Source organism: Motilibacter rhizosphaerae (genome assembly GCF_004216915.1).
Classification (GTDB): Bacteria; Actinomycetota; Actinomycetes; order Motilibacterales; family Motilibacteraceae; genus Motilibacter; species Motilibacter rhizosphaerae.
Window position 1 is genome coordinate 1 of sequence record NZ_SGXD01000006.1, and the last position, 57,397, is coordinate 57,397.

General features: G+C 75.5%; 52 protein-coding genes and 1 tRNA gene (1 of these 53 cut by a window edge). 30 read left to right on the top strand and 23 right to left on the bottom strand.

Features of this window, described 5'->3' with window-relative positions; translation table 11 throughout:
- Nucleotides 1-181: 181 nt before the first annotated feature.
- Nucleotides 182-1,375, bottom strand: coding sequence for an ROK family protein (locus EV189_RS18300; RefSeq protein ID WP_130494462.1), 1,194 nt, complete (start codon nt 1,373-1,375; stop codon nt 182-184).
- A gap of 295 nt (nt 1,376-1,670) precedes the next feature.
- Here EV189_RS18300 and EV189_RS18305 point away from each other — a divergent pair, with 295 nt between their 5' ends.
- Both EV189_RS18305 and EV189_RS18310 read left to right on the top strand, forming a co-directional pair.
- Nucleotides 1,671-4,304 carry a glycoside hydrolase family 3 protein gene (locus EV189_RS18305; protein ID WP_231116555.1) on the top strand — a complete coding sequence of 878 codons (2,634 nt, stop codon included), beginning with the start codon at nt 1,671-1,673 and terminating at the stop codon, nt 4,302-4,304.
- Nucleotides 4,305-4,434: 130 nt separating this feature from the next.
- Nucleotides 4,435-6,024: a hypothetical protein gene (locus EV189_RS18310; RefSeq protein WP_130494463.1), complete on the top strand. Its 1,590-nt coding sequence runs from the start codon at nt 4,435-4,437 to the stop codon at nt 6,022-6,024.
- A gap of 3 nt (nt 6,025-6,027) precedes the next feature.
- Here EV189_RS18310 and EV189_RS18315 read toward each other — a convergent pair whose 3' ends face one another.
- Both EV189_RS18315 and EV189_RS18320 read right to left on the bottom strand, forming a co-directional pair.
- Complete coding sequence (locus EV189_RS18315; protein ID WP_130494464.1) at nt 6,028-7,155, bottom strand: toll/interleukin-1 receptor domain-containing protein; 1,128 nt, start codon at nt 7,153-7,155, stop codon at nt 6,028-6,030.
- A 144-nt stretch (nt 7,156-7,299) separates the two neighbouring features.
- Nucleotides 7,300-7,821, bottom strand: coding sequence for a DUF1990 family protein (locus EV189_RS18320; protein WP_130494465.1), 522 nt, complete (start codon nt 7,819-7,821; stop codon nt 7,300-7,302).
- 60 nt (nt 7,822-7,881) lie between these two features.
- Here EV189_RS18320 and EV189_RS18325 point away from each other — a divergent pair, with 60 nt between their 5' ends.
- A complete protein-coding gene (locus EV189_RS18325) occupies nt 7,882-8,385 on the top strand; it encodes a SigE family RNA polymerase sigma factor (RefSeq protein WP_130494466.1) in 504 nt (167 codons plus the stop codon).
- On the top strand, nt 8,385-9,359 hold the full coding sequence (locus EV189_RS18330) for a hypothetical protein (RefSeq protein ID WP_130494467.1): 975 nt from the start codon (nt 8,385-8,387) through the stop codon (nt 9,357-9,359). Before EV189_RS18325 ends, EV189_RS18330 begins: the two co-directional genes overlap by 1 nt.
- A 62-nt stretch (nt 9,360-9,421) precedes the next feature.
- Here the strand turns inward: EV189_RS18330 and EV189_RS18335 are convergent, their stop codons facing one another.
- The 6 genes from EV189_RS18335 to EV189_RS18360 all read right to left on the bottom strand — a co-directional run bounded on the left by EV189_RS18335 (nt 9,422) and on the right by EV189_RS18360 (nt 14,771).
- A complete protein-coding gene (locus EV189_RS18335) occupies nt 9,422-9,883 on the bottom strand; it encodes a DUF309 domain-containing protein (protein ID WP_130494468.1) in 462 nt (153 codons plus the stop codon).
- The gene (locus EV189_RS18340) at nt 9,880-10,797 is read right to left on the bottom strand and encodes an alpha/beta fold hydrolase (RefSeq protein ID WP_231116556.1); all 918 of its coding nucleotides are present in this window, start codon (nt 10,795-10,797) and stop codon (nt 9,880-9,882) included. The genes EV189_RS18335 and EV189_RS18340 overlap by 4 nt, the downstream gene beginning before the upstream one ends.
- Nucleotides 10,798-10,802: 5 nt before the next feature.
- Nucleotides 10,803-11,240, bottom strand: coding sequence for a phage holin family protein (locus EV189_RS18345; protein WP_130494469.1), 438 nt, complete (start codon nt 11,238-11,240; stop codon nt 10,803-10,805).
- Between the two features lie 114 nt (nt 11,241-11,354).
- The gene (acs, locus tag EV189_RS18350; protein WP_130494470.1) at nt 11,355-13,358 is read right to left on the bottom strand and encodes an acetate--CoA ligase; all 2,004 of its coding nucleotides are present in this window, start codon (nt 13,356-13,358) and stop codon (nt 11,355-11,357) included.
- Between the two features lie 73 nt (nt 13,359-13,431).
- Entirely contained in the window at nt 13,432-13,971 is a 540-nt protein-coding gene (locus EV189_RS18355; protein ID WP_130494471.1) for a hypothetical protein, read from the bottom strand.
- The gene (locus EV189_RS18360; RefSeq protein ID WP_130494472.1) at nt 13,968-14,771 is read right to left on the bottom strand and encodes an HAD family hydrolase; all 804 of its coding nucleotides are present in this window, start codon (nt 14,769-14,771) and stop codon (nt 13,968-13,970) included. The genes EV189_RS18355 and EV189_RS18360 overlap by 4 nt, the downstream gene beginning before the upstream one ends.
- A gap of 660 nt (nt 14,772-15,431) precedes the next feature.
- Here EV189_RS18360 and ssd point away from each other — a divergent pair.
- The 6 genes from ssd to EV189_RS18390 all read left to right on the top strand — a co-directional run bounded on the left by ssd (nt 15,432) and on the right by EV189_RS18390 (nt 19,954).
- A complete protein-coding gene (gene ssd / locus EV189_RS18365; RefSeq protein ID WP_130494473.1) occupies nt 15,432-16,490 on the top strand; it encodes a septum site-determining protein Ssd in 1,059 nt (352 codons plus the stop codon).
- Entirely contained in the window at nt 16,487-17,647 is a 1,161-nt protein-coding gene (locus tag EV189_RS18370; protein ID WP_130494474.1) for a TadA family conjugal transfer-associated ATPase, read from the top strand. Before ssd ends, EV189_RS18370 begins: the two co-directional genes overlap by 4 nt.
- Nucleotides 17,644-18,450, top strand: a complete 807-nt coding sequence (locus tag EV189_RS21040) for a type II secretion system F family protein (protein ID WP_130494475.1) — start codon at nt 17,644-17,646, stop codon at nt 18,448-18,450. The genes EV189_RS18370 and EV189_RS21040 overlap by 4 nt, the downstream gene beginning before the upstream one ends.
- Entirely contained in the window at nt 18,447-19,172 is a 726-nt protein-coding gene (locus EV189_RS20375; RefSeq protein ID WP_165400381.1) for a type II secretion system F family protein, read from the top strand. The genes EV189_RS21040 and EV189_RS20375 overlap by 4 nt, the downstream gene beginning before the upstream one ends.
- A gap of 126 nt (nt 19,173-19,298) precedes the next feature.
- The gene (locus tag EV189_RS18385) at nt 19,299-19,544 is read left to right on the top strand and encodes a DUF4244 domain-containing protein (protein WP_231116559.1); all 246 of its coding nucleotides are present in this window, start codon (nt 19,299-19,301) and stop codon (nt 19,542-19,544) included.
- A gap of 68 nt (nt 19,545-19,612) precedes the next feature.
- Nucleotides 19,613-19,954: a TadE family type IV pilus minor pilin gene (locus EV189_RS18390; RefSeq protein ID WP_196788596.1), complete on the top strand. Its 342-nt coding sequence runs from the start codon at nt 19,613-19,615 to the stop codon at nt 19,952-19,954.
- A 395-nt stretch (nt 19,955-20,349) separates the two neighbouring features.
- Here the strand turns inward: EV189_RS18390 and EV189_RS18395 are convergent, their stop codons facing one another.
- Together EV189_RS18395 and EV189_RS18400 are read right to left on the bottom strand one after the other, a co-directional pair.
- Complete coding sequence (locus EV189_RS18395; RefSeq protein WP_130494477.1) at nt 20,350-20,862, bottom strand: hypothetical protein; 513 nt, start codon at nt 20,860-20,862, stop codon at nt 20,350-20,352.
- 132 nt (nt 20,863-20,994) lie between these two features.
- Nucleotides 20,995-23,472 carry a DEAD/DEAH box helicase gene (locus tag EV189_RS18400; protein WP_231116560.1) on the bottom strand — a complete coding sequence of 826 codons (2,478 nt, stop codon included), beginning with the start codon at nt 23,470-23,472 and terminating at the stop codon, nt 20,995-20,997.
- A 234-nt stretch (nt 23,473-23,706) separates the two neighbouring features.
- Here EV189_RS18400 and EV189_RS18405 point away from each other — a divergent pair, with 234 nt between their 5' ends.
- The 5 genes from EV189_RS18405 (at nt 23,707) to EV189_RS20380 (ending at nt 28,791) form a co-directional block, all read left to right on the top strand.
- The gene (locus EV189_RS18405) at nt 23,707-24,048 is read left to right on the top strand and encodes an STAS domain-containing protein (RefSeq protein ID WP_130494479.1); all 342 of its coding nucleotides are present in this window, start codon (nt 23,707-23,709) and stop codon (nt 24,046-24,048) included.
- Nucleotides 24,049-24,057: 9 nt separating this feature from the next.
- Nucleotides 24,058-24,576, top strand: a complete 519-nt coding sequence (locus EV189_RS18410; protein ID WP_130494480.1) for an ATP-binding protein — start codon at nt 24,058-24,060, stop codon at nt 24,574-24,576.
- A 122-nt stretch (nt 24,577-24,698) separates the two neighbouring features.
- A complete protein-coding gene (locus EV189_RS18415) occupies nt 24,699-27,041 on the top strand; it encodes a sodium-translocating pyrophosphatase (RefSeq protein WP_130494481.1) in 2,343 nt (780 codons plus the stop codon).
- A gap of 25 nt (nt 27,042-27,066) precedes the next feature.
- Entirely contained in the window at nt 27,067-28,614 is a 1,548-nt protein-coding gene (locus EV189_RS18420) for a DUF7059 domain-containing protein (protein ID WP_130494482.1), read from the top strand.
- Between the two features lie 9 nt (nt 28,615-28,623).
- Nucleotides 28,624-28,791, top strand: a complete 168-nt coding sequence (locus EV189_RS20380) for a hypothetical protein (protein WP_165400382.1) — start codon at nt 28,624-28,626, stop codon at nt 28,789-28,791.
- On the opposite strand, the gene EV189_RS18425 is transcribed toward EV189_RS20380, so the two are convergent.
- The gene (locus EV189_RS18425) at nt 28,751-29,629 is read right to left on the bottom strand and encodes an EamA family transporter (protein ID WP_130494483.1); all 879 of its coding nucleotides are present in this window, start codon (nt 29,627-29,629) and stop codon (nt 28,751-28,753) included. The two genes, EV189_RS20380 and EV189_RS18425, sit on opposite strands and share 41 nt — an antisense overlap.
- A 190-nt stretch (nt 29,630-29,819) precedes the next feature.
- On the opposite strand from EV189_RS18425, the gene topA reads away from it, so the two are divergent.
- From topA to EV189_RS18445, 4 genes are all read left to right on the top strand, one after another.
- Nucleotides 29,820-32,552, top strand: a complete 2,733-nt coding sequence (gene topA / locus EV189_RS18430) for a type I DNA topoisomerase (protein ID WP_130494484.1) — start codon at nt 29,820-29,822, stop codon at nt 32,550-32,552.
- Nucleotides 32,553-32,776: 224 nt separating this feature from the next.
- Nucleotides 32,777-35,434 carry a dTMP kinase gene (gene tmk, locus EV189_RS18435; RefSeq protein ID WP_231116561.1) on the top strand — a complete coding sequence of 886 codons (2,658 nt, stop codon included), beginning with the start codon at nt 32,777-32,779 and terminating at the stop codon, nt 35,432-35,434.
- Complete coding sequence (locus tag EV189_RS18440) at nt 35,431-36,594, top strand: DNA polymerase III subunit delta' (protein WP_130494485.1); 1,164 nt, start codon at nt 35,431-35,433, stop codon at nt 36,592-36,594. The genes tmk and EV189_RS18440 overlap by 4 nt, the downstream gene beginning before the upstream one ends.
- Nucleotides 36,595-36,656: 62 nt before the next feature.
- Nucleotides 36,657-36,730: transfer RNA gene (locus EV189_RS18445), tRNA-Thr, on the top strand.
- A gap of 59 nt (nt 36,731-36,789) precedes the next feature.
- Here EV189_RS18445 and EV189_RS18450 read toward each other — a convergent pair.
- The 5 genes from EV189_RS18450 to EV189_RS18475 all read right to left on the bottom strand — a co-directional run bounded on the left by EV189_RS18450 (nt 36,790) and on the right by EV189_RS18475 (nt 43,321).
- Nucleotides 36,790-37,914 (bottom strand): lactonase family protein, encoded by a 1,125-nt coding sequence (locus tag EV189_RS18450; RefSeq protein WP_130494486.1) that lies wholly within the window; start codon nt 37,912-37,914, stop codon nt 36,790-36,792.
- A gap of 74 nt (nt 37,915-37,988) precedes the next feature.
- Nucleotides 37,989-38,210 carry a hypothetical protein gene (locus EV189_RS18455; RefSeq protein WP_130494487.1) on the bottom strand — a complete coding sequence of 74 codons (222 nt, stop codon included), beginning with the start codon at nt 38,208-38,210 and terminating at the stop codon, nt 37,989-37,991.
- A complete protein-coding gene (locus EV189_RS18460) occupies nt 38,207-38,866 on the bottom strand; it encodes an RNA polymerase sigma factor (RefSeq protein ID WP_231116562.1) in 660 nt (219 codons plus the stop codon). Before EV189_RS18460 ends, EV189_RS18455 begins: the two co-directional genes overlap by 4 nt.
- A 95-nt stretch (nt 38,867-38,961) precedes the next feature.
- Entirely contained in the window at nt 38,962-41,937 is a 2,976-nt protein-coding gene (locus EV189_RS20835; protein WP_269204205.1) for a hypothetical protein, read from the bottom strand.
- Nucleotides 41,938-42,028: 91 nt separating this feature from the next.
- Nucleotides 42,029-43,321: a GH39 family glycosyl hydrolase gene (locus EV189_RS18475; RefSeq protein WP_165400383.1), complete on the bottom strand. Its 1,293-nt coding sequence runs from the start codon at nt 43,319-43,321 to the stop codon at nt 42,029-42,031.
- A 1-nt stretch (nt 43,322) separates the two neighbouring features.
- On the opposite strand from EV189_RS18475, the gene EV189_RS20385 reads away from it, so the two are divergent.
- Entirely contained in the window at nt 43,323-43,964 is a 642-nt protein-coding gene (locus EV189_RS20385; RefSeq protein ID WP_165400384.1) for a hypothetical protein, read from the top strand.
- An 82-nt stretch (nt 43,965-44,046) separates the two neighbouring features.
- The gene (locus tag EV189_RS18480) at nt 44,047-44,730 is read left to right on the top strand and encodes a type 1 glutamine amidotransferase (protein WP_130494489.1); all 684 of its coding nucleotides are present in this window, start codon (nt 44,047-44,049) and stop codon (nt 44,728-44,730) included.
- Here the strand turns inward: EV189_RS18480 and EV189_RS18485 are convergent.
- Nucleotides 44,727-46,040: a GGDEF domain-containing protein gene (locus EV189_RS18485; RefSeq protein WP_130494490.1), complete on the bottom strand. Its 1,314-nt coding sequence runs from the start codon at nt 46,038-46,040 to the stop codon at nt 44,727-44,729. The genes EV189_RS18480 and EV189_RS18485 overlap by 4 nt on opposite strands.
- A gap of 216 nt (nt 46,041-46,256) precedes the next feature.
- On the opposite strand from EV189_RS18485, the gene EV189_RS20390 reads away from it, so the two are divergent.
- Entirely contained in the window at nt 46,257-46,649 is a 393-nt protein-coding gene (locus EV189_RS20390) for a hypothetical protein (RefSeq protein ID WP_165400385.1), read from the top strand.
- Between the two features lie 29 nt (nt 46,650-46,678).
- Nucleotides 46,679-47,014, top strand: a complete 336-nt coding sequence (locus EV189_RS18490) for a TraR/DksA family transcriptional regulator (RefSeq protein ID WP_196788597.1) — start codon at nt 46,679-46,681, stop codon at nt 47,012-47,014.
- Here the strand turns inward: EV189_RS18490 and EV189_RS18495 are convergent.
- Complete coding sequence (locus tag EV189_RS18495; RefSeq protein WP_130494491.1) at nt 47,011-47,613, bottom strand: hypothetical protein; 603 nt, start codon at nt 47,611-47,613, stop codon at nt 47,011-47,013. The two genes, EV189_RS18490 and EV189_RS18495, sit on opposite strands and share 4 nt — an antisense overlap.
- Before the next feature lie 133 nt (nt 47,614-47,746).
- Between EV189_RS18495 and EV189_RS18500 the strand changes: the two genes are divergently transcribed.
- Both EV189_RS18500 and EV189_RS18505 read left to right on the top strand, forming a co-directional pair.
- The gene (locus EV189_RS18500; protein ID WP_130494492.1) at nt 47,747-48,715 is read left to right on the top strand and encodes a DUF2382 domain-containing protein; all 969 of its coding nucleotides are present in this window, start codon (nt 47,747-47,749) and stop codon (nt 48,713-48,715) included.
- Nucleotides 48,716-48,836: 121 nt separating this feature from the next.
- Entirely contained in the window at nt 48,837-49,055 is a 219-nt protein-coding gene (locus EV189_RS18505; RefSeq protein WP_130494493.1) for a hypothetical protein, read from the top strand.
- A 3-nt stretch (nt 49,056-49,058) separates the two neighbouring features.
- Here the strand turns inward: EV189_RS18505 and EV189_RS18510 are convergent, their stop codons facing one another.
- Nucleotides 49,059-49,514, bottom strand: coding sequence for a hypothetical protein (locus EV189_RS18510; protein WP_130494494.1), 456 nt, complete (start codon nt 49,512-49,514; stop codon nt 49,059-49,061).
- A 112-nt stretch (nt 49,515-49,626) separates the two neighbouring features.
- On the opposite strand from EV189_RS18510, the gene EV189_RS18515 reads away from it, so the two are divergent.
- From EV189_RS18515 to EV189_RS18525, 3 genes are read left to right on the top strand one after another with little or no spacing between them, the layout of a single operon-like run.
- Nucleotides 49,627-50,838 carry a PP2C family protein-serine/threonine phosphatase gene (locus tag EV189_RS18515; RefSeq protein ID WP_130494495.1) on the top strand — a complete coding sequence of 404 codons (1,212 nt, stop codon included), beginning with the start codon at nt 49,627-49,629 and terminating at the stop codon, nt 50,836-50,838.
- A complete protein-coding gene (locus EV189_RS18520; protein ID WP_130494496.1) occupies nt 50,835-52,451 on the top strand; it encodes a sensor histidine kinase in 1,617 nt (538 codons plus the stop codon). The genes EV189_RS18515 and EV189_RS18520 overlap by 4 nt, the downstream gene beginning before the upstream one ends.
- A complete protein-coding gene (locus tag EV189_RS18525; RefSeq protein ID WP_130494497.1) occupies nt 52,448-52,897 on the top strand; it encodes a response regulator in 450 nt (149 codons plus the stop codon). The genes EV189_RS18520 and EV189_RS18525 overlap by 4 nt, the downstream gene beginning before the upstream one ends.
- A gap of 9 nt (nt 52,898-52,906) precedes the next feature.
- On the opposite strand, the gene thyX is transcribed toward EV189_RS18525, so the two are convergent.
- Complete coding sequence (gene thyX / locus EV189_RS18530; RefSeq protein WP_130494498.1) at nt 52,907-53,695, bottom strand: FAD-dependent thymidylate synthase; 789 nt, start codon at nt 53,693-53,695, stop codon at nt 52,907-52,909.
- Between the two features lie 26 nt (nt 53,696-53,721).
- Nucleotides 53,722-54,300, bottom strand: a complete 579-nt coding sequence (locus tag EV189_RS18535; RefSeq protein ID WP_130494499.1) for a hypothetical protein — start codon at nt 54,298-54,300, stop codon at nt 53,722-53,724.
- 62 nt (nt 54,301-54,362) lie between these two features.
- Between EV189_RS18535 and EV189_RS18540 the strand changes: the two genes are divergently transcribed.
- Nucleotides 54,363-55,349, top strand: coding sequence for an aldo/keto reductase (locus EV189_RS18540; RefSeq protein WP_231116563.1), 987 nt, complete (start codon nt 54,363-54,365; stop codon nt 55,347-55,349).
- A gap of 156 nt (nt 55,350-55,505) precedes the next feature.
- Here EV189_RS18540 and EV189_RS18545 read toward each other — a convergent pair whose 3' ends face one another.
- The gene (locus EV189_RS18545) at nt 55,506-55,994 is read right to left on the bottom strand and encodes an inorganic diphosphatase (RefSeq protein ID WP_130494500.1); all 489 of its coding nucleotides are present in this window, start codon (nt 55,992-55,994) and stop codon (nt 55,506-55,508) included.
- 85 nt (nt 55,995-56,079) lie between these two features.
- Here EV189_RS18545 and dacB point away from each other — a divergent pair, with 85 nt between their 5' ends.
- Nucleotides 56,080-57,397 carry the 5' portion of a D-alanyl-D-alanine carboxypeptidase/D-alanyl-D-alanine endopeptidase gene (gene dacB, locus EV189_RS18550; RefSeq protein ID WP_130494501.1) on the top strand. The gene runs 116 nt beyond the window's last position, so only the first 1,318 of its 1,434 coding nucleotides appear in the window; the start codon lies at nt 56,080-56,082; its stop codon lies off the right edge, out of view.

A 57,397-nucleotide genomic window follows, 5' to 3' on the forward strand; every position in this document is an offset into this window, starting at 1 on the left:
GAGCGGGGACGGGCATGCGGAACCCTCCAACTCCGAGGACAGCAGGCCCGGACGGCCCACCGGAATGTCCACGAAGATCACCCGCATATCAAGCATTTGCGGACGTCGACGTCCTCACCCTGCGCTCCGTTTCCGCCGCTGGGAGCCCAGCGACTCGACGACCCGCTCGCCGATCCTTGGCTCAGCGCCGACCCTCGAGCTCGGCGGTCAAGGCGAGCCCGCCAAGGAGCTCGGCCTCCCCACCGAGTGCGCCGGGGACGACCTGCACAGCCTCGGCGAACAGCGGTCCTGCCTGCGTACGCAGGCTGTCGGTGATCGTCTCGACCACGAGGTCGCTGGTTTGCGCGAGCAGACCGTCCAGCACGACCGCGTCCGGGCTGAGCCACAGGCAGACGTCGGCCAGCAGGCGGCCGACCATGCGCAGCGCCTCAACCGCGGCAGGGGAGACGTCATTCCCGCGGAAGGCGGCCATGGTGAGCAGGTCCCCCAATCGTGTCGGGGGTGCGCCCTTCTCGTCGCCGCTGGTCCCGAGGTCGCTGGTCGAGAGGACAGCGGCGAGGCACCCCCGCCGTCCGCACGCGCAGAGCGGGCCACCGGGCACGGCCTGGATGTGCGCGATCTCCCCGGCGAGACCGGCTGCTCCGCGGATGAGCTGGCCGTTGATGACGATGCCCGCACCGACGCCGTCGACGATCTTGACGAAGACCATGCTCTGGTGCCCGTGGCCCGCGCCGTAGCGGGACTCGCCGAGGGCTGCGAGGTTCGCGTCGTTGTCGGCGACCGCAGGGACCTGGAACCGCTCGGTGAAGGCTGCTGCCGGGTCGCTGAGCATCCAGGCCGGGAGAGGTGGCGCGTCGGGGTGCAGCTGGGCCATGAGGGCGGCGAACTCGTCGACGCCGGCGACTCCTCGCCCCTGCTGGAAGGGAGCAGGTATGCCGATGGCGACCGCGTCCACCTGGTCGGCGCCGGCTGCCTCGAGCATCTCGCGCAGCAGCCGCTCGCCGTCGTCGACCAGGTCGAAGCCGGGCTCGAGCGGGCTGACGGAGAGCGTCCTGGCCTGACGGACGCGGCCCCCTGGTTCGACCAGCCCCGCCCGCAACCGGCTGTGGGACAACGCGACCACGCCCACGAGCGCGGTGCTGGGCGCCAGGTCGAGGCGTACGGCACGCGGCCCCGGGCGACCGGGTCCACGAGGGCCTGCCGCGGTGCCCACGAGCACTCCGGCGTCGAGCAGCGCCTGGACCGCGCCGTTGACGGTCGACTTCGGCAGTCGTGTCAGGGCGAGGACCTCCGCGCGCGTGAGCGGCCCGCGTGCCCTGATGAGCGCGACGACGTCGCGGGCGGTACGGCCGCCGGCCGACTCGGTGTCGCTCACGCCCGCAGCGTACTGCGTGACGCCAGCAGAACCAGCCGGATCCGGGTCAGATCAAGCCTTGATAACGACCCTTGACCCGGCTGAGGCAGGGGGCCAACGTGTGCGGCGGGCCCTCCGAAGAGCGGAGGAAAAGGCCGGAAGCCGGCCTATCCGCAGCCACGCGACGCATAACATCGCGTGGACTGCTGGTGCCCTCGTGTTGGTGCGGGTACGCGCCGCCGCCCCGTGCGCCGCAGGCGACCGGAGCCGGCACGTGCCCTCGGCCAGCCGCACCGAGCCAAAGGAGGCTTCACCAGTGGGACGCGATCGCAAGCACCGCTCTCGGGCGAGGGCAGCAGCCGGCATCGGCGTGCTCGGCCTGCTCGCCGCAGCGACCCAGGCCGGACCGGCCTCGGCCGCGGCACCGACGGTGACGGGGAACCACCACGTCGACCGGCTGCTCGCCAAGATGACCCTCGACGAGAAGCTCTCGATGATCGAGGGCCAGGCCGAGACCGCCTCCGACCGGCAGTACCAGGCTGGCTACCTGCCGGGCATCCCGCGGCTGGGCACCCCCTCGCTGCGGCTGGCCGACGGGCCGCCCGGCGTCGTCACCAAGCAGGACTCGCCGGGCATGACGGCGACGATGGGGCTGGCGGCGACGTTCAGCACCGAGGACGCGCAGGACAACGGCACCGTCATCGGCCGCGACGCGCGCGCCGCCGGGCAGGACGTCGTGCTCGAGCCGTTCGTCAACATGGACCGCGACACCAGCGACAGCCGTGGGTGGAACACCTACGGCGAGGATCCGCTGCTCACCAGCCGGGTCGGCGCCTCGGTCATCACCGGGATCCAGTCCCAGGGCACGATGGCCCAGGTCAAGCACTTCATCGCCTACGACGGCGGGACGAACGCCTCGGTGGATCCGCAGACCCTGCACGAGATCTACCTCGCGCCCTTCGACGCCGCCGTGAAGGCCGGCGTCAGCTCGGTCATGTGCTCCTACAACGCGATCAACTCGGGCTCCCACAGTGCCTGCGGTGACACCGAGACCCTGACCGGCATCCTGCGCAACGAGCTCGGCTTCAAGGGATTCGTGACCTCGGACTGGGGCGGGACCCACTCCACGACGTACCTCAATGCCGGTCTCGACATGGAGATGCCCGGCGGCGGCAACCCCACCGGTGGCGGAGGGTTCACCTCGTTCTTCGCCAAGGACGCGCTCAAGAAGGCACTGGCCTCGGGCACGATCCAGGAGTCCCGCGTGACCGAGGCGGTTGGGCGGATCCTCTACGAGTACGACAAGTTCGGGCTGCTGAGCAACCACCCGGAGAAGCGCCACCAGGTCACCACGCCTCCGGTCAGTGCCGACCTCCAGGTCATCCAGAAGACCGCTGAGGACGCGGCCGTGCTGCTCAAGGACGACGGCGGCGCGCTGCCGCTCAGCGGGAGCGGGTCCACCGCCCTCATCGGTCCGGGCGGCGGGCAGACCATCGCCACCAACGGGACCGGGGAGAAGTCCGGCGGCCTGGTCCAGTACCAGACCGGCACGTACCAGGCGATGCAGCAGGCCCTCGGGTCGTCCGCGAACCTCTCGTACGCCGTGGGGGACGACATGACCGGCACCCCTGTGCCCGCGTCCGCCCTGTCGCACGACGGCCAGCCCGGCCTGCTGCGCACCCCGACCGGCGGCGGCGCGACCTCGGTCGACACCACCCTGGACTTCACCACGGCCAAGGGGAACGCGCTGCCCGCCGGGAGCGCCGACACGTGGACGGGGACGCTCACCGTCCCGGCCACGGGCACGTACTGGCTCGACATCCAGGCGCTGGGGGGCAACGCGTCCCTCGCTGTCGACGGCGCCTCGAAGGCGTCGCTGAACGCGCGGTACGGCGCGCTCCACGCCACCGACGGCAACGGCCCGCTGCCCACCACCGACGGGCTCGCGAACGGGCGCGCCCAGCTCACGCTGACGGCCGGCGCACACACCATCAAGGTCACCACGACCGCCGACGCCTCCACCGGCAAGCCCACCCAGGTCCGCCTCGCGTGGGTCACGCCCGAGCAGCAGCAGGCGGACCACGATGCCGCTGTGGCTGCGGCGAAGAAGGCCACGACCGCGGTCGTCTTCGCGTGGAGCTCCGGAGACCTGTCGCAGCCCCTGCCCGAGGGCCAGGACCAGCTCATCGACGACATCACCGCCGTCAACCCGAACACCGTCGTCGTGCTCAACACGAGCCAGCCCGTCGCGATGCCGTGGCTGTCGAAGGTGAAGGCCGTCCTCGAGATGTGGTACCCGGGCGACCGCGGTGGCTACGCGACCGCGGACGTGCTGCTCGGCAAGGCCAATCCCGGCGGCCGTCTGCCCTTCACCTGGGCCGCCTCGCTGGACCAGGAGCTCGCGCACCAGAGCAGCCACCCCGAGCGGTCCTCCACCGGTGTCGGTGGCAGCTCCTGCGCCGGGTTCAGCGGCTTCAACACTCCCTGGCTCTGCGGCCTGACGACGTACTCCGAGGGCGTCGACATCGGCTACCGGTTCTTCGCCGCGAACCACGAGACACCGCTGTACCCCTTCGGGTACGGCCTGTCGTACAGCACCTTCCAGTACTCCGGGCTCACCACGGCGCCGGCCGAGGACGGTGGCGTGGACGTCACCCTCACGGTGTCCAACACCGGGAGCAAGGCCGGCGACACCACGCCGCAGGTGTACCTCGACGCTCCGAAGACGCAGCCGGCAGGCGCCCAGTTCGCGCCGCGCACGCTGGCCGGGTTCACCCGGGTGACCGTTCCCGCGGGGGCGAGCAGGAGCGTCACCATTCACGTCGCCAAGCGGCAGCTGCAGTACTGGTCCATCGCCGGCGGCTGGACCACGGCCACCGGCGCGCGCGACCTGCACGTCAGCACCGACGCCACGACCGACGTCCTGACGGGCGGCATCACGGTCAGCTGACGTCCCAGGTGGGGCAGGGGTGGGCGGACTCCTCCGTCCACCCCTGCTCGCGTCGACCCCTGACTTCCCGCTCGGGCAACGTGTCCTCGCTCGCGCCCCCGTGAGGGCTGGCGCGTCCTAGCCTGCGGACGTGGCTCCGTCTCCTGCCTCCCAGGGTGCGACCGGGCGCGGACCCGCCGTGCCGCTGGAGTTCCGGGTGGGCGTGACCGGACGCCGGTACGCCGCGGCGGACCCTGCGCTGCAAGCGGTCGTCGACGACGAGCTCGAGCGCATCCGCGACTCCCTCGCACTCCCTCCGCTGAGCGCGACGCCGGTCGGCATCACCGTGGTGTCGCCCCTCGCCGAGGGCGCCGACCGGCTGGTGGCCCGCGCGGGGCTCGCCGCCGGGCACGGGCTCGAGGTGCTGCTGCCGCTCGAACCCGCGGACTACCAGGACGACTTCGGGAGCGAACGGTCGCGCGAGGAGTTCCGCGCCCTGCTCGCCGCGGCCCGCAGCACGACCCGTCTGCCTCCGGTCGCCTCGCGCGACCTCGCGTACCTCGCGGCCGGTCAGGCCGTGGTCGCCCGCAGCGACGTGCTGCTCGCCCTCGTCGACGACCGGGAGACCGACGGCGTCGGCGGGACGCGGGACGTGCTCGACCTGGCCGCGCGGGCGGGTGTGCCCGTGCGCCGCATCCGGCTGGACCCCTCCACGGGCAGCGTGGCCGCGGACTGGCTGCCCGACCCGGTCGTCCCGCTGCGTCCGCGGCTGTCGGACGAGGCGGTGCGCCGCCTCGACGAGTTCAACAGCTGGGTCGGGGACCACGCGCCGTCCGCGGAGCCCGGCGGCTCGTTCGGCGAGGCCCTGCAGACCCGCTGGTGCGCAGCGGATCTCTCGGCCCTCGCCTTCCAACGGCGGTTCCGCCTCGTCAGCCGGCTGCTCTACGTCCTCTCACCGACGGCCGTCGCCGTCGTCGCGCTGCAGCTGGTCTTCGAGCTCGACCGGCACGTCGTGTGGGGTGAGGTGGTGGCGCTCGCCCTGCTCGTCGTCACCCTCGCGTACGCCCGGCGCGCGCACCTGCTGGAGCGCTGGGTGTCCGCGCGCTACCTGGCCGAGCGCCTCCGCTCCGCGCCGTACCTCGCGCTGGTGGGCCTCGCGCCCTTCAGCAGCGAGGGAGCGCCGGGCGGCGAGGACCAGCGCGCGGCCGAGGACCCCGCGGACGAGTGGGTCCACCGGGCCCTGGGGGAGATCTGGTGGCACCTGCCACCGTCCCCGCCTGTTCCCGAGGTCGACGAGCTCCACACCCGTCTCGTGGAGGAGTGGGTACGCCCGCAGGTCGACTACCACGCGCAGGTCGCAGAGCGGAGCGCGCGGCGCCAGCACGAGCTCTCCCGGCTGGCGCTCGCGCTCTTCGCCCTCAGCCTGGTCGCTGCGGTGATCCACAGCGCCGGCCTGCTCGAGGACAGCGACCTGCCACGCGTCGTCGACGTCGTCTCGCTGCTGGTCCCGGCGGTGGGAGGCGCCGTCAGCGGGTACGCCGCCACCCGTGACTTCGGCCGCCAGGCCCTGCGGTCCGCAGCGATGTCCCGCAGCCTCCGGCTCGCGCTCGCCGAGCTGAGCTCCGTGCAGGACCTCCCTGCCCTGCAGCGCATCGTGCTGCGCATCGACGAGCGGATGCTGGGCGACTCCGCCGACTGGCACAGGGGAGAGCGGCTGCACGAGCTGGAGCTGGCCGGCTAGGGCTCAGCTGGAGCTCGTCGCCGAGTCGACGGAGCCGATGACGTAGAGCACCCCGACGACGGTGAGGGCGAAGGACGCGAGCGCCCAGCGCCGCGCCCGCCGCGACGCGGTCCGCGCCGCAGCCGTCCGCCCTCCTGCCGCCCGCCCCCGCACGAGCAGCGCCGCGATGACCGCGACGAGACCGCAGAGCAGGGCGGCGCACGCGAAGACCGCTGTGGTCACGCTCGTCTCTGTCGTGCTCGTCGCCTCGGCGTAGGCCGCGCCGTACGTCGCTGCCAGAGCCGGGTAGGGCACCAGCAGGGCGAGCACCGCCAGCAGCAGGTGGCGGCTCGGTGTCTCGTGCGGCGGCTCGGTGACGACCGGTGGGGCTGCTCGCGGCGTCGTGGTGACCTCGGGCACCGACCGCGGCCCCGGAGGTGGTGCCTGCAGCGGCACCCGGACACCCGGCGCGTGGCCGGGCCCGGGGGCGCCCGCCGGTACGCGGGGCGTCGCCACGCGCTGCAGCACCTCGTCGATCTGCTGCACGGCCTGGTACGCCACGTCCGGTCGGGACCGCAGCTGGCGCAGGAGGAACACGACCGCGTCGTGGTCGTCGCTGAGCAGCCGGGCCTTCAGGTCCGCGACGATGACGAGCTGGCGCTCGCGACGGATCTCGGCGGGAGCCCCGATCTCCTCGCTGAACAGGTTCATGTACTTCGCCGGCGCGTCCGGGCGTGGAGGCCGGGGGTCGGGGAGCGGTGGAGCCGGCGGCAGCCCGTTGAGGGCCGCGACGACCCGCAGCATGGTCGCGGGGTCGGTGGGGGAGTAGTGCACCCACTGCGCCCGCGAGATGCTCGGCGGGAAGAGGCCCGGTGAGACGCCGTCCAGGGCCAGAGGGAGGAACGGCTTGCCGAGCTGTGCGGCGTACTCCGCCTCGAGCTGGCACGGTTGCGAGGTCGCGTAGCCTTCGCTGAGCACCGGCACGAACGCATCAGCCGCTTCGATCTTGTCGAGCAGGATCCCCCACCAGTCCTGCCCGCCCTTGAGGTCGCCGTCGAAGAACGGCGCGTAGCCGCCGAGGGTCAGCGCAGCCGCGAGGGTACGCACCGCCGGCTCGTCTCGTCTGACGTAGCTGAGGAACTGGCTGCTCACGGCTCACCTCCGTGCGCCCACGGTCGCGACGGACTCGCGGGCCTGCCGCCAGGATCCGAGGAGGGCGCGCACGCCGTCAACGGGGTGCACCCAAGGCGGCGGAGTCCTTGCCTCATCGTGCGGGGGCCGGCGGCGGGCCCGGCCTCAGGGGCGCAGGGCGCGGGCGTACCTCCTGCGGTAGACGCGCTGCGCGACGAGGACGGCGGGGAAGGCCAGGCGCCAGCGCCCGCGCGGCGGTCGGGTCAGCGAGCGCAGGGTCAGCCAGACCTCGTCCCCCTCGCGGTGCAGCACGAAAGCCTCCTCGCCAGCGACGGGGTGCCCGTCGAGCGTGCCGTACGCGAACCCCCGTCGGTCCGGCTCGTCGACGACCGCGGCGATGAAGACCGGCTCCCGCAGGCGGAGGGGACCGATCCGGGCGAGCAGCTCGAGGCGCTGCCCGGTGCGTACGCGGCCGGCGGGGTGGACCTCGAAGCCGCTGCACGTCTTCACCTCCCACGCGAGCAGGGCCGCGGAAGCGCTGCGCCACAGGTGCTCGCCGTGACCGACGACGACCGTCCGCTCGAACGACCGGTAGCCGCGTGGCCGGGCGCGCCACTCGGGCTCGGCCGGACACGTCGCACCGACCTCGTCGTACGTCGCGGAGCGTTCGCTGAGAGGGCGCGGCACGCCGGGCAGCGTACGCAGAACCTCTGGAGGCACCGGCGCGTACCAGGCAGTGTGAGCAACGTGCGGCAGCCCCCGGAGCGCGACGAGGAGTTCGTGGCCTTCGTCGCCGCTACCTCACAGCGCCTGCTGCACGTCGCCTGGCTCGTCTGCGGGGACCGGCACCGGGCCGAGGATCTCGTGCAGACGGCGCTCGCGGGGACCTACCGCCACTGGGGCAGGGTCCGCCAGCAGGACGCGTACGCCTACGCCCGGCGCGCGGTGCTGAACGCGAACATCTCCTGGTGGCGGCGGCTCGCCCGGGAGCGCTTCGTCGAGCCGCCCGAGCTGCCCGGACCGGATGAGGCGGAGCGGAGCGATGTGCGCGAGTCCTTGAGGGCGTCGCTCCTCGCGCTCACCGCACGGGAGCGGGCCGTCGTCGTCCTGCGCTACCTCGAGGACCTCAGCGAGGAGCAGACAGCCGCCGAGCTCGACATCGCCCGCGGAACCGTCAAGAGCACGGCATCCCGCGCTCTCGCCAAGCTGCGCGCCGACGCTGGTGCCGCCGCTCTCGCGGAAGGACGCTGATGACTCCGACGACACCGCAGGACCTCCTGGCGCCGCTGAAGGACTGCGCCGACCTGCCGCCGCTGTCCGGCACGGCCGTGATCGCGCACGTGCACCGGCAGGACCGGCGGCGGCGGTCGGCCGTCACCGCCGCCGTCGTCGTGGTCGTTGCCGCAAGCGCGGTCCTCGCGGTCCACCGTCCGCCCGGGCTCGCACCGGCACAGGCGCCGCGGTACGTGCCGCCGACCGCGGCACCCCACCCTGTCGTCCTGCGCCACCCCGTCTGGGAACAGCGGGCCGTGCATGGGATCCGCATGGAGCGGGACCCACGCCGGCTGCGCCTGCAGTACGCCGGGGGTGCGAGCTGGCCGTGCGAGGGGACCGCCCGCGCGACGGTCGCGGAGTCCGCAGCGTCCGTCCGTGTCACGGTGGAGGTCCAGCGGACGAGGGACGAGGCGCACGACCCCGGAAGTCACGCGTGCACGGAGAACGACGAGAACCTCGGCGTGACCCTGGAAGCGCCGGTCGGGACGAGGACGGTCGTCACGGTGGAGCAGGGGCGGCAGGTGCCCGTGCCCGTCGTCGGGGCCTCCTACGACCTGTCGCCCACGGCGCTGCCGCCGGGCTACGAGCTGGCGTCCGAGGGCGCGCCCAGCGGCACCCGCGGCTGGTGGCGGCGCTGGTCCGATGCGCTCCATCCGCCCCGTGCGATGATGCCGGTCGACGCCGCGACGCGGCCGGACGTGACCGTGTACATCGACGCCCCGCACCCCTGGGACCAGGCGCACGTCGCGGTGGTGGGGGCGGTCCGGGTGCGCGGACAACAGGCGAAGGTGCTGCGCGACACCATCAATGGCGGCCTCTTCGTCACGTGGCAGGACCTCGCGACGGACCACCACCTGACGGTCTGGAGCGTGCCCCAGGTGCCTGGAGCCCGCGCCTACACGGCCCGCCAGCTCGAGCGGATCGCGAGCTCCATCGCCCCTACCCCGTAGTCCGAGCGCCGGGGACTCACGACCGCAGGCCATCCTTGTGCGAGAGCCTTGCCCCGAGACTCTCAGTCCTGCACGAGGCGAGGCGGCGGGACCGCTTGCGCCACAGACGCTCCTGCCACCTCGCGGGCGAAGGCGGCGAGCTCCTCGGTGCGCACGGCGTACGGCCGCTGACCGGCGTACGTGTCCAGCCGGTCGGCCGCGCGCAGCAGCAGTGCCCGTCCCCCGCGGGCGTTCCCCCGGGCCAGGTGCGTGAGCCCGACGCAGAGCTGCGCGAGCCCCTGCCACAGCTCGCGCTCCTCGTCGGGGGCGGCCTTCCACGTGCCCTCGAGGATCTCGTGGGCGTGGAAGGGCATGCCGTCGTCGAGCAGCTCCTGCGCACGGACGAGCGCCTCACGCGGCGGCAGCACCAGCTCGTCGGGGATGCGCGGGACACCCGCCGACCCGGGCGGCAGCGGGCGGCCGAGGGAGTCACGCGGGCGCGAGTTCTGCGCGCGCCCCTGGGGGTCCCGGTCGCGCTCGCTCATGCGACGAGCCCCTGCTCGCCTAAGAACGCCAGCACCTCGCGGACGACGACCTCGGGGGCCTCCTCCTGGACGAAGTGGCCCGCTCCGGGGACGAGCTGCCAGCGGTAGTAGCCGGTGACGTGCGCGGCCGACCCCGCCGCCGTGCGCGACAGGACCGCGTGGTCCTCGGCTCCGTGCAGGTGCAGGACGGGGGCCTTGACCGGCACTCGCATGCCCCGCGCGTACCTCGCTCCGTCGGGGCGCACCAGCGAGCGCACCGCCCAGCGGCTGTACTCCAGCGAGCTGTGCGCCACGCCGGCGATCCGCATCGCCTGCCGGTAGGTCTCGACGACCTCGTCCGCCGGTGGCTGCGCGGACCATGCGCGGAGCAGGTGCCCGACGTACGCCGCGTCGTCCTCGACCAGCCGGCGCTCCGGCAGCAGCGGGAGCTGGAAGCCGAGGACGTGCCGGCTCACGGCGAGCTGCGCGGGGTCGCGTCCGACGGCCGCGCGGAAGCGCAGGGGGTGCGGCGCGCCGATGGCGACCAGGCCGCGCACCTGCTTCGGGTACGCCACCGCCGCCGTCCACCCGAGCAGACCGCCGAGCCCGTTGCCGACGACGACGGCGTCGGCGGCGCCGAGCGCGCGGACCACGCCCACGACGTCGGACGCGAGCGTCGCGGGGTCGTAGCCGCGCGGCGGCTTGTCGCTGGCGCCGTAGCCGCGCAGGTCCATCGCGACAGCCCGTACGCCGGCAGACGCGAGCGCGGGGATGACGTGCCGCCAGGTCCACCAGAACTGCGGGAACCCGTGCAGCAGCAGGACCAACGGGCCCTCGCCGGCCTCGGCGACGTGGAAGCGCGCACCACCGGCGGCGACCATGCGGTGCTCCCACGGACCCTCGACGAGGGCGGTGGAGGCGTCCAGCACGGCCACGCGGGTCAGTGCTTCGCCGACCCCTTGATGAGGGACACGCTGTCCTTGGTCGTGCGGATCGTGCGCTCGGGTGCGCTGATCCGCTTGACCTGCTTGATGCCGATGAAGACGAGGCCGCCTGCCACCAGGAGGATGACGATCGCCACGATGAGGAAGGCGAGGCTGTTCGGGAGCCCCAGCGCGGTCAGCCCGAGGGCCGCGGCGATGACCAGCATGATGAGCGCGAGCAGGCCGAGCAGGCCCGCCACGATGAACATGCCGCTGCCGGCGACGGCGTGCTTGACCTCGTTGCGGAGCTCGGTCTTCGCGAGCTCGACCTCGGCCCGCACCAGCGCGGAAAGGTCCTTGGTCGCGGACGCGACGAGCTTCCCGAGGGAGGGCTCCTCGCCGCCGGGGACCGTGACGGTCACGTCACCGGTGCTGTTGTGGTACGTCGTCGACATGGTCGCCCTGTCCCCTCCGAGGCGCGCGGTCACACCTGCGCGGACGATCATGCCCGGTCCGGCGGCCGGATGCAGCACTGGGCTGCAGACCGGCCGCCGACCGGCAGGACGCGGCTAGTCCTCGCTGCTGGCGGCGGCCGGCAGCTGCTGGCTGATGAGGTCCATCACCGTCGAGTCGGCGAGCGTCGTGACGTCGCCGACGGAGCGGTTCTCGGCCACGTCGCGCAGCAGCCGACGCATGATCTTGCCCGACCGGGTCTTGGGCAGCTCGGCCACGACGAGGATCTGGCGGGGCTTGGCGATCGGGCCGATCTCCTTGCTCACGTGGTTGCGCAGCTCCTGGACCAGCGCATCGCCCTGGGCGGTGGCCGCGGCGGCGTCTCCGCGGGGGATGACGAAGGCGACGATCGCCTGCCCGGTCGTCGGGTCGGTCGCCCCCACGACCGCGGCCTCCGCGACCTTGGGATGCGAGACCAGTGCGGACTCGACCTCCGTCGTGGAGATGCGGTGGCCCGAGACGTTCATGACGTCGTCGACGCGGCCGAGCAGCCAGATGTCGCCGTCGTCGTCCTTCTTCGCGCCGTCACCGGCGAAGTAGCGGCCGGGGAACCGCGACCAGTACGTCTCCGTGTAGCGCGCGTCGTCGCCCCAGATCCCGCGCAGCATGCCGGGCCACGGCTCGGTCAGCACGAGGTAGCCGCCCCCGCCGTTGGGCACCGGGTTGCCGGAGTCGTCGACGACCTCGGCGCTGATGCCGGGCAGCGGGCGCTGCGCCGAGCCGGGCTTCAGCGTCGTGACGCCGGGCAGCGGCGAGATCATCAGCCCACCGGTCTCGGTCTGCCACCACGTGTCGACGATCGGGGTCCGGTCGCCGCCGATGACCCGGCGGTACCAGACCCAGGCCTCGGGGTTGATCGGCTCGCCCACGCTGCCGAGCACGCGCAGCGCCGACAGGTCGTAGCCCTGGGGGATCTCCTCGCCCCACTTCATCATCGTGCGGATGAGGGTCGGGGCCGTGTAGAGGATGGTGACGCCGTACTCCTGGGCAATCTCCCACAGCCGGCCCTTGTGCGGGGTGTCCGGCGTCCCCTCGTACATCACCTGCGTCGCGCGGTTGGCCAGCGGCCCGTACACGATGTAGGAGTGGCCGGTCACCCAGCCGATGTCCGCCGAGCACCAGTAGACGTCGCTGTCGGGCTTGAGGTCGAAGACGTAGCGGTGCGTGTAGGAGACGTGCGTGAGGTAGCCGCCCGTCGTGTGCAGGATGCCCTTCGGCTTCGCCGTGGTCCCGCTGGTGTAGAGGATGAACAGCGGGTGCTCGGCGTCGTGCGGCTCGTACGCGTGGGTGTCCGGCTGGCGGTCCACGACCTCGTGCCACCAGACGTCCTTCGCGTCGTCCCACGCGACGTCCTGGCCCGTACGCCGCACCACGAGCACCTTCTCGACGCTCGTCGTGCGCGCGACCGCCTCGTCGACCGCGGGCTTGAGCGCTGACGGGGCGCCGCGCCGGTAGCCGCCGTCGGCGGTGATGACGAGCTTCGCGCTCGCGTCGTCGATGCGGCTCGCCAGCGCGTCGGCGGAGAAGCCGCCGAACACCACCGAGTGCGGGGCGCCGATGCGGGCGCAGGCGAGCATCGCGACCGCGGCCTCCGGGACCATCGGCAGGTAGATCGCGACGCGGTCGCCCTTCTGCACGCCGAGCTCGGTCAGCGCGTTGGCGGCCTTCGCGACCTCGCGCTGGAGGTCGGCGTACGTGATCGTGCGGGTGTCGCCCGGCTCGCCGATCCAGTGGATGGCCACCTGGTCGCCGTGCCCGGCCTCGACGTGCCGGTCGACGCAGTTGTAGGCGACGTTGAGGGTGCCGCCCACGAACCACTTGGCGAAGGGCGCGTCCCACTCGAGCGCGGTGTCCCACGGGGTGTCCCAGTGCAGGGCGCGCGCCTGCTCCTCCCAGAACCCGACGCGGTCGGCTGCGGCCCGGTCGTAGAGGTCGGGCTGGCCGTTGGCCTGCGCGGAGAACTCGGCGCTCGGCGGGAACCGGCGCTCCTCGTGCAGCAGGTTGGAGAGGCCCGCCTGCGCAGCGCTGCTCGTCCCGCGGGTCGTCGTGCCGTCGCTCACGATGCTCCTTCGCTCCGTGTCCTGCGCTGCCGCTGCCCGAGCAGCACCGCGGACAGCCTGCCACGACGCCGGTCTAGCTGGTACGGGGGACGCCGCCCTCCGTCGGCCGCCCCGCGCAGGTGTCGAGCCACACCTGCCGGGCCAGTGCCTCGAGGTCGCCACCGGGCACGGCCCCGCTGGCCGGCTGGCCGCCGCGGGTGCCCGTCCAGTGCAGGTCGCCGACGATCTCGTCGGGCACGTCGCGGGTGCAGTCCGGCCCTCCCGGCCACCGCACGACGACGGCCGCGTCCTGGTGCGCGCCGACGGCGAACCCGCCGGCCGGCAGCTCGCCGGTGAAGGGCGGGTCCGCGATGAGTGCGGTGAGGACGACCGGGGTGTCGTCGCCGTCGTGCAGGCGCAGCCGGACGAGCAGGTCGCCGCCCGCGCTGTCGACGGTCGGGTCCTCCGCGGTGAGCCCCGGCGGGTCGGTCGCCTCGGGAACCGCGGCGGCGAACGACGGTGCCGTCGCGGCCGCCCCGGCGGTCGTCCCGGTGCCCAGGGTCACGAGGCGCACGGCGCCGAGCACGAGCAGGACCGCCAGCAGGACGGTGCCGGCGACGCGCGGGGCCTTCACCGCCGCCCTCGTCGCAGCGGCAGCACCAGGGCGGCGAGCGCGACGAGCGCGACGAGCGCGACTGCCGCGGCGACCACGCGGCGCCGCCGCCGCGGCAGCCGGACCGGACGGCGGAACTCCAGCACCGGCCACCCCCGCGCGACGGCCGTGCGCCGCCACGCCCGATCGGGGTTGACCACCGCGGGGTGGCCGACCGCCTCGAGCATGGGCAGGTCGCTCGCCGAGTCGCTGTACGCCCAGCTCGCGGCGAGGTCGTAGCCGACCTCGTCGGCCAGCGCGCGGACCGCCGCGGCCTTGGCCTCGCCGTGCACCCAGCTCTCGATCTCGCCGGTGTAGCGGCCGTCGTCGACCGCGAGCTGCGTGGCCAGGACGTGCGCGGCGCCGAGCAGCCGGCCCACGGGCTCCACGACCTCGGCGCCCGACGCGCTGACGATGACGACGTCGCGTCCCGCCGCGCGGTGCTCCTCGATCAGCGCCAGGGCCTCGGCGTAGACGATGGGGTCGATGAGCTCGTGCACGGTCTCGGCGACCAGCCGCTGCACCAGCGCGACCTCCCAGCCGGTCACGAGGGACGTGAGCACGCGGCCGAGCCGCTCGACCTGCTGGGTGCCGTCGGCGCCGAGCAGGTAGCCCACGTGCGCGAGCGCGCTGCGCAGCTCGCTGCGCCGGGTCAGCAGCCCGGCCCGCCGGAACGCCCGGCTGAAGGCGAGCGAGCTCGACCGGGCGATCACCGTCTTGTCGAGGTCGAAGAACGCCGCGGCCCGTACGCCGCCGGTCGTCGCGCTCACGCACGGGAGCATAGGCAGTGCGCGTGCCGCGGGCGTCGGGGTCGGGTGGCGTGGGGGTCGCCGGGGTACGTCTGCGCGCGCCCGGCGACGGAGCCGCGGGGCGCCGACAGCGCCGCGGGCGCGTCGTTTGCCTTTTGGCCGGGACGGGTCCACGATGGACTCGTCGGCTGGCCTAGCCGCCGGCGCCGCGGATCCGGCTCCTCCCCCCCGAGCCGGATGCGAGGAGTGACGGCCCCCGCTACCCCCCCCAGCGGGGGCCGTCCCACGTCCGGGCCCAGGTCGCGCTGGCAGCGCCGCCGCCGCGCGGTGATCATGCAGGTCTCGGGCGGCCCCTTCCCCGTGATCATGCAGGTCTCGGGCGCTTCCCCCGTGATCATGCACGTCCTGGGGCGCTCTCCGACTTCCCGGCGCGCGCGTGCGCCCCCAGCCCTCCCCTTGATCATGCACGTCCTGGGGCGCTCTCCGACTTCCCGGCGCGCGTGCGCCTCCAGCCCCCTTCCCCGTGATCATGCACGTCCTGGGCGCGCCGGCCCCGTCCTCCACAGGCGCCGCCTGTGCTGCCCGGCCGTGTCGTCCCCAGGTCGGCCCACGCTCCTCGTGCCCTCACCGTCTGCGCGGCACCGTCGCCGTGCGGCGGGTCCCCGTCGCCGCTCGACGACGGAAAGGCCCGCGATGACCCCGCCCCTCCTGCTGAGCTCCGACCCGGAGCTCCACGCCGTCCTCACCAGGCTCGCCGCCGCCGCCGGGGTCGGCCTCGACGTCGTGACGGCCCACGAGGTGACCGGCCGCCGCTGGGCGATGGCGCCGCTCGTGCTCGTCGGCGCCGACTCCGCCCTCGCCCTGGCGGCCCGCGGGCTGCCGCACCGGCGCGACCTCGTGCTCGTCGGAGCCGACGAGGAGGACCTCACCTTCGAGCTGGCCGCGGCGACGGCTGCCGACCACGTCGTCGTCATGCCCTCGGCCGAGCCGTGGCTGCTCCAGCGGCTCGCCCGCACGGACCCCGCCGCGGTGGACGACGGGGTCGTCGTCGGCGTCGTGCCCGGCCGCGGGGGAGCGGGGGCCACGACACTGGCGTGCGCGCTCGCGGTGACCGCAGCCCGGGAGGGCGTCCCCACCGCGCTCCTCGACGCGGACCCCCTGGGCGGCGGCATCGACCTCGTGCTCGGGGCCGAGGACTGCCCGGGCGCCCGGTGGGGCGGTGGCGACGGCGTGCCGCCGCTCGGCGCGGACGACGGACCGCCCGAGGTCGACGGGCTGCTCGTGCTGTCGTGGGAGCGCAGCCCCCTCGGGCCCTCGCTCGTCGCGCCGGAGGAGGCCGTCCTCGACGTGCTCGCCGGGCTGCGCCGCTCGCGCTCGCTCGTGGTGGTGGACCTGCCGCGCTGGTGGGACCCGGCCAGCTCGGCCGCCCTCGACGCGCTCGACGTGGCGCTGCTCATCACCCCGGCCGAGGTGCGCGCCACCGCTGCAGCGGCGGCCGTCTCGGGGAGGCTGCGCGAGCGCGTCGCCGACCTGCGGCTCGTCGTGCGCGGTCCGGCGCCCTCCGGCCTCCCCGCCGAGCTCGTCGCCGACGCCCTCGACCTGCCGCTCGCCGGCGAGCTCGCCCCGGAGCCCGGGCTCGCGCTGGCGCTCGAGCGCGGAGAGCCACCCGCGCGTACGGGCCGGGGGCCGCTCGCCGCCCTGTGCCGGAGCCTGCTCCTCACGCTGCCGCGCGCCGAGGACCGGGCGGCGTGAGCGGGGCCGCAGCCGCGCTCGACGCCCGCGTCCTCGCAGCAGTGCGTCGTCGCCTCGCGGAGGACGGGGGCGAGCCGGAGGCGCTGGCCGTCGCCGACCTCGTGCGCGCGGAGGCTCCTTGCCCGCTGTCCTCCTCCGCCGTGCTCGCCGCCGTCGGCACGCTGCAGGCGGAGCTGTCGGGCGCCGGCCCGCTCGAGCCGCTGCTGGCCGACCCGGAGGTCACCGACGTCCTCGTCAACGCAGGCGGCGAGGTCTGGGTCGACCGGGGGCACGGCCTCGTGCGCTCAGCGGTGCGCTTCGGCGACGAGGGACAGGTGCGCCGGCTCGCCGTGCGCCTGGCGGCCAGGTGCGGGCGCCGGCTCGACGACGCGGCCCCGTGGGTCGACGCCCGGCTGCCGGGCGGCGTCCGGCTGCACGCCGTGGTCCCCCCGGTCGCCGTCGGCGGTACCCACCTCTCGCTGCGGGTCCTGCGCCAGCAGCACCGCTCGCTCGACGAGCTCGTCGAGGACGGCAGCGTCGACCCCGGCGCCGCGGAGCTGCTCCACTCGCTCGTCGCGGCCCGCGCCTCCTTCCTCGTCACGGGGGGCACCGGTTCGGGCAAGACCACGCTGCTCGCCTGCCTGCTCGGCCTCGTGCCGGACGACGAGCGGCTCGTCGTCGCCGAGGACACCACCGAGCTGGCGCCCCGCCACCCCCACGCCCTCTCGCTGGAGGGGCGGCCGTCCAACGCCGAGGGCCGGGGCGCGGTGCCGCTGCGCGAGCTGGTGCGGCAGGCCCTGCGCATGCGGCCCGACCGGCTGGTCGTGGGGGAGGTGCGCGGCGCGGAGGTCGTCGAGCTCCTCGCCGCCCTCAACACCGGGCACGAGGGCAGTTGCGGGACGCTGCACGCGCGCTCGCCCGGTGCCGTCCCGGCCCGCATCGCGGCGCTCGCCGCACCGGCGGGGATGGACGCCGCGGCCACCGCGAGCCAGCTGCTGGCCGGCCTCGACGCGGTCGTCCACGTCGAGCGGACCAGGGAGGGCCGCCGGGTGAGCTCCCTCGGCGTGCTCGAGCCGGACGCTGCTGGCGGGTGCACCGTCTCGACCGCATGGACACCCGCCGGTCGGGGGCCGGGATGGCCCCGTCTCGCGGCACTCCTCGAGCGGCAGGGGACGTGAACCCTCCTGCCGCCCTCGCAGCTGCCTGCGCGGCCCTGCTCGTCACGCTCGGTGGGCGGACGCCGACCGCCCGCGCGAGGCTCCGCGCGCTGGCGCGCCCGCGCGTCCGGCCGGCGTACGAGCGCGGGCTCGACCTCGCGGTCCCTCTCGCTCTGCTGGCGCTCGTGCGCCCCGCCTGGGCTGCGGTGGCGGCGGCGGTCCTCGCGGGCGGTCTGCTCGTCCGGCGACGGGTGGCGGCACGGCGGGTGCGCGACGAGGTGCTCGCTGGGCTGCCCACGGCGCTCGACGCCCTGGCGGCGGCGCTGCGCAGCGGAGCGCCGGCCTCGTCGGCCTGGCGGGTGGCGCAGCGCTCGAGCGCACCTGCCCTGGCCCCGCTGCTCGACCCGGCCGTCCAGTGCGCGGCCCGCGGGGAGGCGCCCGCGCCCGCGCTCGAGGCCGCAGGTCGTGCTGCCGGCGTACCCGTGCTGGTGCGCCTCGCCCTCTGCGCGCGCGTCGCAGGCGAGTCGGGCGCCGCGCTCGCCGACGCGGTCGAGCACCTCGCCGCCGGCTGCCGGGAGGACCTCGAGCTCCGGCGGAGCGTCGCCGTCGAGCTCGCCGCTCCGGTGGCCACGGTGAGGCTGCTCGCCGCTCTGCCGGTGGGTGCGCTCCTGCTGGGGCCTCCGCTCGGGCTCCCCGGCGCGGGAGACCTGGTGGCGAGCCCCTGGGGAGTCGGGTGCGCGGTGGGTGCCGCCCTGCTCGTGCTCGGCGGCGGCGGCTGGTGGTCCCTGCTCGTGCACCGCGCGCTGCCCACTGGGGCGCGGTGAGTGCGCTGCCGCTGGTGGCGGGCGCGGCGGCCGGCGCCCTGGTCCTCGTCGCCGCGGCCCCCGACGGCCGCCGTCGGCTGCGCACCCTGCCGCCGCCTGCTCCAGCTGCACCCAGCGCCCGGCGGCCTCGTGCGAGCGGGGACCTGCGCGCCCTGCTCCCCTGGGTCGTCGCTCCCGTGCCCGCCCTGCTCCGGCCCGACGCCGCGCACCTGCTGCTCGGCCTGCTCGCGGCGGCCTGCCTGCGCCGCGTGCTCGCCGCCCGGCGGGAGCCTCCGCCACGCCTCGCCGACCTCGACGAGCTCGCGGTCGTGCTCGACGTGCTCGTCGCCTGCCTGCGCAGCGGCGCCCCTCTCGGCCGGGCGCTCGGAGCGGCGTCCGGGGCCGGGCACGGGCCCACGGCCGGGCGGCTGCGCAGTGCCGGCTCTGCGCTCGGTCTCGGCGCGCCTCCCGAGGAGGTGGCAGCGCTCCTCGCGGAGCACGCGCTCCTCCGCCCGCTCGCGAGCGTCCTCACCGGGGGAGCGGGCGAGGGGGTGCCCGTCGCGGACGCCGTCGCCCAGGTCGCCGAGCAGGTGCGGCGCGAGCGAGCAGCCCGTGCCACTGCGGAGGTGCGCCGCCTCGGCACCCGCCTGGCCCTGCCGCTGACCGGCTGCTTCCTGCCGGCGTTCCTCCTCGTCGCGGTCGTCCCAGCCGTGGTCCGTACGGGCCTGAGCCTGCTCGCCTGACCTCCGTCCCCAGGGGCCCGTCGCGTCGCAGACCGCGGTCATCCCCAGCCGCGCCCCGAGCCCTGGTGGGAGGTGGGAGCCCGGACGAGGCTCGAGCTCGACCCGCCCACCCCTCCAGGAGGAACCGTGCCCGTCCCCCGTCCCCGCCGCCTGCCCGTCGTCCTGCTGCTGCTGGGCGCTCGAGCCCGTCGCCTCGCGCGCATGAGCCGCACGGGGGGAAGCGGGGACGCGGGGATGACCACGGCGGAGTACGCCGTCGGCACCCTCGCCGCCTGCGGCTTCGCCGCCCTGCTGCTCAAGGTGCTGACCAGCGCGACGGTCGCGGGCCTGCTCAGCGGGCTCGTCGCGCGTGCCCTCGCGGTGGCCGGGTGACGGGCGAGGACGGCGCACGCCGGCTCCGCACCGGCGCGCGGGACGACGCTCGGAGGAGCGACCTGGGGATGGTGACCGCCGAGGCGGCCCTCGCCCTCCCTGCTCTGGTGGTCGCGGTCCTCGTGGCCGTCTCCGTCGTCCTGCTCGCCGTACGACAGGTGCAGTGCGCCGACGCTGCAGGCGCCGCGGCCCGGGCGGCCGCTAGGGGTGATGACCCGGGACGCGTCCGCGCGCTCGCCTCCGCCGCCGCCCCTCCCGGGGCGCGGGTCGAGGTGGCCGCGGACGACCAGGTCGTCACCGTCGTCGTCGCGTGGCGCCTGCCGCCCGGGCTGCCCGGGCTGCACGAGCTGGAGGTCACCGCCCGGCAGGTGGTGCCGACCGAGTCCGCACGCCTCGCGGACTCCCCATGAGCGCCACTGCCGCCCGGTCCCGGTGCGGCACACCAGCGCGCGAGCGGGGCAGCGCCACCGTGCTCGTGCTCGCCGGCGCGGTGGTCGTGCTCGCCGTCGCGCTCGCCGGCGTGGCGCTCGGCAGTGCCGTGGTGGCGCGCCACGAGGCAGCGGCGCTGGCGGACACCGCCGCTCTCGAGGCTGCGCGGGCGCAGCTGGCCGTCGCCGCTGACGAGCCGTGCGCCGCGGCAGCGAGGGTGGTCCGCGCCTCGCCGCGCCCAGCCGAGCTGCTGGCCTGCAGCGCGGGAGCCGCCGGGCGCGTCGACGTCCAGGTCGAGCTCAGTTCGCCCCTCGGCGTCCCGGCACGGGCCTCGGCCTCGGCCGCCCCGCTCGGGGGCGCGGAGGGCGGAGCAGGCTCAGGAGCGCGGGCTGCCGTCGGCGCGCACGGTCGCGCCCTCGCGGTCGCGCAGGTCGATCTCGCGCGCGTCGGGAGCGCTGCCGCCGACCGTGCGCCCGTCGCGGGCGGCGGTGTCGACCACGCGCCCCTCGTTGGGAGCAGCGCCGCTGGTCGCGGTGCTACCGGTGCTGCCCGAGGCTGCCGTCGTGCCGCTGGCGGCCCGCTCGCGCCGCAGGCGCGACTCGAGCTCGGCCTTCTCGGCCTCGAGCCGCTCCACCTCGGTCCGCCGCGAGCGCTGGAGCTCCCGCACCTCCTGCCGGCGACGGCGGCTGCGCGACAGCGACGCCTTGAGCAGCCACAGGCCGAGGGCCAGCACGAGACCGGCCACGGCGCCCGCCACGAACACCTCGCGGGCCGAGGTCGAGATGTCCCAGCCCGAGATCGAGATCGTGAGGCTCTCGTCGGCGCGGGCGAGCATGACCGCGGTCGCGGCACCGGCGGCGACGATCAGCAGCAGGGCGAGCAGCAGCATGGGAGTGCCTCCTTCGTCGGGCGGAGGCTTCCCGCCGCGCGCGCCGCCTACTCCTCGACCAGGCCGGAGTCCCCCGGTCGAGCGACGCGGCGAGGACCGGGAGGGCCCGCTCAGCCCTCGCTCAGCGCGGGGTCAGGGAGCACCGTCGAGCAGCACCCGCAGCAGGCGCACGGCGCCCGCCTTGTCGAGCGGGGAGTTGCCGTTGCCGCACTTCGGCGACTGCACGCACGACGGGCAGCCCTCGCTGCAGGGGCAGGCCGCGACCGCCTCGAGGGTCGCGGTGAGCCAGCGGCGGGCACGCAGCCAGCCCTGCTCGGCGAAGCCCGCGCCGCCCGGGGAGCCGTCGTAGACGAACACGGTCGTCAGGCCGGTGTCGGGGTGGCGGGCGGTGGAGACGCCGCCGATGTCCCACCGGTCGCACGTCGCGACCAGCCGGAGCAGCCCGATGGAGGCGTGCTCCGCAGCGTGGGCGGCCCCGGGGACGTCCGTCGGGTCGAGCTCGGCCCGGGCCAGCTGGTCCTCCGTGACCGTCCACCACACGGCGCGGGTGCGCAGGCAGCGGGCGGGCAGGTCGAGCAGCTCCTCGCCCAGCAGCTCGCCCGTCAGCACCCGGCGCCGGGCGAACGAGACGACCTGGCTCGTGACCTCGACCTCGCCGTAGCAGAGCCGGGCGTCGCCCCACGCCGTCGCGCGCTCCTCCGCCACGACCGTGATGTCGGTGAGCTCGCGCGCCGTGGTGGTCCAGTCCAGCTCCGCCCGCTCGACGAGGGCGGCGCCGTCCTCGAGGTCGAGCTCGCGGACGAGGTGGGTCTCGCCGCGGTGCACGTGCACGGCGCCGCGGTGGACGGCGGCGTGGGAGGCGGCGGCGTCGACGGTGCCGAGGACCCGGCCCGTACGCGCCTCGACGACCCGCACCGGCGGCTGGCCGGTCCCGCGCAGGCCGACGGACGAGGTCGGCCGCTCCTGGCGCGTCCAGTACCACCCGCCCGGCCGGCGGCGCAGGGCCCCGCGCTGCACGAGGGCGTCGCAGACCGCGGAGAGACCCGGACCGAAGTACGCCTCGTCCGCCTCTGTCAGCGGCAGCTCCGCCGCGGCCGCGCAGAGGTGCGGCCCGAGGACGTACGGGTTGGCCGGGTCGAGCACGGTCGCGTCCAGCGGACGGCCGACGACGGCCTCCGGGTGGTGCACGAGGTACGTGTCGAGCGGGTCGTCGGCGGCGACCAGCACGGCCAGCGCCTGCCGCCCGTCGCGCCCCGCGCGCCCGGCCTGCTGCCAGAGCGACGCGTGCGTCCCCGGCCAGCCGGCGAGCACGACGGCGTCCATGCCGGTCACGTCGACGCCGAGCTCCAGGGCGGGGGTGCTCGCGACGCCGAGCAGGTCGCCGCGCGACAGCGCCGCCTCCAGCGCGCGGCGGTCCTCGGGCAGGTAGCCCGCCCGGTACGCCGCGACCCGCGACGCCAGCCCGGGCGCGCCCGCCTCGTCGAGCACCCGCGCCGCCTGCAGCGCGAGCGCCTCGGCCCCCTTGCGCGAGCGCACGAAGGCGAGCGAGCGGGCACCGCCCAGCACGAGGTCGGCCAGCAGCTCGGCGCTCTCGGCGCCGGCGCTGCGCCGAGCGGGCGCGCCGTCCGGTCCGCGGCCGGGCAGGACGGGCGGCTCCCAGAAGGCGAGCACCGATCCCCCGCGGGGCGAGGCGTCCTCCGTGACCTCGACGTGCCGCAGCCCGGTCAGCGCCTCGGCGTGCCGTGCGGGCTCCGCCACGGTGGCGGAGGCCAGCACGAACACGGGCTCGGAGCCGTAGCGCGCGCACAGGCGGCGCAGCCGGCGCAGCACCGCCGAGACGTGCGAGCCGAAGACGCCGCGGTAGGTGTGGCACTCGTCGACGACCACCACCGAGAGCGACCGGAGGAAGCGCGCCCAGCGCTGGGCGTCGGGCAGCACGCTCGCGTGGAGCATGTCCGGGTTGGACAGCACCCACGACGCGTGGTCACGGACCCAGGCCCGCTCCTCGGACGGGGTGTCGCCGTCGAGGAGGGCGGCCCGCAGGCCCGGCAGCTCGAGCTCGGCCAGGGCGCGGGCCTGGTCGGCGGCGAGCGCCTTGGTCGGGGAGAGGTGCAGCACGGTCGCCCCGCGGCCGTCGGGTGCCGCGCGGCCCTCGAGCACGCGGGTGAGCCCCGGGAGCTGGTACGCCAGCGACTTCCCGGACGCCGTCCCCGTCGAGACGACGACGTGGCGGCCCTCCCACGCCGCCTGCGCGGCGCTCGCCTGGTGGGCCCACAGCGCGGCGACGCCCTGCCGCTCCAGCGCGGCGCGCACCTCCGGGGCGACCCAGCCGGGCCAGGGCGCCGTCCGCGCCCCGCGGGCCGGCGTGCGCTCGACGTGCAGCAGCCGGCCGTCCCGGCCGGGCGCCTGCAGCAGGGCCGCGAGCAGCGCGTCCCCGCGCCCCTCGCCCCCGCGGTCCTCGCCCCCGCGCCCCTCGGCCGCGCCGGCCCGCGGGTCGCCGGCCCGCGGGGCGTCCGCCCGCGACTGGTCCGGCACGAGCCGCAGGCGCGGCTCGGGCCGGCGCACGCCGTCGGGCGCAGCGGCGGCCGCGGAGCCGGGAGCGGGGGGCACGCCCTCCAGCATGCGCCACGCCACCGACCGTCCGGCCCCGTCCGGCCCCGTCAGCAGCGGCCGGGCCCGTCGCTGCGGGGTTTGCCGCCCGCCCGATGGGGTGATCACAGAGGCGCCGGGCAGTGGTTGAATGCCCGGCACGGGCGTGCCGCGGCACGTCCGCGCACGGCAACGGCTAGGACCCGCGCGGCTCCGACGAGCAGCGCGTACCGCTCGGCACTGCATGGAGGATCCGTGGACCTGTCCCTGTCGACTCGCCCCGAGGGTGACAAGACGGTCGTCGAGGTGGGCGGCGAGATCGACGTCTACACCGCCCCGCGGCTGCGCGAGCAGCTGGTGGACCTCGTCGCCGAAGGCAAGTACCACCTCGTGGTCGACATGGAGAAGGTCGACTTCCTCGACTCGACCGGCCTCGGCGTCCTCGTGGGCGGCCTCAAGCGGGTGCGCGCCCACGACGGCTCGCTGCGCCTGGTCTGCACCCAGGAGCGGATCCTCAAGATCTTCCGGATCACGGGCCTGACCAAGGTCTTCCCGATCCACGACTCCGTCGAGGACGCGCTCGCCGCGACCGACTGAGGACGACGCGTGGAGCCCACGACGGTCACCCTGCGGTTCACCCCCCTCCCCGTCCACGTCCGCACGGCCCGGCTCGTCTCGGCCGCGGTCGCACGGCGCTCGGGCGTCAGCGAGGACGTCCTCGACGAGGTGCGCCTCGCCGTCGGCGAGGCCTGCTCGCGCGCGGTGGACCTGCACGGCGCGCACCGCCCCGACGCCCCGGTCACGCTCCGGCTGACCGACGCGACCTCGTCGTTCACCGTCGAGGTCGTCGACCTCGTGCCGCAGGGCACGCCCCCCGTGCCCCGCACCGAGGTCGCCGCGATCGCCGCCGTCCCCGCGCTCGGCGAGGACGACGACCCCGTTCTCGCGCACGGCGTCGGCCTCGCGGTCATCGCCGGGCTGGTCGACGACGTGCACTTCGGGCACGGCCAGGACGGCCTCACGCTGCGGATGACGTGGCCGCTCACCGGCGACGCGCCCGGCCGGCCCGGCGCGCGGCAGGGTGCGTCGACCGCAGGGACCGCGCAGGTGGCGCCCGGCGCCTGACGCGTGTCCGGGACCTCCCGTCCCGACGCACAGCGACGCGGGGGCTACCCTGCGGCTCGAGCCCGTCGCCCGGGGGCGACGGGCTCGCTGGTACACCGCCCCCGACACGTCAAGGAGGACGTATGCCAGGGCTGTCCGACAGTCCCACCCTCGCGCGCGCCACGGTGGCTGCCGCTGACGGTCACCAGGTGTCGCTGTCCGGCGGCAGCTTCGCCCTCGTCGCCCTCGTCGCGGTGGTGGCCCTCGGGTCGCTCGGTGCCGCCGCGTACTTCCGCCAGGAGGTGCTGCAGGCCACCGAGGGCACCCCGCGCATGCAGGAGATCGCGCGCGCGGTCCAGGAGGGCGCCGCGGCGTACCTCAACCGGCAGTTCCGCACGCTCGCGGTCTTCGTCGCGCTCGTGTTCCTGCTGCTGTTCGCCCTGCCCGGTGACGCCGGCGTGCGGATCGGCCGCTCGATCTTCTTCGTCGTCGGGGCCGGCTTCTCGGCGAGCATCGGCTACCTCGGCATGAGCCTCGCGGTGCGCGCGAACGTGCGCGTCGCCGCGGCTGCCCGCGAGCAGGGCGCCGAGCCCGCGATGCGCGTGGGCTTCCGCACCGGTGGCGTCGTCGGCATGGCGACGGTGGGCCTCGGCCTGCTCGGCGCCAGCGTCGTCGTGCTGATCTTCAGGGACGACGCGCCGAACGTGCTCGAGGGCTTCGGCTTCGGCGCCGCGCTGCTCGCGATGTTCATGCGCGTCGGCGGCGGCATCTTCACCAAGGCCGCCGACGTCGGCGCCGACCTCGTCGGCAAGGTCGAGCAGGGCATCCCGGAGGACGACCCGCGCAACGCCGCGACCATCGCCGACAACGTCGGCGACAACGTGGGCGACTGCGCCGGCATGGCGGCCGACCTGTTCGAGTCGTACGCCGTGACCCTCGTCGCCGCGCTGATCCTCGGCAAGGCGGCGTTCGGCGAGGAGGGCCTGGTCTTCCCGCTCATCATCCCGGCGCTCGGCGCGATCACCGCGGTCATCGGCATCCTGCTGACCCGCGCGCGGCCCGGCGAGAACGGCCTCAAGGCGATCAACCGGGCGTTCTACATCTCGGCCGCCATCGCCGCGGTGCTCTGCATCCTGGCCGCGCTCGTCTACCTGCCGGGCTCGTTCTCGGGCCTGCACGACGTGACCGGCGGCCCCGACCGCAGCCCGCGCCTCATCGCGATCATCGCGGTGCTCCTCGGCATCGTGCTGGCCGCGGCCATCCTCGCGCTCACCGGCTACTTCACCGGCACCGACAAGCGGCCGACGCTCGACGTCGCCCGCACCTCGCTGACCGGCCCGGCGACCGTCGTCCTGTCCGGCATCAGCCTCGGGCTGGAGTCGGCGGTCTACACCGCGATCGTCATCGGCGCCGCGGTCTACGGCGCCTTCCTGCTCGGCGGCGGGTCGGTCGTCGTGAGCCTGTTCGCGATCGCCCTCGCGGGCTGCGGCCTGCTCACGACCGTCGGCGTCATCGTCGCGATGGACACCTTCGGCCCGGTCTCGGACAACGCCCAGGGCATCGCCGAGATGTCCGGCGACGTCGAGGGCCCGGGCGCGCGGATCCTCACCGAGCTCGACGCCGTCGGCAACACGACGAAGGCCATCACGAAGGGCATCGCGATCGCGACGGCGGTGCTGGCGGCGACGGCGCTGTTCGGCTCCTACACCGACGCGTGGCAGAACGCGTTCAGCGACGCCGGGGCCACGGCCTCGGACCTCAGTGACGCGCTGCAGCTGCGCTTCTCGCTCGACATCGCCCAGCCCAACAACCTCGTCGGGCTCGTGCTCGGCGCAGCGGTGGTGTTCCTCTTCTCCAGCCTCGCGATCACGGCCGTGAGCCGCGCGGCGGGCGCGGTCGTCTACGAGGTGCGCAAGCAGTTCCGCGACAACCCGGGGATCATGACCTACGAGACCCGCCCCGAGTACGGCCGCGTGGTCGACATCTGCACCCGCGACTCGCTCCGGGAGCTCGCGACGCCGGGGCTGCTCGCGGTCATGGCTCCGATCGCCGTCGGGTTCGGCCTCGGCATCGGCCCGCTCGGCGCGTACCTCGCCGGGGCCATCGCCACCGGCACCCTCATGGCGGTCTTCCTCGCGAACTCCGGCGGTTCGTGGGACAACGCTAAGAAGCTCGTCGAGGACGGCCACCACGGCGGCAAGGGCTCGGACGCGCACTCCGCGACGGTCATCGGCGACACCGTCGGCGACCCGTTCAAGGACACGGCCGGCCCGGCGATCAACCCGCTGATCAAGGTGATGAACCTCGTCGCCGTGCTCATCGCCCCCGCCATCGTCGACCTCAGCGTCGGCGGCGACCGCAACGACGGCCTCCGGCTGGCGATCGCGCTCGTCGCGGTCGCGGTCATCGTGGCCGCGGTCACGGTGAGCCGTCGTCGCCCCCTCGCGGTGGGCGACGACGTGGCGTCCCCGGCCCGGGTCGCCTGACCGCGGGTCACCTAGTCTGCGGGGCGTGAGCCCCTCCGAGCAGGCAGCAGCAGCACCGTCGGCGGCGTCCGGCGGGGGGCCCGTCCTCCCGCCCGGCGCCGCCGCTGCCGTCCGCGCCGCCTTCGCCCGCGCGGGCTACACCGCCGACGGGGTCCTCGCGACGCTGGGCGCCGACGGCCACCGCGCCCTCGAGCGCGGGGAGGGCGTCCCGGGCCTGCGGCGTACGGCCGGGCTGGGCACGCCGCTCGCCACCCTCGTCCGGCTCTTCCTCCTGCAGACGACCGAGCCCGCCGACGCGGTGAAGGCCGCCGTCCCGCTCGACGCGCTCGTCGAGGGCGGGATCCTCGCGCAGACCGCCGACGGGGTGCGCGCGCTCGTGGACCTGCGGCCGTACGGCGCCGACGACGGGCCCGAGGGCGGCTGGTACGTCGCCGGCGACCTCGACACCCGGCTCGACGTCGCCCGGCGCGGCGCCGAGGTGCGCCAGGACCACGTGCTCGGCGTCGGCGGGGCCAGCGCCACGCTCGCCCAGCTCGTGCCGCGTACGCCGGTCGGCCGCGCGCTCGACCTCGGGACGGGCGGCGGGGTGCAGGTGCTCCACCTCTCCCGGCACGCGGAGCACGTCGTCGCCACCGACGTCCTCCCGCGCGCGCTCGCCTTCGCGAGGCTGACGGCGGAGCTCAACGGGCTCGAGGTCGAGCTGCGCGAGGGCAGCCTGGTCGAGCCGGTCGCGGGGGAGGCGTACGACCTCGTCGTGAGCAACCCGCCGTTCGTCATCGGCGCGCCCGACGTCCACACCTACCGCGACGCCGGACTGCCGCTCGACACCCTCGGCGAGCAGCTGCTCCGCGACGTGCCGCCGCTGCTGTCACCCGGGGGCACCTTCGTCATGATCGGCGACTGGGTGCGCCGCGCGGGCGACGAGCCGCACGCGCGCGTCCGCTCCTGGCTGCCGCCGGAGGGCTACGACGCCCTCGTCGTCGTGCGCGACGAGGAGGACCCCGCGGCGTACGTGTCGACCTGGCTGCGCGACGCCGGCGAGCACACGGCGGAGGACGCCCTGGAGCGCTACGACCGCTGGCTCGCCGGGCTGGAGGACGCGCGCGTCGAGGCCGTGGAGTTCGGCTGGGTGCTGGTGCGCCGCCACGACGAGGAGCGGGTGCCGCACGTCGAGGTGCTCGAGTGGGCGCACCCGGTCGAGCAGCCCGTCGCGCCGTGGCTGACCGCCCGCCTCGACGCGGCCGTCGCGCTGGCCGCGCTGGACGACGCGGCCCTGCTCGCGACTCCGCTCCAGGGCCGCGAGGACGTCGCGCAGGAGCTGCACGGCGCACCCGGCGACGAGGACCCCGAGAGCGTCGTCCTGCGCCAGGCCCGGGGCCTGCGCCAAGCGCGGTCGGTGGGTACGGAGGCCGCGGGGCTCGTCGGCGCCTGCGACGGCACGATCCCGCTCGGCGCGCTGGTGGAGGCCGTCGCGCAGGTGCTCGAGCTCGACCCGGACGAGCTGCGCGCGGCGCTGCTGCCGCAGGTGCGCGAGCTCGTCCGCGACGGCTTCCTGGTGCTCCCCGCGGGCTAGGGTCGGACGGTGGCCGACCCGCAGGAACCGCCCCGCAGCCGCTTGCGCCGCGTCCTCATGACCTTCTTCGGGCCCGCCGACCTCGGGCCCGAGCACCGGGGCAACCCGCTGCGCGGGACGAAGTACGACCCGGAGCTCAAGCGGCAGCAGCGGCGGCGGCGCGCGCGCCGAGGGTGACCCCGACGCTCGCCGCGCTGACCAGCACCAGCGCGACGACCTCGACCACCGTCAGCCGCTGGCCGAGGATGGCCAGCCCGGCGAGCGTCGCGCCGAGCGGCTCGAGGCTCATGAGCACGCCGAAGACCCGCGTCGGCATGCGGCGCAGCGCGCTCATCTCCAGGCTGTAGGGCACGAGCGAGCTGAGCAGCGCGACCGCGGCACCGTGCGCGAGCAGGCTGCCGTGGGTGAACGCCTTGGCCACGGTGTGAGGCTCGCTGACGCCCGTGACGAGCGCCGCGAGCACCGCGCCGACGGCCAGCGAGACCGCGAGGCCCTGGGTGCCGGGGAGCAGCCGGCCCGTACGCGCGCTGGCGAGGATGTACGCCGCCCAGAGCAGCCCCGCGAGGAACGCCAGCAGCAGCCCCAGGGCCGGCGCCGAGCCCCCGCCCGCGAGCCCGAGCAGGGCGACGCCGACGCCGGCGAGCAGGGCCCAGGCCCCCTCCACGAGCCCGCGCGACTGGGCGAGCGCCAGCAGCATCGGCCCGAGGAACTCCACCGTGACGGCGACCCCCAGCGGGACCCGCTGCAGCGACTCGTAGAACACGAGGTTCATCCCGCCCATCGCCAGGCCGAGCACGACGGCGGAGAGCGCCTGCTCGCGGGTCCACCGCCAGACCCGGGGGCGGGTGATCGCGAGCAGCACGACGGCCGACACGACGAGCCGGAGCAGCACGACCGTGGACGGGCTGAGGTCGTCGAACAGCGTCCGCGCCACCGCGCTGCCGCACTGGACGGAGGCGATCGCGCCGAGCACGAGGGCGGGGGCGGGTGGGCGGCCGAGCAGGTCCGGAGGCATCCCGGACAGCATCCCCGACGACCCTGCGGGCGCGCCGCCGGGCCACCCGACGGAGCGTCCTGGAACACTTCGGCGCAGGATGGGGGTTTGACAGGCGGGGCGGGGCTGGGGTCAGACTCCGCCGTGTCGCACCGCGCGGACCCCTGGTGACCATCCGGCCGCCACCCGCCGCAGGAGGAAGGACAGCTCGTTGCCACCGCGTACCCGTAGCGCCACCGGACGTCGGCTCGTCATCGTCGAGTCGCCCACGAAGGCGCGCAAGATCGCGGGCTACCTCGGCGACGGCTACGACGTCGAGGCCAGCGTGGGCCACATCCGCGACCTGCCGACGCCGAGCGAGCTCCCCGCTGACATGAAGAAGGGGCCCTTCGGCAAGTTCGCGGTCGACGTGGACAACGGCTTCGAGCCGTACTACGTCGTCGACAGCGACAAGAAGAAGAAGGTCTCCGAGCTCAAGGCGCTGCTCAAGGACGCGGACGAGCTGTTCCTCGCCACCGACGAGGACCGCGAGGGCGAGGCCATCGCCTGGCACCTGCTGCAGGTGCTCAAGCCTCGCGTCCCCGTGCGCCGGATGGTCTTCCACGAGATCACCCCCGAGGCGATCCGCCGCGCGGTCGACAACACCCGCGAGCTCGACCAGCACCTCGTCGACGCCCAGGAGACCCGCCGCATCCTCGACCGGCTCTACGGCTACGAGATCTCGCCGGTCCTCTGGCGCAAGGTCCGCGCCGGCCTCTCTGCGGGGCGCGTCCAGTCCGTAGCCACGCGCCTGGTCGTCGAGCGGGAGCGGGAGCGCATCGCGTTCCGCACCGCGTCGTACTGGGACATCGAGGCGGAGGTCTCGCGTGAGCAGCAGCCGTTCACCGCCCGGCTCGCCGCGGTCGACGGCGCCCGCGTGGCAAGCGGCCGCGACTTCGGCTCCGACGGCCGGCTCGTCGCCCGCTCGGCCTCCGCCGGTGTCGTGCAGCTCGACGAGGAGACGGTCACCGAGCTCGCCGCCGCGCTCGAGGGACGGCCGTTCGCGGTCCGCTCCGTCGAGGAGAAGCCGTACTCGCGGCGGCCGGCCGCGCCGTTCATCACCTCGACGCTGCAGCAGGAGGCGTCGCGCAAGCTGCGCTGGTCCTCGCAGACGACGATGCGCGTCGCGCAGCGGCTCTACGAGAACGGCTACATCACCTACATGCGAACGGACTCGACGACGCTGTCGCAGTCCGCGCTCGACGCCGCCCGCTCGCAGGCCCGCGCGCTCTACGGACCGGAGTACGTCCCCGACGTCCCGCGCCGCTACGAGAAGAAGGTCAAGAACGCGCAGGAGGCCCACGAGGCCGTCCGTCCTGCCGGCGACGTCTTCCGCACCCCGGGCGAGGTGTCGGGAGAGCTCGCCCGCGACGAGTTCGCGCTCTACGACCTCATCTGGAAGCGCACCGTCGCCTCGCAGATGGCCGACGCGCGCGGCACCACGGTGTCCGTGCGCCTCGGGGCGACCGCGGCCGACGGCCGCGACGCCGAGTTCTCCTCGTCGGGCACCGTCATCACCTTCCGCGGCTTCCTCGCCGCCTACGAGGAGGGCCGCGACGAGGACGCCTCCGGCGACCGCGGCGAGCAGCGCCTGCCCCAGGTCCGCCAGGGCGACGCGCTCGACCTGCTGCGCCTCACTCCCGAGGGCCACCAGACCTCGCCGCCGGCGCGCTACACCGAGGCGACGCTGGTCAAGGCGCTCGAGGAGCGGGCCATCGGCCGCCCCTCGACCTACGCCTCGATCCTCGGCACCATCCTCGACCGCGGCTACGTGTTCAAGAAGGGCTCGGCCCTCGTGCCGACCTGGCTGGCCTTCGCCGTGACCCGGTTGCTCGAGGAGCACTTCGGTGGCCTCGTCGACTACGACTTCACCGCGGAGATGGAGGAGGACCTCGACCGCATCGCCGGGGGCAACGCCGACCGCCGCGACTGGCTGCGCCAGTTCTACTTCGGCGGCGGCTCGGGCTCCGCGACCGCGGTCGGCGGCGGCGGTGGCGCGGGTACGCCGGGGCTCGCCGGCGACGAGCTCGGCGGGCTCAAGCGGATCGTCGAGAACCTCGGTGACATCGACGCCCGCGAGGTCAACACCTACGAGCTCGGCGACGGCGTCGTCGTGCGCGTGGGGCGCTACGGCCCGTACATCGAGCGGGGGGAGCAGCGCGCCTCCCTGCCCGAGGACCTCGCGCCCGACGAGCTGACCATCGCCAAGGCCGAGGAGCTGCTCTCGGCCCCCTCCGGCGACCGCAGCCTCGGCACCGACCCGGAGACGGGGCGCGAGGTGCTGGCGAAGGCGGGGCGCTTCGGCCCGTACGTCACCGAGGTGCTGCCCGAGGGCTCGCCCAAGTCGGCGAAGCCGCGGACGGCGTCGCTGTTCAAGACCATGTCGCTCGACACGGTGACGCTCGACGACGCCCTGCGGCTGCTCACGCTGCCCCGCGTGGTGGGCGTCGACCCGTCCGACGGCGCGGAGATCACGGCGCAGAACGGGCGCTACGGCCCGTACCTCAAGAAGGGGACGGACTCGCGCACCATCGAGTCCGAGGAGCAGCTGCTCACCATCTCCCTCGAGGAGGCGCTGAAGGTCTACGCGCAGCCCAAGCAGCGCGGCCGCGGGGCCGCCCGCCCGCCGCTGAAGGAGCTCGGGCCGGACCCCGTCAGCGGCGCGCCGATGGTGGTGAAGGAGGGGCGCTTCGGGGCCTACGTCACCGACGGCGAGTACAACGCCACCCTGCGCCGCGGCGACACCGTCGAGGGGCTGACTGCCGAGCGGGCGGCCGAGCTGCTCGCCGAGAAGCGCGCGGCGGGGCCCGCGACGAAGAAGACCGCGAAGAAGGCGCCAGCGGGGACGGCGAAGAAGGCACCCGCGAAGCGGGCCGCGGCCAAGAAGGCTCCCGCCGGGCGCTGACGCGGTCCTCGGACCGAACAGGGTGCCCCGGTCGCCCTTCCGGGACTGAACGGGGTGCCCCAGTGCTGCTCCGGATCTGAACGGGGTGCCCCAGTGCTGCTCGGACGGGCACTGGGGCACCTTGTTCGGTCGGGGGAGCGCTCCCCTCCGGCGGGGCAGAGCGGCCGGCTCGGTCGCGGACGGCGCGGGCAGGAGCTGTCGGCGCCCGCGGCTAGGGTGGCGGCGTGAGTGCGAACGCGGCGACCGGACTCGGGGGTGACGTCCGGGGGGCGCTCGCGGTCGCGCCGTTCCGCAAGCTCTGGACGGCGCTGTGCTTCGCCAGCATGGGCGACTGGCTGGGCCTGCTCGCGCTGACGGCCTACGCCCAGTCGCTCTCCGACGGGTCCTACCGGGGCGCCAACGCCGCGGTCGCCGGGGTCTTCCTGCTGCGCCTGGCGCCGGCGATGGTGCTCGGCCCGCTGGCCGGGGTCGTCGCCGACCGGCTCGACCGCCGCTGGACGATGGTCGCCTCCTGCGCGGTGCGCGTGGTCGTGATCGCGACGATCCCGCTGGTGGGGCAGCTGTGGTGGCTCTACGTCGCGACGCTGCTCGTCGAGTCGGCCAGCCTGTTCTTCATCCCGGCCAAGGAGGCCACGGTCCCCAACCTCGTGCCGCGCGAGCGGCTGGAGGCGGCCAACCAGCTGAACCTGGCCGGGACCTACGGCTCCGCACCCGTCGCCGCGGTCCTCTTCGTCGGGCTCTCGCTGCTCGCCGAGGCGCTCCACGCCGCCGACACGGGCTCGTCGTTCTCCGCCGCCACGGCGGCGCTCTGGGTCAACGCCGCGACGTTCCTCGTCGCCGCCGTCGTCATCGCCCGGCTCACCGAGATCCCGCCGCGCCCCACCGCCGAGCCCGGGAGCGAGCCGTCCGCGTGGCGGCTGCTCGTCGACGGCTGGCGCTACGTCGCGGCGACCCCCGTCGTGCGCGGCCTGGTGTTCGCCATGCTCGGCGCCTTCGCTGCCGGCGGCGCCGTCATCGGGCTCGGCCGCACCTACGTCACCGACCTCGGCGCGGGGGACGCGGGCTACGGGCTGCTCTTCTTCGCGGTCTTCGCGGGCCTCGCCCTGGGCATGTTCTTCGGCCCGCGCCTGCTGCCGGGCTTCTCCCGCCGGCGGCTGCTCTGCCTCGCGATCGTGCTCGCCGGCGCCGCGCTCGCCGTCCTCGCGCTCTCGCCGAGCATCGTGCTCTCGGTGCTGCTGACGGTGCTGCTCGGCGGCTTCGCCGGCACCTCCTGGGTGACGGCGTACACCCTCATCGGGCTGGAGGTCGACGACGCCGTCCGGGGCCGGGTCTTCGCCTCGCTCAACGTCATGCTCCGCGTCGTGCTCGTCGCCGTCCTGGCGCTCGCCCCCCTGCTCGCGGCCGCGATCGGGCGGCGCGACGTGCGCCCCGGCGGAGGGGTCACCTGGACCCTGCCGGGCGCGGCGATCACGCTGCTCGTCGCCGGGCTGCTGGCCGTGCTGCTCGGGTCGGTGTCCTTCCGCACGATGGACGACCGCCGCGGCGTCCGGGTCACCGACGACCTGGTCGCCTCGCTGCGCGGGCGGCGGCTGCGCGAGGTCGACGACGACGCCCGCGCTGCGGGGTTCTTCCTCGTGCTCGAGGGCGGCGAGGGCGCCGGCAAGTCCACCCAGGCGGCGGCGCTGGCCGAGTGGATCCGGGCGCGCGGGCACGAGGTCGTCGTGTCGCGGGAGCCGGGCGGCACCCCCGTCGGCGGCCGGGTGCGCGAGATCGTGCTCGACCCGGCGACCGGCGCGCTGGTGCCCGAGGCCGAGGCGCTGCTGTACGCCGCGGACCGCGCCCAGCACGTCGGCACCGTCGTCCGCCCCGCGCTCGAGCGCGGCGCCGTCGTCATCAGCGACCGCTACGTCGACTCCTCGCTCGCCTACCAGGGGGCCGGGCGCCAGCTGCTCGTCGACGACGTCGCCCGGCTCTCGCGCTGGGCGACGGGCGGGCTGGTGCCCGACCTCACGGTCGTCCTCGACCTGCCGGCCGCGGTCGGCGCAGAGCGGCGGCGCGTACGCGACGGCGGGGCCGGGGACCGCCTCGAGGCCGAGCCCGACGACTTCCACGACCGCGTGCGCCGCAGCTTCCTCGAGCTGGCGGCCGCCGCGCCGCAGCGCTACCTCGTCGTCGACGCGTCCCAGTCCGCCGAGCAGGTCACGGAGCAGCTGTGCCAGCGGCTGTGCGGGGTGCTGCCCCTGTCCGAGCGCGAGCGCACCGAGCAGGAGGCGGCCCGCCTGGCTCAGGCGCGGGTCATCGCCGACCAGCGGCGCGAGGCGGAGGAGCGGCGGCGGGCCGAGGCCGCGCAGCGGCGCACCGAGGCGGCCGAGCGCCGGCAGGCCGACCAGGAGCGGCGCGCCGCCGCTGCGCAGGAGGCGCAGCGGGCGGCGGCGGTGGCTGCCGCCGCGCGGACCGCTGCCGAGCAGCGTGCGCGGGCGGAGGCGGAGCGGGCGGCGGAGCAGCTGGCCGCAGCGCAGGCGCTCGAGCGGGCGGCAGCAGCCGAGCGGGCCGCGGCCGAGCAGGAGGCGGCCGACCGGCGGGCCGCCGAGCAGCGGGCCGCCGACGAGCGCGCGGCGGTGGAGCGCGCGGCGGCCGAGCGGCGCGCGGCCGACGAGCGTGCCGTCGAGGAGCGCGCGGCCGAGCAGCGGCCCGGCCCCGCCGACGAGCCCGGCGACCTGGACCCCGACCGCACCGTCGCGCTCGCCCCCGTCGTGCACCCCGACCCGGCACCGACGGTGGAGCGCCCCCGCTCCGCGGTGGACCCGGCGCCGACGCTCGACCTCACCGACGAGCTGCTCTCCTGGGGCGAGCCCGCCGGGGACGGGGAGGCCGGCCGGTGAGCGTCTGGGACCGCGTCGTCGGCCAGGAGCGCGCCGTCGTCGAGCTGCAGTCCGCGGTGCAGGCGGCGGAGCAGCTGCTGCGCGGCGGTACGGGCACCGGCATGACGCACGCGTGGCTGTTCACCGGGCCGCCGGGCTCGGGCCGGTCCGTGGCCGCGGGGGCCTTCGCGGCCGCCCTGCAGTGCGAGCGCGGCGGCTGCGGCACCTGCGCGTCCTGCCGCACCGCGCTCGCCGGCAGCCACGCCGACATCGAGGTCGTCTCCACCCGGCTGCTCTCCATCGGGGTCGCGGTCTCGCGCGAGCTGGTGCAGAAGGCCGCCCGACGGCCCTCGCAGGGCCGCTGGCAGGTGCTGCTCGTCGAGGACGTCGACCGGCTCACGGAGCAGGCGGCCAACACGCTGCTCAAGGTGCTCGAGGAGCCGCCACCGCGCACGGTCTGGCTGCTCTGCGCCCCCAGCCTCGAGGACGCCCTCCCGACGATCCGCTCGCGCTGCCGGCACGTGCTGCTCCGCACGCCGCCGGTCCAGGCCGTGGCCGACCTGCTCGTCGCGCGCGACGGGATCGACCCCGCCATGGCCGTCTTCGCCGCGCGCGCCGCGCAGGGCCACATCGGGCGGGCGCGCCGGCTGGCCACCGACGAGCAGGCCCGGCTGCGGCGCAACGAGGCGCTGCGCATCCCGGGGCAGCTGCGCGACATCGGCAGCTGCCTGCAGGCCGCCGCCAACCTCGTCGAGGCGACCAAGGAGGAGGCGGGCGCCCAGTCCGCGGAGCTCGACGCCAAGGAGACCGAGGAGCTGGCACGGGCGCTCGGCAAGGGGACGACCGGTCGCGGCATGGTCACCGGCGCCGCGGGCCAGCTCAAGGAGCTCGAGCGCCAGCAGCGGACGCGGGCCAAGCGCACCCGGCTCGACGCCCTCGACCGCGCGCTCGTCGACCTGGTGTCGTTCTACCGCGATGTGCTGGCGGTGCAGTTCGGCGCGCCCGTGGCGCTCGTCAACGAGGAGATGCGCCCCGCGGTCGAGCAGACCGCCCGTGCGCTGCCGCCCGAGGGGGCGCTGCGCTGCATCGAGGCCATCCTCGAGTGCCGCACCTCGCTCGAGGCCAACGCCGCCGAGCTGCTCGCCGTCGAGGCCCTCGCGGTCAAGCTGCGCGCCGCCTGAGCCGCGCGCGGGCAGCCGCTGCCGCCCGCTACACTTGCTCCTCGTGCCCGTCCGCGGGCGCTGCCGCCTTAGCTCAGTCGGCCAGAGCGACGCACTCGTAATGCGTAGGTCATCGGTTCGATTCCGATAGGCGGCTCACGAGGAGGGGCCTCGACCAGATCCTGGTCGAGGCCCCTCCGCACGTCAGCCGAGCGACTACCAGGCGACGATGCCCTCGCCGCCGACCGCACCCGGCACCACCGTGCTGCCGAGCGGGGTGAGGGTCGTCCCGTCCACCGCGTACGCGTCGACCGTCCCGGTCGCTCCCGTCTGGACGAACAGCTCGCTGCCGTCCGGGGTGAACGCCGAGTCCACCGTGCCGGGGTCCGTGGCCGTGGTGCCCAGCGCGGTCAGGCCGCCGCCCGCGCCGACCTGGATGCGGCTCACCGTCCCGCTTCCGGCGTTGGACGCCACGAGCAGGTCGCCCGACGCGGCGATCCAGCAGGTGGCCGCCTGCCCCGTCGCGACCTGGCCGAGGGTGGTGAGGGTGCCGTCGGCGGCGACGGCGTACGTCCGCACCTCGCTCGTCCCGGCGAACGCGACGGCGAGGTGACCCGCGGCGTCCGACGCCACGGCGAACGGCACGGTGCCCGGGACCTGGGTGGCCACCGGCGCCGCGGCGGGAGCGCCGCTCGCGTCGAGCCCGTAGACGAGGATGCTCGCGGTCGACGCCTTGGTGGTCACGACGAGGTGCGTGCCGTCGGGCGTCACCGCGACCTGCCCAGGCGTGCTGACGAACTCGGCCGCGGGGACCGGGAGGTGCAGCTCGCGGTGCCACGCAGGCACGGCGACGAGACGGTTGCCCACCCAGCGGAAGCCCGAGATGCTGCCTCCGTCACGGGCGTTGAGCACGTACACCGCGTCGCCGGACGAGGTCACGCTCACCGGGAACGCGCCGCCGGTCGCGACGACCTCGCGAAGCGACAGGCTGTGGTTGTGCACGCGCAGGACGCTGAGCGTGTCGCTGCCGGGGTTCACGGCGAGCAGCTCCTGGTGCGCCCGGTCGGCGGCGAGCGCGCCCTGCGACGCCGTGTGGTCGACGACCGAGCCGGCGAGCTGGCCGCCGAGCCCGCCGGTCGCGTACGTGCCGACGCTCGCGAGCGTGCCGTCGGCCTGGCGGGAGTAGGCGTGGACGGCGTTGCCGGAGACCGCGTCGTCCAGGACGAAGACGGAGGGCGGGACCGGGGCGGCGGAGGCGGTCCCGGCGGTGGCCAGGAGCGCGGCGGCGCCGGTGAGGGCGGCGGCCAGAGCGGAGGTGCGGGAGAGGGGTGTGCGGGTCACGGGTGCTGCTCCTCGAGTGCGTGTCGGTGCCGGACGGCGTGGACGACACGTACGCGTGGGCGGGCGCCCGGTTCTTACGCCTGCTCGTCGGCGAGCAGCGCGAGCAGCCCCTCGTAGTCGTCGATGCAGGGGCTGCAGACCCGGAGGTGCGCGGCGACCCCGGGCATCGTCGTGGCGACGTCGGCCCCGGCGAGCACCTGCTCGACGTAGACGTGGAGGACCGCGGCGACGACGTCGCAGTCGACGTCGAGCGGGTCAGTGGTGAGGAACCCCTCGAGGTCCGGCCATGCGCTCACCGGCGCTCCTCCCGTCGCGGGTCCAGGTGACCGGTAGCGACCAGCGAGTCCCGGATCTTCCGCCGCGCGTCGAAGACGGTCTTGTAGAGCGCGCCGCGGGTGGTGCCGAGCCGCCCGGCGAGCACGTCGACCGGGACGCCCTCGGTGACGAGCGCGTGGAAGGCGACGCGCTGGCGCTCGGTGAGCTCGCCCTCGACGGCCGCCTGCAGGGCCTCGGCCAGCTCCCGCGCCTCGGCGCTGGCCCCGGGGTCGATCCCGAGGCGGTCGGGCAGCCGGGACCAGTCGTCGTCGGCGAGCGCGACCTCCCGCTCTCGCCAGGCGTGGCGCGGCAGCTTGCTCGACACCTCGAGGACGACGAACGCGTACGCCCACGTGGTGAAGCGGCTCTCCCCGCGGAACTGCCCCCGCTTGCGGAGCACCGCGAGGCAGGCGTCGTCGGCGGCCTGGCAGGCGAGGTCGTCGAGCTCCGGACCGGTGATGCCCCAGCGGGGAGCGCGCCGGTTGACCTCGGCGCGCGCCGCCCGGAGGAGCAGCGCGTGCAGCCGGGCCACCGCCTGCTCGGGCTCGCCGTCCAGGGCCGCCAGCCACTCGCGGCTGTCGTCGGCGCGGGTGGCCTGCGCGGGCACGCGGCCCCCCGCGGTCACCTGGTCCGGCACGCCGCGAGTCTACGGCGGGGCCGGCCGGGGAGCCGGCAGACGCGGGAGGGCCCCGACCAGGATCTGGTCGGGGCCCTCCGTCACTGCGTGGTGCGTCAGGACGTCGCGACGGCCGACTCGTTGCCCTGCGCGTCGACGGCCACCACGAAGTAGTGGCTCGCCGTGGCGTTGGTGTCGGTGTAGCCGACGCCGCCGTCGACGGGGGCGCTGGTGAGCAGCGTCGCCAGCGCGAAGTCGCCCGTCGTGCCGCCGTAGACCTTGTAGCTCGCGGCGGAGCCGCTGTTGGTCCAGGTCACCACGTTGTCCGCACCGCTCGGCGTGACGGTCACGCCCGAGGCGGGGTCGACCGCCGCCATGGACGTCTTCACGACCGAGGCAGCGGTGCTGTACCCGTGGGCGTTGTAGGCCAGCACGAAGTACGTCGCGCTCGTCCCTGCCCCGGAAGCGGAGTCCTCCACCGCGTACGTGCCTGCGGTCGTGGCGTCGACGAGCGCGTCGCCGGCGTCGAGCGTGCCGTCCGAGGAGCGGTACACCTTGTAGCCCTGGACTTGCTGGGCGGACTCGGAGGCGTCAGCCCAGCTCACGATGACGTGGCTGTCGCTGTCGACGTGCTGGCTCACCGCAGTCACCGCGTCGGGGGAGGTCCCGACCCAGGTGATCGGCGAGGTGGCCTCGACGTGGCCCGAGGCGTTGCCGAACTCGTCCAGCGCGACGACCCAGTAGTCGTACGCCGTGCCGTCCACCAGCGAGCTGCTGTCGTCGACGGAGGTCCCCGTGACGCCCGTGGCGACCGCGGTGGCGCTGCTGAACGGCTGGCCGCTCTCGGCGCGGTAGACGGAGTACGAGCTCGCACCGGTCGACGCGCTCCACACGACGTGGACGCCGGCCTGCTGCGGCTGCGACAGCGTCACCGAGCTGGGGTCGCTCGGGGGAGTGCCGTCGTAGGTCACCGTCTGGATCTGGCTCCACGCCGAGGTGTTGCCGACGGCGTCGGTCGCCTTCACCCAGTAGTGGTAGGCGTGTCCGTCCTGGAAGCCGATGAGGAACGGGCCCAGGCCGTCGTTCCAGGACGTGCCGGTGATCCCCGTGACCGGACCGTTGAAGAAGTCGTTCGCGTTCGCGTCGGGGTCGGTGCCGGTGGTGCGGGACACGGTGTAGCTCACCGCGTCCGGCACGGCGGCCCAGCTCACCTCGACGTGGTGCGCGACCTGGGTCGCGGTGACGACCGGGACGGCGGGGGGCGTGGCGTCGTAGGTGAGGTGCGCGGGCGCGCTCAGCGCGGCCGCGTTGCCCGCCGCGTCGTACGCCTTGACCCAGTAGTAGTACGTCGTGCCGTCGACGCGCGGGTCGGTGTCCACCCAGACGTGGCCGGTGACACCGGTGCTCGGGATGACCTCGGAGCCCGAGCCGGAGCCCGTCGGGGAGGGGCTGTCGGACCGGATGACCGTGTAGGTCGCCGCGTCGCTGTCCGGCGTCCAGCTCAGCGTGACGGTGCCGGCGTGCTGCGCCACCTGCACGCCGCTGGCGACGGCGGGGGCGAGCCCGTCGAAGACGAGCGAGACGGGGGCCGTCGGGGCGCTCGTGTTGCCGAACTCGTCGTAGGCCTCGACGAAGTAGTAGTAGCGCACGCCGTCCTGAGCGGGCGTCGAGTCGACGACGTGGAACTCGTCGATGCCGTCCCGCGTCACGACCTCGGAGGTCGAGCCCGAGCCGTCCGGGTACGGCGTCTCGGAGCGGATCAGCTCGTAGCGGAAGACGTCATCGGGTGCCACGTCCCAGTCGAGGCGGACCTGCGCGCCCTGCTGCTGGACGGTCACGCCGGTGGGGACGGCCGGGGCGGCACCGTCGTACGTCACGTGGACCGGCGTGCCGAGGTCGGCGATGTTGCCGGCCGCGTCGACGCCGCGCACCCAGTAGTAGTACGTGACGCCGTTGGTCGCGGCGTTGGTGTCGGTCCACGTCCCGCCCTGGATGCCGGGGACGGTGATCGTCTCCGACCCTGAGCCCGAGCCGGTGGCCGACGGGCTGTCCGAGCGGATGACGGTGTACGACACGGCATCGGAGTCCGGCGTCCAGGTGAGGTGGACGTGCTGGCCGACCTGCGCGCCGTACAGGCCGTCGACGACAGCGGGCGGGGTGGTGTCGACCGGGGCCGGGGTGGAGCTGACGACCGGGGTGGAGCTGACGACCGGGGTGGAGCTGACCGGCGTGGAGCTGACCGGCGTGGAGCTGACCACGGGCGTGGAGCTGACGACCGGCGTCGAGCTCACCGGCGGCACCGGGGTCGGGGTGGGGGTGACGACCGGCGTGCTCGGCTTCGGCGTCGGCTTGGGCGCCGGCACCGTCGGGTCCGTGACGGGCACGGTCGTGATGGTCGGGTGGCCGCTCACGGTGTCGCCGGAGCCCTTGGTCACGGTGTCGGTCTTGTCGGCGCCGACCTTGTCCTTGCCCGCGCCGCCGTCGATGCGGTCCTTGCCGGGGCCGCCGACGATCGTGTCGTTGCCGGCGCCGCCGAGGATCGTGTCGTTGCCGGCGCCGCCGTCGACCTTGTCGTTGCCGGCACCGCCGGAGACCTTGTCGTTGCCCGCGCCGCCCGCGATGGAGTCGTTGCCGGCGCCGCCCGAGAGGACGTCGTTGCCGGCACCACCGGAGAGCGTGTCGTTGCCCGCGCCACCGTCGAGGGTGTCGGCACCGGCGCCGCCGTCGAGGACGTCGTTGCCGCCGAGGCCGTAGAGCTTGTCGTTGCCGGCGTCGCCGTGCAGCGTGTCGGCCTTGGCCCCGCCGTAGACGGTGTCGTCGCCCGCCCCGCCGAACGCGGTGCCGTTGACGCAGATGAGGTCGTTGCCGCCCAGGCCGTAGACCACCGAACCGGCGCCGGACGCGACGATGACGTCGCGTCCGTTGGTGCCGCGCACGACGGCGCCGGGCTTGCTGCTCGCGATGGTGGCCACGATGCCGTTGCACTTGGCGACGCTCGGCGCGGCGTACGCGGCGGTGGGGAGAGCCACCGCCAGCGCCGTCGCCGAGAGGGCGCCGAGGCCCAGCAGGCGCGTGCTGACCTTCTGCTGCATGAGGGGGAGGTCCTTTCGAGGGTGGGCGGTCCGCAGGCCGCCGGAGGCGCGGACCGAGGGCCCGTGACGTCATCCGTCCGGGCGCTTGCGCCTACTGCATCGACGCGTCGGCGAGTTGCCTGAGGCTTTGACGCGCATCCGGTAGGAGGACGGGGACCGCCGTCAGGGGGATGCGCCCGGACGCGGGGACGGGCGAGACGCTGCCTTCGAGGCCGAGGACCCCCGCCGTGCCGCCGGGGACGGCGTACGTGGTGCCAGGACCCGTCGTCCAGACGACCTGCGCCGTGCCGCCGGCGTCGGGGCGCAGCGTGCAGGTCCACACCGCTCCGGCGGCGGAGCACCCGTCGAGGGTGGAGTGCGTCATCCACGCGCCCACGCGCCGCCAGGCGCCCAGGGCGCCGGAGGGCGCACCGTCGGGCTGCAGGAGGTTGATCCCCACGTTGCCGAGCCAGGACCACGTGTACCAGTACGTCCGCTCGATGCCCGCCGCGCGCGAGAGCAGCAGCAGCCGGGCGACGTACGCGCCGTCGAGCGGGGCCGGGACCGGGGTCGCCAGGCTGGTGCCACCGACGACCCCGAGGTTGACCTCGGTGTTCCACACGGGGGCCGTGATGCCGCGCCCCGCGAGCGCGGCCTCCACGGTCTGCAGCTGGGCGACGGCCTGCTCCGGCCCTTGGCCCGCGGGCGGGTACAGGTGCAGGGCGACGACGTCGAGGGTCCGGGCGGGCAGCGCGTCGAGGTAGCGGTAGAGCCAGCCGAGCTGCCCCTGCGTGCGGGTCGCGAACCCGGGGCCGATGAGCAGGGCTCCCGGGTCGGCTGCGCGCAGCGCCGTCCGGGCGAGCACCGTCAGCGACGCCAGCTGCTGCTCGGTGCCGTGGTAGTAGTCGCTGACGTAGTTCGGCTCGTTCCACACCTCGTAGCCGCGGATCCGCCCGCGGTAGCGCGTGGCCACCGCCGAGACGTACGCGCTCCAGGTCCGCGGGTCGAGCGGCGGCATGCTGGCGCCGGGGTGGAGCATGCCCGGCACGCGGGTGTCCGAGGAGGCCCAGGCGGGTGTCTGGCCCAGCACGAGGACGGGCTCGAGGCGGCGGGACTCGGCGTCGAGGACGGCGGCGTCCAGCCGCGTCCAGTCCCACCGGCCGGGCGCCGGCTGCAGGTCCGACCAGGTCGTGCCGGCGTCCCAGAGCCGCACGGTGCCGAACGCGTCCTCGCCGCCCGCGGGCGAGCCGTGGATGCCGAAGGCCCAGGGCGTCGTACGCCCGGGGGCCTGCGCCGCCGGCCCTGCCGCCCGCGCCGTCGAGGGGCGTGGCGGAGCGGTGGCCGCGCCGAGGACCGGCGCGCTGCCCGCCGCGCCGACGGCGGTGCCCGAGGATCCCGGGAGCACGGTGGGGACCGCGCCGGGTGCGCCGGTCCCGGTCGACGGGGCCGGGCAGTCGGCGGGGGCGGTGGAGCGCGGACGGGGCTCCGGAACCGGTGCCGGGCGCACCGCCACCGGGCGCCCGCCCGGTGGCGTCCGCCCGGGCGGTGCCGTCTTCGGCGCCGTCTTCGGCGCCGCCGTCGGCCTCGAGGAGGTCGTGGGCGCCTTCTGCTTCGTCGGGGCCTTGACGACCTTGGTGGCCGGCACCCGCTTCGTCGGGGCCTTCTTCGTCGGGGCCTTCTTCGTCAGGGCCTTCTTCTTCGGCGCCCGCTTCGTCGGCGCCTTCTTCTTCGGCGCCCGCTTCGTCGGCGCCTTCTTCTTCGGCGCCTTCTTCACCGGCTTCTTCTTCGGGGCCTTCTTCTCGGGTGTCCCCACGACCTTCGCCGCCGCCCCCGCGCTCTGCGCGGGCAGCGCGCAGGCGGCGGCCGCGGCGCGCGCCGGCGCCGACCCGGGCCCCGCCAGCCCGGGGGCGAGCGCGACGAGGACCGCGACGAGCACGGCGCGGGGCGCGCGCCGCGGGCTCGCGGAGGGCACGGGGGTCATGGGGCGCGGGGCCTTCCTGCCAGCGGACTCGTCCTGGTCGTCATCGGCACCAGGCCCGCGCATCTGACCCGCCAGCCGCTGGCGCGCGTCCGCCGCCCTCACCGGCTCGGTGCTCCAGTCGCGGCTCGGCGCTGCCGAGGACCAGGGGCATGACGACGAGCGGCACGGTCCTGGTGGTGCAGCACGGAGCGCGGGACCTGCTCGGCCACGCCGGGCGGGCCCTCCGCGCCGAGGGCCTGACGGCCGACGTGCGCAACGTCGCGCGCGGCGACGCCCTCCCGACCTCGCTGGCGGGGCACGACGGCGTCCTGGTCTGCGGCGGTGCGCAGGACGCCTTCCGCGACGCCGGCTTCCCCACCCGCCAGCAGGAGCTGGCCCTGGTGCGGGCGGCGCTGCGCGACGGCGTCCCCCTGCTCGGCATCTGCCTCGGGGCGCAGCTGCTCGCGCAGGCGGCGGGCGCCGAGGGCTACCGCGGCGAGCGGCGGGAGACCGGCTGGTGCACGGTGCGCCCCACCCCCGCGGCCGCCCTCGACCCGCTCTGGTCCGGCCTGCCGGGCGAGCTGCGCGTGATGCAGAACCACGGCAACCACTTCCCGCTCCCCCCGGGCGCCGTGCTGCTCGTGCGCGGCGAGGCGGACTACCGCTTCCAGGCCTTCCGGGTCGGCGCCCGCGCGTGGGGCATGCAGTTCCACCTCGAGGCCGACGAGACCATGGACTACCCGGCCGGCATGGCCGAGGGGGAGGCCTTCCTCGACGCCCGCCCCTGGGCCGAGCTCGTCTTCCGCCGCTTCGCCCGCGTGGCCGCGGCCGGGCGCGGGCTGCTCGCCGCCTAGCGGCCCTCGGCCGCCTGCTCCCCGCCCAGCTGGCTGTCGTCGCCGGCGCCGCCGTGCACGCGGAAGCGCCCACGCCCGGCGCGCTTCGCGGCGTACATCGCGGTGTCGGCCTGGGCCAGCAGGTCCGCGGCCGGTACGCCCGGCTCGCGCAGCGCGACGCCCACTGAGGCGCCCACCGAGGCCGTGCCCGCGCGCAGCGCGACCGGCGAGGACACCGCGCGGATGATGCGCTCGGCCAGGGCGGCGACGACCTCGGGGCCGGCGGGGTCCCGGACGAGCACCGCGAACTCGTCGCCGCCGAGCCGGGCCGCCACGTCCGTCCCGCGCACGGCCGAGCGCAGCCGGTCGGCCACGACGACGAGCAGCTCGTCCCCGGCCGCGTGCCCCAGCAGGTCGTTGACCTCCTTGAAGCGGTCGAGGTCGACGAAGAGCAGCGCGAGGTCGCCGCCCTCCTCGAGCAGCGCGCGGTCCAGCGTCTCGAGGAAGTGGGCGCGCCCGGGCAGCCCGGTGATCGAGTCGTGCAGGGCGTCCTCGACCGCCCGCGCGGTCCGCGCGCCGGTGAGCGCGAGGCCGACCTGCTCGGCGAACGCGCGGAGGTCGGCCTCCTCGAGCGCGGAGAAGCCCCGGCCCGTACGCGTCGCGACCAGCGCGCCGACGAACGCCCCGAGATCCGAGACCGGGGCGGCGACCCGTTCCGCGCCCGGTGCGTCGGGGTCGCTGTCCCCGGCCGAGGCGGTCCCGCGCTCCTCGGGCGTGCCGTGCAGGCGCAGGTGGACCGAGGTCCGCGAGCCCTCCCGGTCGTCCGCCGAGAGGCACGCGTGCGCGCCGGAGACCACCCGCTGCAGCACCTCCGCGTGCGGGGAGCGGTGCGCGAGCGCGCGCTGCACGTCGTGCAGGTGCGCGGCCAGGCGCTGCCGTCCGCGCGCGGCCTCGACGGCCCGCGCGGTGCGCAGGGCGAGGCCGAGGACGCCGGCGAGGACGGCGAGCAGCTCCTCGCCGTCGCCGTCCAGGGGCCCGCACCCCGCCACCAGCAGCCGGTCGTCGCCCGCACCTGCCGCAGCGACGGCGCCGCCGGCCGCGACGAGGGCGCGCGCCCCCTCCCGGTCCTCGACCCCGAGCCAGGCCACGGGGTCGCCCCCGTGCAGCACGCAGCCGCGCGTACCGCCGAGCGCGCGGACCGCGTGCTCGAGGCCCGTGCGCGCGACCTCCTCCTCGTCCCCGCACCCGCCGAGCGCCGCGAGCAGCGCGACGAGCCCGCCCTCGGCGGGCCCAGGGGGACCGGCGCTCCCGCCGTCCCGACCTGCGACCACGTGGTCCTCCTCCGTCGTCCCTCCCTCCTCTCGGCCCCCTGGACCGGCCGGGCGCAGGTGCGGACCGGTGAGGACGTTGGGCCCGGGACCACAGCGGGACCGGTCCTGCCCGGACATCTCGAGGTTGCTCCTTGCGGGTGCCAGGACTCCGGTCACGGGCTGGAGCGCCGAACAGGAAGGGGACAGCAGCGCACCACTCGCCGAAGGAGGGGTCCGGTGACCCTGACCACCACGCGCCCGCGCACGGCGTCCGTCCTCGGGCGCACCACCGTGACCGACGTCGACGGCACCCGCTCGACCGGCACCTTCGAGCTCGACGCCTCCGCCGGCAGCGCGCCGCTGCCCTCCTGGACCGCCGCGACCGCCGTCGCCGGCGAGGCGCGTGCGACGGTGACCGTCACCGCCGTCCTCCGCGGCGACGACGGGGCGCTCGACGTCCACGTCGAGGCGCTCGTCGAGCGCTACACCGCCGGCCGGGCCTCCCAGTCGGGCGCCGTCGCACGGTGGTTCAGCGTGGCCGTGGGGGACAGCGCCTCCCCGGTGCTCGAGACCACGTGGCACGGGCGCACGCTGCGCGTCGAGCTCGCGTTCGCCAACGGCGAGCGCTGAGCACCGGCCCGTACGGGTAGACCTCCTGCGTGGAGGAGCGCGACCGCCTGCTGGCCGAGCGCGCGGCGACCGAGCTGCGCGTCGCCGCGCTGGAGCGCGAGTTCGCGGGCATCGCCGCCGCGGCGGAGGGCAGCAACGGCGACGACGAGCACGACCCGGAGGGCGCGACCGTCGGGTTCGAGCGCGCCCAGGTGAGCGCGCTGCTCGAGCGCTCGCGCGCGCGGGTCGCCGAGGTCGACGCGGCGCTGGCGCGTCTGGGCTCCGCGGCGTACGGCGTGTGCGCGTCGTGCGGGCGCCCGATCCCGCCCGAGCGGCTGGAGGCGCGCCCGACGGCGACGCGCTGCGTGCCGTGCGGGGGCGGCTAGCCCGCCAGCGCCCGCCGCGCCACGCCCGCCACCAGCGCGCCGAGCTCCGCGGGCCGCAGCGCCACGCCCCCGTCGACCTCGACCAGCGTCGCGCGCCGCCCCGCGGTCACGAGGACGACGGTGCCGGTGAAGCGCGCCGTGGTGCCCGCGACGGGGAGCTCCACGGCGACCCCCGCCGCCCGGGCGCCGCGCGGGACGTGCACGACCAGCGGCCGGACGGTGGCGCCAGCGGTGTCGAACGGCGCGAGCGCGGCGTACTCCGGCACCAGCACGGTGCGCGCGCAGGCCGGCAGCCGTCGCGCGTACGCGGTGGCGAGCGCCCCGGCCCGCCCGTCGGGCAGGACGGTCGCGGTGCTGCTGACGAGCGGGCCGCGCTCCCCGCGGGTCCAGGTCCCGCCGCTCTCCAGCCGGGCGCCCTGCAGCGCCCCGCCGGCTCCTGTGCACGCGCTCAGCGCCCGCGCGTCGAGCCCGTGGACGGGGCGGGCGCCGGACCAGCCGGTCCCGGGGAGGTCGGCCGCGGTCACTGTGACGGGAGCGGGTGCGCCCATGACGACCAGGACGGTCGGCAGGACGGCGGCGAGGGCGGGGGTGCTGACCACCCCGGAAGGGTAGGACACGCTGCGCAGTCGGACATGCACAGGTTGTTCGTACTTTGTCCATGTTAGTCGATCTTGCGCCTCGGGGACGGGTCTCCATGACACGGACAGGTCCAGGACGACGGAAGGACGCAGCATGTTCACGCAGGAGCAGGCCCCCACTGTGCTCGGCGGCACCCTCTACGGCGCCGGCGGCGAGAAGATCGGCAAGATCGGCCAGATCTTCGTCGACGACGAGTCGGGCCGTCCCGAGTGGGTCACGGTGCACACCGGCCTCTTCGGGACGCACGAGACGTTCGTCCCGGTCGCGCAGGGCGAGCTCAACGGCAACGACCTCACCGTGCCGTTCAGCAAGGACCAGATCAAGGGCGCGCCGAACGTCGACCCGGAGAACGGCCACCTGGGCGAGTCCTCCGAGGACGAGCTCTACCGCTACTACGGCCTGAGCCGCGGCGAGGTCCGCAGCGGCGGCGTGGCCGAGGGCATCTCGACCAGCGGCATGTCCGGGACCTCGGACACCGGCATCTCCGACAGCGCCATCTCCGACAGCGCCGTCTCGGACACCGCGTACACCGACGCCACGGCGACGGGCAGCGCCTACACCGACACCGCCGTCGCGGGCACCACGGGCTACGAGACGGCCGGGACGGACGAGGTCGCCGGCACCACCGGCTACGACACCTCCGGCCCGACGACCGACTCGGCGATGACGCGCTCGGAGGAGCGGCTGCGCGCCGGCACCGAGACGGTCGAGGCCGGCCGCGCCCGGCTGCGCAAGTGGGTCGAGACCGAGCAGGAGTCGGTCACCGTCCCCGTGACCAAGGAGCGCGCGCGCCTCGTCACCGAGCCGATCACGGACGCCAACGCCGGCCAGGCGTACGACGGCCCGGCCATCTCCGAGGAGGAGCACGAGGTCGTGCTGCGCGAGGAGCGCCCGGTCGTCGCGACCGAGGCCGTGCCGGTCGAGCGCGTGCGCCTCGAGACCGAGCAGGAGACCCGCCAGGAGACCGTGACGGGCGAGGTCCGCAAGGAGCGCATCGACCTCGACAGCGACCAGGGCGTCGACGTCGCCGGCGACGCCGGCTACCGCGGCACCGAGCGCTAGGACCCGTGGCGGCGGCACCCCGTCCCCCCCAGGCGGGGCGCCGCCGCTCCACCCCTCCCTTCGGCGCCGTGCGCCGTGCGGAGAGGTCCCGCCGACCACTTCCACCGACCTGGAGCAACCCATGCAGTTCGACAAGCAGCAGATCATCGACCTCCTCCAGAGCCAGGGGGCGCAGGACAAGGTCGCGGAGGCCCAGCAGGCCCTCCCCGACAAGGTCGACACCGAGCAGCACGCCGACCTCCTCTCGCGCTTCGGCATCGACCCGAAGGACCTCGCCGGCAAGCTCGCCGGCGGTCTCGGCGGAGCGGGAGCGGGCCTCGGCGGCCTGCTCGGCTCCTAGCCGTCACCCGGTCGACCGGGTGGTCGACCAGCCCGCGGCAGGCGGGCAGCCCAGAGCGGCCCGGGCCGCGCTCGTCGTGCTCCTCGCACGCTCGAGCGCGGCCCTCGCCGCGTCCAGGGGTCCTGAGCGCACCGCCGCCGCCGCGGCGTCGCCCGCCGCGAGGGCGGGGAGGGCCCGTGGGCGCTGCACGGTCATCTCGCGCGCCGACTCGACGTCCTCCTGCACGCTGCCCGCGAGGACCCGACGCGCGAGCGAGCCGCCGACCTCGTCGGGACCGCCGGCGTACGACGCCACCGCCGCGGCTCCCGCGGACGCCGAGGCCGCGACCTGGTCGAGCGCCGCGCACGCCTCGCCCAGTGACGGCTGCTCCGCGGGGCGGCACCCGGCAGCGGCGAGCACGAGCACGGCGACTGCCCACCGCGAGGGGCGCGGGCGGAGCGGGTGACGGTGCAGCGGCACGCGCGCACCATAGCCACCCGACCGAGGGCTGCTGGAGCACCCCGGCACCTGCGTAGGATCTTGCCCGAGCGGGCCGGTCCTCGAGCCGCTGCCCACGGGTCGAGGAGGTGCGGTGGAGGAGGCGCTGCTCGTGGCGCAGGCGCCGCCGCGCCCCGTGCGCGTGCTGCTCGTCGAGGACGACGAGGGCGACGCCTTCTTCGTCTCCGAGCTGCTCGCGGCCGAGGCCACCGTGGCGATCGAGGTCGTGGGCACGGTCGCCGCCGCCCGCGCCGCGCTCCTGGACGAGTCCCCGTCCGCGCGCGTCGACTGCGTGCTGCTCGACCTCGGGCTGCCCGACGCGCAGGGCCTCGACGCCCTGCGCCTCGTGCTCGAGGTGGCCACCGACGCCGCCGTCCTCTGCCTCACCGGCTACGCCGACGAGCACCGGGGGATCGCCGCAGCCGCTGCCGGTGCGCAGGACTACCTCGTCAAGGGCCAGGTCGACGGCCCGCTGCTGTGGCGCGCCATCCGCTACGCCATCGAGCGGCGCCGGGCCGACGAGCAGACCCGGGCGCTGTACGTCACGCAGGTCCGCGCCGCCGAGAACGCCCGGCTGGAGCGCGGCCTGCTCCCGCACCCCGAGGTCCTCGACCCCGCGGTCTCCGTCGTCACCCGCTACCGCCCCGGCCGCGACGCGGTCCTCGGCGGCGACTTCTACGACGTGGTCGAGACCGGCGACGGCAGCCTCTGGGTGCTCATCGGCGACGTCGCCGGGCACGGGCCTGACGAGGCCGCCCTCGGCGTCTGCCTGCGCATCGCCTGGCGCACGCTCGTGCTGTCCGGCCGCGACCAGGACCACGTGCTGCCCGTGCTGGAGGACGTCCTCGTCCGCGAGCGGCGCTCCGACGAGGTGTTCGCGACCGTCTGCATGCTCGTCGTCGCGCCCGACCGCCGCAGCGCCCGGCTCTTCCTCGCCGGCCACCCGGCGCCGCTGCTCCTCGGCGACGCGCCGGAGCAGCTGCCCGACGAGCTGGTCGGGCCCGCGGTCGGCGTGCTTCCCGGCGTCGTGTGGGGCAGCCGGCCGGTGCCGCTGCCCGAGCGGTGGCGGCTGCTGCTCTTCACCGACGGCATCGTCGAGGGCCATGCCGGTGAGCCGGGGGAGCGGCTGGGCGTGGGCGGGCTGCTCCGCCTGCTGCGGGCCCACCCGGCCTACTCCGCCCCCGGCGGGACGGGGGAGCTGGTCGACGGGGCCATCGAGCGGGCCCAGGTCCTCCACGGCGGCTCGCTGCCGGACGACGTGGCCGTGCTCGTCGTCGCGCACGGGCAGGACGGGCCTCCCGCATGAGGCGCGTCCCGCTGCGGCGGCGCATCGGTGCCCTGCTGAGCGCCGTGGCCGCCATCCTCGTCCTCCTGCTCGTCGGCTCCAGCGTGCTGCTCCAGCAGACGCGCGACGAGCAGCACAAGGTCGTCGTCGACTACTTCACGGTGCTGCGGGCCGGCAACGACGGCTTCACCGCGCTCATCGACGCGGAGACGGCCATCCGCGGCTACGCGCTGACGGGGGACCCCGCGACCCTCCAGCCGCTGGACGAGCTCCAGTCCCCTCGGCTCAAGCAGGAGAGCGCGGCCTCGCTGCGGATCGTCCGCCGCGAGCCCGAGCTCAGCGCGGCGTACGACCGTGCCGCCGCGGCCGCCCGGACCTGGTACGCCGAGTGGGCCGCCCCGGTCCAGGCGCAGATCAGGGCGAGCGGGGCCCGGGCCGTCACGGACGCCTCGATCCTGCAGGGCAAGGCGCTGTTCGACCGGCTGCGCGCCGCGTACCAGGACTACATCGCGGCGCTGCGCCGGCACCGCGACACCGCCCGCGACCACCTGCAGACCGAGACCAACCTGCTGTTCGTCGCCGTCGTCGTCAGCCTGCTCATCGCGGCCGGGCTCGCGGTGGCGATCTGGGTCTTCCTGCTGCGCTGGGTGGTGCGCCCGCTCGACCGGCTGGCGGCGGAGACCCGTACGGTCCGGTCGGGGGACTTCGACCACGTCGTGCGCGTCGAGGGCCCCCCGGAGGTCGAGCAGCTCGGCGCCGACGTCGACGCCATGCGGCAGGGGCTGGTCGCGACCCTCGCGCAGGTCCGCAGCGCCAGCGACGAGGTCGAGGCCGCCCGCACGATGCTCGAGCGGCAGGCCGAGGACCTCGCCCGGTCCAACCGCGACCTCGAGCAGTTCGCCTACGTCGCCTCCCACGACCTGCAGGAGCCGCTGCGCAAGGTGGCGAGCTTCTGCCAGCTGCTGCAGAAGCGCTACGGCGGCCAGCTCGACGAGCGCGCCGACCAGTACATCGAGTTCGCGGTCGACGGCGCCAAGCGCATGCAGGCGCTCATCAACGACCTGCTGGCCTTCTCGCGGGTGGGGCGCTTCAGCCCCGGCCAGGCCGAGGTGCCGCTCGACGCGTGCTTCCGCTCCGCGGTCCACAACCTCGAGCTCGCGATCGAGGACGCCGGGGCCGTGGTCACCGCCGACGCGCTCCCCGTGGTGCACGGCGAGGCGGCGCTGCTGACCCAGCTGCTGCAGAACCTCGTCGGCAACGCGGTGAAGTTCCGCAAGCCCGGCGGCGTCCCGCACGTCCACGTCTCGGGCCGCCAGGTCGGGGACGAGTGGGAGGTGAGCGTCGCCGACGACGGCATCGGGATCGAGCCGCAGTACGCCGAGCGCGTCTTCGTCATCTTCCAGCGCCTGCACGCCAAGGACGCCTACGAGGGCACCGGCATCGGGCTCGCGCTGTGCCGCAAGATCGTGGAGTTCCACGGCGGTCGGATCTGGATCGACGCCGACGTCGCCGACGGCACGACGATCCGCTTCACGCTGCCGGTGCAGGCCCGTCCCGAGCCCGTCCCCGTCGAGCCGCTCGTCGCGGCCGGCTCCCCCTCGACTCCCGCAGTGCAGGAAGGCCGCCCCGCATGACCGAGCTCCCCGTCGCCCCGCTGCCCATCAACGTCCTGCTCGTCGAGGACGACCCGGGCGACGTGCTCATGACCCGGGAGGCCTTCGAGGACAACAAGGTCGCGAACACCCTCACCGTCGTCAACGACGGCGTGCGCGCGATGGAGTTCCTGCGCCGGGAGGGCGAGTTCGCCGACGCCGAGCGCCCGGACCTCATCCTGCTCGACCTCAACCTGCCGCGGATGGACGGGCGCGAGGTGCTCGCGGCCATCAAGGCCGACGCCGAGCTGCGCACGATCCCCGTGGTCGTGCTCACGACCTCCGAGGCGCAGGACGACGTGCTGCGGTCCTACTCGCTGCACGCCAACGCGTACGTCACCAAGCCCGTGGACTTCGACCGCTTCATCGAGGTCGTGCGGCAGATCGACGAGTTCTTCGTCAGCGTGGTGCGGCTGCCGCGCAGGTAGGCCGCCTGCTCAGACCTTGCTGAACTCCGGGCGCCAGGTGCCGTCGTCGTCGCGGACGAAGTCGCCGAGCAGCGCGGGGAGCTCGCGCTGCAGGACCTGCGCGACCTGGTCGAAGACGCGGCGGATCTCCTCCTCGGCGCCGGGGTCCGTGCGCATCGCGATGACGTGGCGGACCGCGCGGATGTTGACCGTCCAGCCGATGGTCGTCGCGACGCCGTCGGGGGCGTAGCGCCGGGCCGCCGAGGTCACGGTCTTCTTCGTGTGGAAGTCGACGCCGTCACCGGCGATGCCGGTCCGCTCGACGACGAGCTCCTGGAAGCTCTCCATCTGCGCGAGCAGCGCGTCGGCGGCGGCCTTCAGCTCGGCGTCCTCGCGGACGAAGCCGGGGTGCTCGAACGGCAGGTCGGTCAGCCGCACGTAGCGCAGCGACTCCTGGGAGATCGCTGCGCCCGCGCGGTGGCGCACCAGCTCGTGGGTGAACACCCGCGAGACGTCGGCGAAGACGAACGAGTAGTTCGCGTGCTCCAGCACCGACCCGTGCGCGCTGCGCAGGATGTTGCGGAGGTACGCCGTGCTGTCCTCCCGCACACGGGTGACGTTGGGGTTGAGCCCCGGCGCCCAGCTGCGGTAGCACATGCGGCCCATGAACTCGACGAGCCGCTCGCCGTCGGGGCCCTCCTCGTCGCGCACCCGGTCGAGCCACGCTGTGCCGCCCACGGACTCGAGGTAGCGGCCCACCTCCGCCCAGTCGATGCTCGGCTTGGCGATGAGGAAGACCTGGGGGGAGGTGTCGCGCACGGCGGGGAGCCTACCGAGTCGCCGTCTCACCCGAGGCGGCTCGTGGCGCTCGTGACCCCGCGGCTGAGCACCCGGTCGGAGAAGATGCTGTCCTGGCCGCCGTGGCCGACGTAGGTCACCGCGAGCCGGTCGCCCCTCCAGCCGATGCCGACGTAGGCGAAGCGGCCCTCGTCGCTGCCCGGGACCGCCGTGGTGATGTCGAAGACGCGCGTGCTGGACGTCCGCGCCCGCAGCACGACCCTCGTGTGTGCGGGGTGGCAGGCGGCGACGGCGCGGGAGAGGGCCAGCGCGGCGCTCCGGGCACGGGACGCGCTGCGCAGCTCCACGACGGTCTGCAGGGCGCGGGTGCCGCGCTCGGCGTAGGGGAGCCGCTGCACGGAGGTGGCGGTCGGACCCGACGGGAGCCGGGGTACGCAGGTCCCGCGCAGCTGCGTGCCCGTGACCGCGGTGCGCACCCAGTGGATGTCGCCGAAGGCCGGGAAGGCCGACGCCGGCAGCAGGTCGGCGCGCAGGGAGGCCGAGGGCGCGGCGGTGGCGGGAGCGCTGGTCGCGGCGAGCATCCCGGCGGCGAGCAGGATCGAGGACAGGAAGGACCTCCGGGTCATACCGCTCAGGACGCGGTGGGGGGCCGCGGAGGTTGTCGGCGGTGCCGCGTACGTTGTCCGTCGTGGAGAAGCGGAACCTGGGGCGCACTGGTCGCCCGGTCGGAGTGGTGGGTCTCGGCGCGTGGCAGCTGGGCGCGGACTGGGGCGAGGTGGACGAGGGCGACGCGATGGCGACGCTGCACGCGGCGGTCGACGCCGGCGTGACGTTCATCGACACCGCGGACGTCTACGGCGACGGGCGCAGCGAGCGCCTGGTCGGCCGGCTGCTGCAGGAGCGGCCCGACGCGGGACTGACGGTCGCGACGAAGGCGGGGCGCCGGGCGGACCCGCACGTGCCCGAGGCGTACACGCTGGACAACCTGCGCGCGTGGACCGACCGCTCGCGCCGCAACCTCGGCGTCGACACCCTCGACCTCGTCCAGCTGCACTGCCCGCCCACGCCGGTCTACTCGACGCCGGCGGTCTACGACGCGCTCGACACCCTCGTCGCCGACGGCGCCGTCGCGGCGTACGGCGTGAGCGTAGAGACCGTCGCCGAGGCGCTCGAGGCGATCAGCCACCCCGGCGTCGCCACCGTGCAGGTGATCCTCAACGCGTTCCGGCAGAAGCCGGTCGAGGAGCTGCTGCCCGCGGCCCGCGAGGCCGGCGTCGGCATCATCGCGCGCGTCCCGCTGGCGAGCGGCTTGCTCTCGGGCAAGTACGACGAGTCGACAGAGTTCGGCCCCGACGACCACCGCAACTACAACCGGCAGGGCGACGCCTTCGACGTCGGCGAGACCTTCGCCGGCGTGGACTTCGTCACCGGGGTCAGGGCGGCCCGCGAGATCGCGGAGCTCACGCCCGAGGGGGCGACGACCGCCCAGCTCGCGCTGCGCTGGATCCTCGACCAGGACGGCGTCTCCGTCGTCATCCCCGGCGCCCGCAACGCCCAGCAGGCCCAGGGCAACGCCGCGGCCGCGGACCTCGCCCCCCTCGACGGCGCGACGCTCCAGCGCGTGCGCGAGGTCTACGACGAGCGGATCCGCCCGCAGGTGCACGACCGCTGGTAGCCCGCCTCGCCCCACAACGAACAAGGGCACCCAGTGCGGCTCGGAAGCCCACTGGGTGCCCTCGTTCACTCGTGGGGAGCCGCTCCCGCAACGAACAAGGGCACCCAGTAGGGCTCGGGAGCCCACTGGGTGCCCTCGTTCAGTCGGGCGGGCGCGCTAGTGGCCGTGCGCCTCGAGCCGCTGGCGGGAGTTCGTGATCTCCGCCTCGGCCTCCTCGCGGCCGGTCCACGTCGCGCCCTCGACGGACTTGCCGGGCTCGAGGTCCTTGTAGACCTCGAAGAAGTGCTGGACCTCGAGCCGGTCGAACTCCGGCATGTCGGTGATGTCGCGCAGGTGGTTCACGCGGGGGTCGCCCGCGACGACGCAGATCACCTTGTCGTCGCCGCCGGCCTCGTCGGTCATCCGGAACATCCCGATGGCCCGGCAGCGGATGATGCAGCCCGGGAACGTCGGCTCCTCGAGCAGCACCATCGCGTCCAGCGGGTCGCCGTCCTCCCCGAGCGTGCCCTCGATGTAGCCGTAGTCGTGGGGGTAGCGCGTCGAGGTGAACAGCATGCGGTCGAGCTTGATGCGCCCGGTCTCGTGGTCGACCTCGTACTTGTTGCGCGATCCGCGCGGGATCTCGACCAGGACATCGAACTCCACGGGTTCCCCTCCCCATCGGCGTCGTACGGCCCGGCTGGGCGGGCGCACGGGACTCGGGGTGACGATAGCCGGATAGTCTCGCCGGGTGCGCAGGGCGGCGGGAGTCGGAGCCGCGACCCTGCTGGTCGCCGCGGCCGCCGTCGGCGTCACCGCCACGTCGCTGCACGACCCCGCCACCGGCCGGAGCTCCGCGCCAGGGCAGTCCGCGAGCCCGGCCCCCGTGCTCGCGAGCCCCGCGCCCGCCGTCCTCCCCGCCGAGCCGGCTGACGCCCGGCCCACGGCGGCCGGGGTGTCCGCGGCGCTGCGCAGCCTGCTCGCCGCCCCTGCCCTCGGCACCCGTCCCGGCGCCGTCGTCGTCGGCCCGGACGGCGCGGTGCTGCTGGACCGCGACGGCTCGCGGGCACGTACGCCGGCGTCCACCGCGAAGCTGCTCACGGCCGCCGCGGTGCTGAGCGCGCTGCCGCCGTCGACGCGGCTGGCGACACGCGTCGTGGCCGACGCCCCGACGGCCTCCCCGTCCGCGGCACCGGCGTCAGCGGCGGCTGCCGGGCCCGCCCGGATCGTCCTCGTCGGCGGGGGTGACGCGACGCTGCAGTCGGGGGCCGGGTCGTGGCGCCCGGAGTACCCCGCGGCGGACACCACCGCGTACGCCCGGCTCGACGTGCTCGCGCAGCGCACGGCCGCAGCGCTGCGCGGCAGGACCGTCGAGCTCGCGGTCGACGACTCCGCCTTCCGCGGCCCGCAGGTCAACCCCGGCTGGGAGCCCGGCTACGTGCGCAGCGGCGTCGTCGCCCCGGTCAGCGCGCTCAGCGTCGACGAGGGTCGGGTGCAGCCGGGCTCCGACGTGCGGGCCGCCGACCCGGCGCTGGACGCCGGCCGGCGCTTCGCGGCCCTGCTGCGCCGGGCCGGCGTCGTCGTCGACGGGACGGTGCGCCGCGCGGCCGCACCGAGCGCCGGTGACGAGGTCGCGCGGGTCGAGTCCCCGCCGCTGTCCGACCTCGCCGAGCGGATGCTGACCCAGAGCGACAACGACCTCGCCGAGGCCCTGGCGGCGCTCGTCCAGGCCCGTACCGGAGCGGCGACGCCGGGCGCCGCGGTCGTCGCGGCGCTGCACGCGGCGGGCGTCCCGACGGCCGGGGCCCGCCTGCTCGACGGCAGCGGTCTGGCGCGGTCGGACGCGGTGCCGCCGCGTACGCTCGCCGCCGTGCTCGCCCTCGCCCTGCGCCCCGACCGGCCGGCCCTGCGCCCGCTGCTCACCGGGCTGCCGGTGGCGGGTGGCACGGGCACCCTCGCCGCCCGCTACACCAGCACGCCCGACCGAGCGGGGCGGGGCTCCGTCCGGGCCAAGACCGGCACGCTCACCGGCGTCTCCACGCTGGCGGGAGCCGTCGAGACGCGCGACG

Excerpts from the sequence above, each read along its gene's own strand:
- EV189_RS18330 (WP_130494467.1), top strand. The coding sequence starts at position 8,385 with ATGACTCCGACGACACCGCAGGACCTCCTGGCGCCGCTGAAGGACTGC.
- EV189_RS18335 (WP_130494468.1), bottom strand. The coding sequence starts at position 9,883 with ATGAGCGAGCGCGACCGGGACCCCCAGGGGCGCGCGCAGAACTCGCGC.
- EV189_RS18345 (WP_130494469.1), bottom strand. The coding sequence starts at position 11,240 with ATGTCGACGACGTACCACAACAGCACCGGTGACGTGACCGTCACGGTC.
- EV189_RS18360 (WP_130494472.1), bottom strand. The coding sequence starts at position 14,771 with ATGCTCCCGTGCGTGAGCGCGACGACCGGCGGCGTACGGGCCGCGGCG.
- ssd (WP_130494473.1), top strand. The coding sequence starts at position 15,432 with ATGACCCCGCCCCTCCTGCTGAGCTCCGACCCGGAGCTCCACGCCGTC.
- EV189_RS18390 (WP_196788596.1), top strand. The coding sequence starts at position 19,613 with ATGGTGACCGCCGAGGCGGCCCTCGCCCTCCCTGCTCTGGTGGTCGCG.
- EV189_RS18395 (WP_130494477.1), bottom strand. The coding sequence starts at position 20,862 with ATGCTGCTGCTCGCCCTGCTGCTGATCGTCGCCGCCGGTGCCGCGACC.
- EV189_RS18415 (WP_130494481.1), top strand. The coding sequence starts at position 24,699 with ATGCCAGGGCTGTCCGACAGTCCCACCCTCGCGCGCGCCACGGTGGCT.
- EV189_RS18425 (WP_130494483.1), bottom strand. The coding sequence starts at position 29,629 with ATGCCTCCGGACCTGCTCGGCCGCCCACCCGCCCCCGCCCTCGTGCTC.
- EV189_RS20835 (WP_269204205.1), bottom strand. The coding sequence starts at position 41,937 with ATGCAGCAGAAGGTCAGCACGCGCCTGCTGGGCCTCGGCGCCCTCTCG.
- EV189_RS18480 (WP_130494489.1), top strand. The coding sequence starts at position 44,047 with ATGACGACGAGCGGCACGGTCCTGGTGGTGCAGCACGGAGCGCGGGAC.
- EV189_RS18500 (WP_130494492.1), top strand. The coding sequence starts at position 47,747 with ATGTTCACGCAGGAGCAGGCCCCCACTGTGCTCGGCGGCACCCTCTAC.
- EV189_RS18505 (WP_130494493.1), top strand. The coding sequence starts at position 48,837 with ATGCAGTTCGACAAGCAGCAGATCATCGACCTCCTCCAGAGCCAGGGG.
- EV189_RS18520 (WP_130494496.1), top strand. The coding sequence starts at position 50,835 with ATGAGGCGCGTCCCGCTGCGGCGGCGCATCGGTGCCCTGCTGAGCGCC.
- EV189_RS18525 (WP_130494497.1), top strand. The coding sequence starts at position 52,448 with ATGACCGAGCTCCCCGTCGCCCCGCTGCCCATCAACGTCCTGCTCGTC.
- EV189_RS18535 (WP_130494499.1), bottom strand. The coding sequence starts at position 54,300 with ATGACCCGGAGGTCCTTCCTGTCCTCGATCCTGCTCGCCGCCGGGATG.